The organism is Micromonospora sp. NPDC049204, assembly GCF_040647935.1.
Lineage (GTDB): Bacteria > Actinomycetota > Actinomycetes > Mycobacteriales > Micromonosporaceae > Micromonospora.
In genome coordinates, this window is the sequence record NZ_JBEZDC010000030.1 from 1 (window position 1) to 46,106 (window position 46,106).

Consider the following 46,106-nt stretch of genomic DNA (forward strand, 5'->3'; position numbering starts at 1 on the left):
TCGGTGGGCGCGCGCCCCTCTCCCCCCCACCACACCCCGCTCCCCGTCCGGGCGGCGCCCCCGGCGCGGGGGGGGGCGGCGGCGCCGGCGGCCCCCCCCCCCCCCCCCCCCCCGACCCCGTCCTCCCACCGGTAGGAGGAGACGAAGTTGCCACCCGGGTAGCGGACCGTGGTCACGCCCAGCTCCCGGACGAGCGCCAGCACGTCGCGCCGGAAGCCGTCGGCGTCGGCCGTCGGGTGCCCCGGCTCGTAGATGCCGGTGTAGACACAGCGACCCAGGTGTTCCACGAACGAGCCGAAGAGCCGGCGCGACACCGGCGCCACGCGCCGACGCGGGTCCAGGCTCAGGCGGGCGGTGTTCACGACGCCTCCCCGGTGACCGCCGGCCCGATCCCGGCCAGCCGGTCCGGCCGGGGCCGGGCGGGCATCCGGTAGCGGTGGGGGAGTGGGCATCCGGCGCCGGTCAGGTGCATCGGCGCCTTGTCGAGGTGGGGGTTCAGGACGGGCTCCCTTCGTGCGAGGTCCCGACGCCGAGAGCGCTGCCGGCGCGCGGGACCGAGGGGTGGTGGGGTCCGTGTGCGGTCTGGACACCGCGGGGGCGGTGGACTACGTTCTTGATCTATGTAAACGTTACCGATTACGTTTACGGTAGGGAACAGTTGCCCGCGGTCAATGTGGGCGATCCGGGCGGACGCCGCCCGGCCGGTGACGCGTGGCCGAACGTGGCGCGCGGGTGCGGCGCACCGGACCCGTTATCGGGGACCGCAATTCCCTGCTGCGGTGGGGAATGCAATGTCGGTGGCCTTGCGCCCCGTTCTTTCGGTCTGCGCAACCGCAGAAACTCGCACATCCCGTCCGCGCCGAGAGCCGCCTCCGTTCACAATTCCGTGGCCGTCCCACTGACTCACCGAGGCTGCCCGACTGTCCTGGTAGGACGTTCTACCAGGCGTCGCGGGAGACGCGGAGGTCTTGTGCTCGTAACCCCGGTCGGTTACGTTGGCAACACCCTGGAAACGTAACCGATAACGATTGCAGTCCAGAGGGAGCGGCATGATTGAGGTCAATGCGCCGGCCACAATGAGTGATGTCGCGCGGGTCGCCGGTGTTTCCACCGCCACCGTCTCGCGCGTGGTCAACGGGCACTACGGCGTCAGTGCCCGCACCATTGCTCAGGTCCGCTCGGCCATCGACCAGCTCGGCTACGAGTCGAGTCTGGTGGCCACCAGCCTCCGGCGCAGCCGCACCAACGTCCTGGGCCTCGTGACGCACAGCTTCCAGTCGTACACGGCCGAGGTGCTCAAGGGAGCGATGAAGGCGCTGAGCCGCTCGGGCTTCGATCTGATCATCTACGCCAACAGCGACCTCTACGGGTCGTATTCGGAGGGCTGGGAGAAGCGGCACGTCGCCCGCCTGTCGGGCACCCTCACCGACGGCTGCATCGTCGTCACACCCTGGGGTGAGGTCCAGAGCCGGACACCGATCGTGGCCATCGACCCGGTGCGCGGCTCGACGGCGCATTCGGTGACGGCCGACAACCTCGCGGGCGCCACCACGGCGGTCGAGCACCTGCTGGGCCTGGGCCACCGGCGCATCGGGTTCATCGCGGGCCGCGCCAGCCTGGCCGCGGCGTGGTCGCGGGAGGAGGGCTACCGGGCGGCGCTCACCGACGCAGGCCTCCCGGTCGACCCGACGCTGATCGGCGAAGGAGACTTCAACCCCGAGTCGGCGACGCCGTTGGCACGCGCGCTGTTGCAACGTGCGGACCCGCCGACGGCGATCTTCGCGGCGAGCGACGGGATGGCCCTGAAGGTGCTGGAGGTCGCCGCGGAGCTGGGGCTCGCGGTCCCCGGGGACCTGTCCGTCGTCGGGTTCGACAACATCCCGGAGTCGGCGTTGACCCGGCCGGGTCTGACCACTGTGGACCAGTCGATGTACCAACTCGGCTACGAGGCCGCGCGCATGTTGAAGGCGCTGGTGACCGGCGAGTGGGAGGGGCCACGCCAGGTCGTGCTGCCGACAGACCTCGTCGTCCGTGGGTCGAGCGCGCCACCACGAAGCGCGGCACGACCGTGACCCATGTCCGCCGCAGCGGGCGACCCCGTCAGGTCCGCCCGGGGCAGAGCCGCGAAGGAGGTGTGCACGCGCAGACCCACGGCGAGCTTCGCCGATGAGTTGAGCCGGCCCGGCGGGTCGCGTCCGCTGCCGGCGCAGGAAAGGAGTGGAGCGTGACAACCGCAACGAACCACTGGCCCGTACGCCGATCGGGCGTGCGTCGACTCTCGGCGGTGTTCACCGCCGGAGTCATGGCGGCCGCGGCCGTCCTGTTCGCGCCGCAACCGGCCGCGGCGGCGGAGACACCGTGGCTGGATGTCTCCCCGGATCGCTACGCCTCGTTCACCGTGCCGGCCGCGTACGTCCAGGAGCACCTGGGCTCGGTCTCGCAGGTCGTCGTCGAGGGCAACCTCGGCCCCTCCGCGGCCTGGGCGGAGTTCGGGCTGACCCGGCGCGGCGACGTGTGGTCGGGCATCCTCGGCCCGCTCACGCCGGGGCTCTACCACTACCAGGTCACCGCCGACGACACCAAGAGCCTCAAGGATCCGACGAACAGCACGACTGTGGCGTCCAATCCGCTCCTGAGCACCTTCCTCGTCCCCGGTGACTCGGCGCGGTGGTTGGCAGACGCACCGACGGGCACCGGCGGCACGGTCGAGACCCTGAACTACCGCACCCGGAGCGGGCAGCGGTCGGCCCTGGTGTGGACGCCACCGGGGTACGCGGCCAAGGGACCGAAGGGCTACCCGGTGCTCTACCTGCAGTCGGGCGATGCCGCGAAGGCCAGCGACTGGCTCGACCTCGGCCGATCCAAGCAGATCCTCGACAACCTCTCGGCCGCCGGCGCCATCAGGCCGATGGTGGTCGTGATCAACGATGCCAACGGCGCGGACGGCAGGGAGCTGAAGGACCTCCGGAAGGCGGTCACCGACAGCTACCGGGTCCTTCGTGATCCGGCGCACCAGGCGATCGCGGGTGTGTCCGGCGGCGCGACGGCGGCGGTCCAGGCCGCGTTGGCCAAGCCGGGTCAGTTCGGCTACGTGGGCTGGTTCTCGGGTCGGTCGGTCCCGCAGGTCGACCGGAAGGACGCCAGGACGGTCAACCGCACCGTGAAGGTGTTGCGCCTCTACACGGGAAACCAGACGGATCCCGCGTACAACCCCACCTACCGATTGATGAAGGCGTTGGACCGGGCCGAGGTCAGGTTCGAGGTCGACGGGGTCAACCCGGACGGCGGCGCGAACTGGACCACCTGGCAGGAGAACCTCGTCGACTTCGCGCCGCGACTGTTCCAGCACGTGTCGGACCACGGGCCGAGCCCCGGTCACCGGCCGCTGCGGGGGGAGTTCGTTCCGCCGCCGGCCGGCACCACCCCGACGCCGTTCGTCACCGAGGACGGGTTCGTCACGTTCGAGACGACCACGAACTTCACGGACGCACAGCACGTCACGGTATGGGCGAACATCGCGCCGGGCGGCAGTTGGTTGCGCGTGCCGCTGACCCGCGACGGTGACCGGTGGCGGGCGACCGTGGGTCCGCTGAAGCCCTGGTTCTACTACTACCGGCTGATCGTGGACCGGGTCGCGGTCAAGGACACCTCGAACCCGACGACGGTGACCACGGAACCGACGTGGAGCACCTTCCTCATCCCCGGGCCGGGTGCCCGCCTGCTGACGGACGTCCCCGCCGGGCGGGGCGGGACCGTCGAGAGCATGACCTATCCCAGCACCGTGGCCGGCCAGGACCGCACGGCTCTGGTGTGGACGCCACCCGGGTACGACCCGGGCCGGGCACAGCCGTACCCCGTCCTCTACCTCCAGCACGGCGGTGGCCAGAACCACACCGACTGGGTCGAGATGGGACGCGCCAAGCAGATCCTCGACCACCAGTTCCTCGACGGTGACCTCACGCCCATGGTCGTCGTGATGGGCAACGGCAACTCGTCGAACTTCAACCGGGAGTTGTTGGAGAACATCGTGCCGACGGCCCGCGCCCGCTACCACATCTCCGGCGAGTCGTCCCAGCAGGCAATCGCCGGCCTGTCGATGGGCGGCGGGCAGGCACTGGGGGTGTTGCGGGCGTACCCGGGTGAGTTCGCCTACGTCGCGGCGCTCTCGGCCGGGTTCGGCAGCGGCACCGGTGTCGACGTCGAGGCGATCAACAGCGGGACGAAGATGCTGCGCCTGTACGTCGGCGACCGGACCGACTTCGTGTACCCGAGCTTCATGGCATCGCTGACCACGCTGGACAACCTCGGTATCCGCTACGAGTTCGACGGGGTGACCCCCGGGCCGCATGGCTGGGACGTGTGGCAGAAGAACCTCGTCGACCTGGCGCCGCGCCTGTTCAAGCGCTAGGAGCACGTCCACGGCGGCGACACCGGGGCAGGCCTTCCTGCCCTGGTGGCGCCCGCCGAGCAGGAAACTGTCGCACCGCGATCCCCGAAGGGAAGACCGTCAATGAAGACGATACGAATACTCGCCACGGTGACCATGCTCGCGGCCGGGGCCGGGCTCGTCGGCTGTTCCTCCGACGAGGGGGGAAGCGACGCGAGCAACTGCACGAACACCATCACCAAGAAGGACGTGCCGGTCGTGACGATGTGGGGCTGGTACCCCAACACCCAACTCGTCGTCGACAACTTCAACAAGCAGCACGACGACGTGCAGGTCTGCTGGACCAACGTCGGGCAGGGCGGCGACGAGTACGACAAGTTCCAGACGGCCATCTCGGCGGGCACCGGCGCGCCCGACGTGATCATGGTCGAGGCGGACCGGATCCCGACCTTCCAGATCCAGGGCGCGCTCATCGACATCAAGAAGTACGGCTACGACGCGGTCAAGGCCAACTACAGCGACGGCGCCTGGAAGGACGTGTCGGTCGGCGACGCGGTCTACGGGGTCCCGGTCGACGGTGGCCCGATGGGCATGATCTACCGCAAGGACATCTTCGACAAGTACAAGATCACCCCGCCGAAGACCTGGGCCGAGTACGAGCAGGCCGCGCAGAAGGTCAAGGACGCGGGTGGCCCGCTGTTCGGGGACCTCGGCGCGAACGTCCCGGCGGTCATGATGGCGCTCCAGATCCAGAAGGGCGCGTCCCCGTTCACCTTCGATCCGGCGCAGCCGAAGTCCATCGGCGTGAAACTCAACGACCAGCCGTCCAAGGACGTGCTCGACTACTGGGGCGGCCTCGCCAAGAAGGGCCTGGTCGGGACGCAGGACCAGTTCACCCCGGAGTACATCTCCGGCGTGATCAACGGCAACTACGCGACGTACATCTCGGCGGCCTGGGCACCCGGTTATCTCACCGGCGCGGGTGTCGGTAAGGGCCAGGACACCGGCAAGTTCGCGGTGGCGCCGCTGCCGCAGTGGGATGCGAACAACCCGGTGCAGGTCAACTGGGGTGGGTCGGCCTTCTCGGTGACCAAGCAGGCGAAGAAGCCGGAGCTGGCGGCGAAGGTCGCCTACGGGCTCTACGCCGACAAGGAGTCGCTGACCGACGGCTGGACCAACCAGATCATTTTCCCGCTCAACCTGACGGCGCTCAACGATCCCGCGTTCATCGACCTGAAGGTGGCGTTCTTCGACGGCCAGCAGGCGAACAAGGAGGTCTACGTCCCCGCCGCCAACGCCTACAAGGGCGTCGCCTACGCCCCGTTCGGCCAGTTCTACCTCGACGCGATGACCAAGCAGATCAGCGAGATCATCAAGGGCTCCGCCACCGGTGCGCAGGCCGCCGACAGGATCCAGGAGGACGTGGCGAAGTACGCCAAGGAGCAGGGCTTCACCGTCCAGTGACCGGATGGGTGGGCCGTGCCGCCGCTCGACGGCCGGCCCACCCACGATCCCGCAGCGTCCACGTCCCGGAGACCACAGATGACACTCCTGACCGAGCAGCGCACACCGCGTACCCGCACCGAGAAGCGCAAGACCCGTGGCAAGGTGCACCTCCGCGAGCACCTGATGGGGTGGCTCTTCGTCGGGCCGTTCGCGGTCGTCTTCCTGGCGTTCCTCATCGCGCCGCTGGGCTACGCGTTGTACCTCAGTCTCTTCCAGAAGAAGCTGATCGGCGGCACCAGCTTCGTCCTCTTCGACAACTACGTGAAGGCGTTCACCGACCCGAGCTTCCTGTCCGGGGCGTGGTTCGTTCTCCGGTTCTCCCTCGTCGCCATCCCGGTGCAGATCGCCATCGCGTTGGCGATGGCGCTCATCCTGGACGCGGTGACGTCCCTGTTCGCGCGCTTCTCCCGCCTCATGATCTTCCTGCCGTACGCGATCCCCACGGTGATCGGGGCGGTGATGTGGGGGTTCCTCTACAGCAAGGGCTTCGGCCCGCTCACCGACATCTTCGGGTTGTTCGGGGCGACGGCACCCGACTTCCTGAGCAGCAACCTGATCTTCTACGGCCTGCTGAACGTCGTCACCTGGCAGTGGGTCGGCTACTACATGATCATCCTGTACGCGGCGTTGCAGGGCGTCGACCCCACGCTCTACGAGGCCGCCCGGATGGACGGCGCCGGACGGTGGCAGGTCGCGCTACGGATCAAGATCCCACTGATCGCGCCCGCGCTGATCCTCATCCTGGTCTTCGCACTCATCGGCACCCTGCAGTTCTTCAACGAACCGCAGATCCTGCGGTATCTCGCCGCCGGCACGATCGGGACGGACTTCACCCCCAACATGTACGCGTACCAGCAGGCGTTCGCCCTCGCCAACTTCAACTACGGATCGGCGATCTCGTTCGCCCTCGGCGGCATCGTGTTCATCTGCGTGTACGCATTCCTGTTCTTCACCCGCAAGCGGAGGAGCTTCCTCTGATGGCCAATCGCACGAGCGTCAGCGCGGGTCCCCGTCGACCGCAACGCTATCTGCCGCTGCAGATCCTCCTCGGCTTCATGGTGATCTACTTCCTCGTACCGTTCTGGTGGGTGATCGTCAACAGCTCCAAGGACGCACCGGGGCTGTTCGGCGGGGGCAACACCCTGTGGTTCTCCGACCAGATCGACTACGTCGGCAACCTCCGGCAGCTGTTCACCTACGACGGGGGCATCTACCTGCGGTGGATCCTCAACTCCACGTTGTACGCGATAGCCGGCGGAATCGGCGCCACGGTCCTGTCGGTGATGGCCGGCTACGGCTTCGCCAAGTACCGGTTCGCCGCCCGGCGCTTCAGCTTCGCCGTCGTGCTCGGCGCGTTGATGGTGCCCGCCACCGCCCTGGTCATCCCGACCTTCATCATGTTCTCCCGGCTCGGCCTGACCAACACGGTCTGGGCGGTGATCCTCCCGTCGCTGCTCAATCCGTTCGGCGTCTACCTGATGCACGTCTACGCGCGCGACGCCGTGCCCGACGAGCTGCTGGACGCGGCACGTGTCGACGGCGCGGGCGAGGTGCGTACCTTCCTCCAGATCGCCCTCCCGCTGATGCGCCCCGCGGTGGTCACCGTGCTCCTGCTGTCCGCCGTGGCGTCCTGGAACAACTACTTCCTGCCGCTGGCCATGCTCTCCGACAACCGGCTCTTTCCGGTGACCGTCGGCCTCGGCCTCTGGCAGGGCATCGCCTCGGCGAACAACTCGGGAGGCACCTCGCTGTGGAGCCTCATCATCCTGGGCTCGCTCGTGTCGGTGATCCCACTGGTCATCGCGTTCTTCAGCCTGCAACGGCACTGGCGCGGCGGGCTGTCCGTCGGCGGCCTCCGGTAGGTGCCACCCCCTTGATCGCCGGATGACAGAGAGGTGTGCTGATGTCGACGACGGATCGTCCGCTGCGCAGCGGGCAGTGGTTCGGCGCGGAGGGCCGCAACGGGTTCATCCACCGTTCCTGGATGCGCAACCAGGGTTTCGCGGACGACGTCTTCGACGGTCGTCCGGTGATCGGCATCGCCACCACCTGGTCGGAGCTGACACCCTGCAACGCCCACCTGCGGGACCTGGCCGAATCGGTGAAGCGGGGGGTGTGGGAGAGCGGCGGCCTGCCACTGGAGTTCCCCGCCATGAGCCTGGGCGAGCCCCTGATGCGACCCACGACCATGCTCTACCGCAACCTGCTGGCCATGGAGTTGGAGGAGTCGGTCCGCGCCAACCCCCTCGACGGGGTGGTGCTGCTCTCCGGCTGTGACAAGACCACCCCCGGCCTGCTGATGGGCGCGGCGAGCGTCGACCTCCCCACCTTGATGATCACCGGCGGACCGATGCTGAACGGCAAGTTCCGGGGCCAGGACATCGGGTCGGGCACCGTCGTCTGGCGCTTCACCGAGGAGCAGCGCGCCGGCCGGATGACCGCGGCCGACTGCGCGGAGGCCGAGGTCGGCATGTCCCGCAGCCGGGGCCACTGCATGACCATGGGCACCGCCTCCACGATGGCCTGCGTGACCGAGGCACTGGGCGTGCAACTGCCGGGAGCGGCCGCCGTGCCGGCTGTCGACTCGCGCCGGTACGCGCTCGCGCAGGCCGCCGGCCGCCGGATCGTCGCCATGGTCGCGCAGGACCAGCGGCTGTCCACGGTGCTGACCCGGGAGGCGTTCGAGAACGCCATCCGGGTCAACGCCGCGATCGGCGGGTCCACGAACGCCGTCGTCCACCTGCTGGCGATCGCCGGACGCCTGGGCGTCCCGCTGTCCCTGGAGGACTTCGACACCCTCACCGCCGAGGTGCCCATGCTCGTCAACCTGATGCCGTCCGGGGCGTACCTGATGGAGGACTTCGCCTACGCGGGCGGCGTGCCGGCGGTGATGAACGAGATCGCCGCCCTGCTCAACATGGAGCACGTCACCGTCAGCGGCAAGAGCGTCGCCGACAACATCAGCGGCGTGCAGTGCTGGAACCGGCAGGTCATCGGCACCCTTGCCGAGCCGTTCCAACCCGCCGGCTCGGGCACCGTGGTGCTCCGCGGGTCACTCGCGCCGTCCGGGGCCGTGCTGAAGGTCTCCGCCGCCTCCGCGCACCTCCTGCGACACACCGGGCCGGCGCTCGTCTTCGACCGGATCGAGGACTACGTCGTCGCCGCCGACGATCCGGACCTCGACGTCACCCCGGACACGGTGATCGTGGTGCGCAACGCCGGCCCCCGGGGCTATCCCGGCTTCCCGGAGGTGGGCAACGTGCCCATGCCACGACGGCTGCTCGCCGCCGGCATCACCGACATGGTGCGGATCTCCGACGCCCGGATGAGCGGCACCGGGTACGGCACCTGTGTCCTGCACGTGGCCCCGGAGGCCGCCGTGGGGGGCCCGCTCGCGCTGGTGCGCACCGGCGACCTGGTCCGCGTCGACGTCCCGACGCGGCGTCTGGACCTGCTGGTCGACGACGCGGCACTCACCCAACGCCGCGCCGCCTGGCAGCCGCCACCGCGGACGGCCGACCGGGGATGGACACGCCTGTACAGCGAGCACGTTCTCCAGGCCGACCAGGGAGCGGACCTCGACTTCCTGGTCGGCGGCAGCGGCAGCGCCGTACCCCGGCACTCGCACTGACCGTGCGCCCACCACGAACCGGGCACCGGGCGGGAGCCCCAGCGCACGGCTGGGGCTCCCGTCAGCGCCCGCAGGCCCCGCACGCCCGGCGGGTACGCAGGTGGTAGTCGCTTGACGCCGCGAGGAGCCCGAGCCCCAGGACCCAGTACGCCGACATCGCCACCCAGAGGAACGTGTCGGAGAACTCGCTGACCGATCCGGACACCAACTGCACGAGCCCCATGCCGAAGTACGCCACGATGCCCGCCCCGAGCCCGAAGCCGGGCACCAGCAACAGCAGGCGAGGGATCGGGCGGCCGGCGAGCAGCGGCACCCACCCCGGCCAGACCTCACCCCAGTGGTGGACGAGCGCCAACGGCAACAGCGCTCCCGCCAGCAGCAGGCCGACCTCCAGCCCGATCACGGAGGGGTCCTGGATGAGGCTGTCGAACCCCACCACGCCCTGTGCCGCGAAGCGCGTCACGAGGCCGGCCACCGCGACGTACGCGGCCCAGCGTGCCCAGCGCGCGGGGACCGCGCGGCGGTGACCGGGTCGCCCGGTCCGGCAGCACTCCGGGCAGTCGCCCCGGGTGCGCCGCTGATAGCGGGCGGTGGCCAGGCCGAGCAGGGCCGCTCCGGTCACACAACCCAGCCGGCTGACGAACGCCGTCGGGTCGAAGTGCGGGCTGACCACGAACAGCAGGAAGCCCACAAGCTCCGGCAGCAGGATCGCGGCGGCCGCGACCAGCGCCCCGGTGACCGCCCAGGCGACCCCCGCGAGCACCGGCCGCCACGTCGACACCCGGTCCAGCGCAACGGCCAGCACAGCCGCGGCCAGACACAGCGCCACCGACCACCAACCGGTGAACCCCACCAGGTCCGATCCGAACTGCCGGAACTCCGGGGCCTCGCCGACGGTCCACGCCAGACGCACGCCCCCGTATGCCACGGCCCAGCCGAGCACCGCGTACGTCAGACCGTGGCCCGCCCTGCGGGTGATAGATGTCGCCATGCGTCCGATCCTCCCGCTGCCCCGGCTCGGGCGGACCCCGCCGACAGGGGAGGGGTGCTCCCTCGCCGGAGGGAGCTGCGCCGGACGCCGACGGCCGCACGCGCTGCTACGGTCACCGGCGCTGACCTGGCATTCCGCCGAACCTCGGCCCGGACGCAACCCGACGGTCGTCCGGACCCGTCGAGTGGGCAGAGGAGGGAGCCTCAATGATGGATGCCGAGCGGGAGTTCGTGGAGTACGTCTCCGCGCGACTGCCGAGCCTGCATCGGACCGCGTTCCTGATGTGCGGCGACGCCCATTTGGCGGACGACGTGGTGCAGCAGACGATCACGGCGCTGTACGTGCACTGGCGCAAGGTCAGCCGGGCCAACAACGTCGACGCGTACGTGCACCGGATGCTCGTCCACAAGCTCGTCGACGAGAAGCGGTTGGGCTGGTCGAAGGTCCGGTTGTCGGGGTCGACGCCCGAGCCGGAGCGCCCGGTCCTGCCGCACGACGAGATCGCCGAGCGGCACGGCCTGGTAGCCGCGCTCGCCCACCTGCCCCGCGGCCAGCGCACCGTGCTGGTCCTGCGCTTCCTGTGCGACCTGTCGCTCGCCGACACCGCCGCCGCGATGGGCTGCTCCGAAGGCAACGTGAAGTCGCAGACGGCTCGGGCGCTGGCGGCGATCCGCCAGGTGCTCGACGTCGCCGAGATGGCCGGAAGGAACTCGACATGACCATGGTGGACGACCAGCGGATCGCCGCACTGCTGCGATCGGCGCCGGTCCCCGAGCCGCGCGTCGACCTGGACCGCGCGATCCGCGACGGCCGGCGTCGCCGCCGGCGCCGCCGGGTCGGCGGAATCGCCACGGTGACGATGCTGGCCGGGCTCGGCGCGGTGGGCGCCGTCCAGGTCGGCGGGATCGCCGACGAGCCCGCCCCGGTCCCACCGGCCATCGCGGCGTCGCCGACCGCGTCCGTGTCGACCGCGCCGGCCAGATCGCTCACCTGTGCGGTGGCCCTGCTGCCGCAGCCGACTCGTGGTTCGGTCGCGGTGGCGACCGGTGTCGACCCCACCGGGCGGCACATCGTCGGTGACATCGGCACCGGGAACGAGGACGGGCGGGTCGTGCTGTGGACCGACGGCCGGGGAACGGTCCTGCCGGCCGCCGCCCGGCACGGGGCCGCGGTCAACGCCGGCGGGTACGTGGTCGGCACCAACGGCGACGGCACCGGCTGGGTCTACCGGGGTGGGACCCTGCGATTCCTGACCACCCCGCCCGGCTACGACGCGGTCCTGGTGTACGCGGTCAACGGTCGGGGCGACATCGCCGGCACCGCCCGCAAAGCCGACGACACACCCCGTGCCGTGCTGTGGTCTGTGGACCGCCCGCAGCAGTACCGTTTCCTCGGCCGAACGGGGTCCGCAGCGACCGGGATCACCGAGGACGGCACTGTCCTCGGCACGATGGGCGACCTGCCCTACCGGTGGACGCCCCAGGGCACCGGAGCCAAGTTGGCGGTGCCGGACGGCTACCCGCACGCCTCGGTCGACTCGGCACACGGCAACTGGGCGATCGGCATGGTCCCCGGTGCCGCGCGGGGCGGGACCGTGCAGATGCTGCCGGTGCGATGGAACCTGACGACCGGGGCGGCGATCTTGCTGCCGTACCCGTCCGCGAGCGGGATCGCCGGAAACGGCGACCTGCTGGTCGACGACGGCGCGCCGTTGATCGTCGCAGTGGACGGCACGTCCCGTCGGTTGCCGGGTCTGCCGGAGGTCCGGTCGACCGAGGCGGGCACGTACTCGGCCAACGGGATCAGCGACGACGGCCGGACCGTGGTCGGTGCCGTCTACGAGAACCAGAAGCGCCGGCCACTGGTGTGGCGCTGCACCTGAGGTCCGCGCCACCGACCCGCCCCGACGAACACCGGGTCGGCGCCGAGGCCGTCAGCCTCGGCGCCGAACCCGGTGTCACAGTGTCGGCACTCGCCCAGATGACACGACAGGTCAGGCCGGGGCGGCCGGACAGCTCGCGCCGACCGGCGGCAGGGCGCGATAGATGAGGTACCTGTCGACGTTCCCGCGGGTGCACTCCGTGCGTGGATAGCTGGCGTGGCCCGACCCCTCGTAGGTGAGAAGGCGACCATTTGTGCCGAGTTGGCGCGCCACCCCCTGCGCCCCGTCGTACGGGGTGGCCGGATCGTAGCGACCGTTGAGCAGCAGGATCGGGGTGCTCGTCCGCACCCGCAGCTGATGTTGCGGGTTGACCGCCGTCCAGCCCAGGCAGATCGCGGCGAAGCGGATGGCCAGCGGGGAGGCCCGCAGGTGCGGCGCCGCGTCGCGGGACAGCTTCAGATACCGGTTCCACTCGGCGAAGTCGTCGACCGGCAGCGACCAGTCCTGACAGAACGCGGGTAGCGCGTACTCGGTCAGGTTCACGCCGCTGTCGACCGGGACCATCGGGGACGCGAGTGAGGCGGGCTCACCCCGCTCCAACGCGAGGAGCATGTTCGCGAGGTCGGCCCAGGTCGCGTCGAAGAAGTTGACGAATGTCGCGAACCCCAGCTCGAACCAGGTGAGCGTTTCGCCGGTGCCCGCGTCGACAAGCGTGCCGGCATCGGCGCGGCGCGTCAGGCTGTCGTACAGCGCCGGCACGTCGCGTCCGTGCAGCGCACAGCTCGGGGTCCGCTGGCACCAGCTCACGAACTCGTGGAACAGGGCCTCGTTACTGGCCGCCCCACTGCGGAAGTATCCCCGGACCCCCTGGCTGTGGTCCATCACGCTGTCCATGGCCAGTGCGCGGACGCGATCGGGGAACAGCTCGGCGTAGGCCTGCCCGATCAGGGTGCCGTAGGACCACTCGTAGAAGCTGAGCTGCCGCTCGCCGAGTGCCGCCCGGATCGCATCCGTGTCACGCGCGACGCTCACACTGTCGAGGTGGTCGAACAGGGGGCCGCTCTGCGCGCGGCAGTCTGCGCGCAACTGGCGGTTGTAGGCGCGGAGGCGTTCGAACTCCGCCGCGGTGGTGGGTGTCAGGGCGGGGTGTTGGGCCAGCAACGCTGATGAGCAGCGCACCGGTGCGCTACGCACCGTACCCCGGGGGTCGAAGCCGACGATGTCGAAGCGGCGCAGCACGTCCGGTCCGAGCTGGCTGGCGGCCGTCAGCGCCACGTCCACCCCGGACAGGCCGGGGCCGCCGGGGTTGAAGACCAGGACACCGATACGGGCGGCCGGGTCGGCGGCGGGACGTCGGGCCAGGGCCAGCTCGAAGGTCTCCCCGCTCGGCCGGGCCCAGTCGACAGGCAGGCGCAGGGTGCCGCACCGTGTACCCGGATCGTCGGCCTGGTCCGCGCACGCCCGCCAGTCGATGCGGCCGTTCCATCCGCCGGTGGTGTTCCCGACGACCGAACCGGTGGCCGGCCCGGTGCCGGCGGACGACGCCGGCGGGGTGACCGCGAGCGCCGGTGGGGCGTTCAGTGACAGGGCGACGAGGACGGCGACGGCGGCCGGAAGGCGAAGGACGAGCGGCAGGCGTCGCCGGTCGGCCCCGCCGCGGCGCCCGAGAGTGGGTCTCTTCATGGTCAGCATGCGCCCAGCCTGCCGACGACCGGTCCATGCCGGATCCATGTCGGTCCGGACGCGGCGTACGGGGCACGCTCAGCGCGTGGTCGCCAACCGCTCGGACAACTCACCGGCCAGTGGATGACCGATCCGGTCGAAGATCGCCAACGCCTGTCCCCAGAGGTCCTTCGACGTGTCGTGCTCGCCCACCGCCCGGTGGCTGTCCCCGAGCCGGACGAGTGTCTCGGCCCGTCCGCACTGGTCCTGAGCGTCGGAATACAGCGCGAGGGCGCGTCGATAGCAGTCCACCGCCGTCGGGTGCGCCCCGAGACCCTGATGGGCGAAGCCAAGGCTGTCCCAGGTCTGGGCCTCGCCCACCCGGTTGTGGACCTCGGCATGGAGTGCCAGTGCCTGCTCACAGTAGGCGATGGCCCGGACGTGCTCGTCCAGGCGGGCGTGACCCCACCCGATCGCGTTGAGCGCGTCCGCCGCGCCGCGCGCGTCGTCGCTGCCGCGGAACAGCGCCAGCGCCGCCTCGGCGTGCGGCAGCGCGTCGCGCGGGTTGCCCTCGATGTCGTACACCCAGGCGAGGTGCAGGTGGATGCTCGCCTGGCCCGGCCGGTCACCGACCGTCTCGTACCGCGTCATCGCGCTGCGCAGGTGCCGGCGGGCGGCACCGTACCGGCGGAGCTGGAGGTGTGCCAGCGCGAGGTCCCGGTGTGCCACCGCCTCGGCCCCCGGCTCACCGCGGCGTCGGGCGGCCGCGACCGCGACGGCCTGCACGGCGCTCAGGTCGTGCCACCGCGACAACCGGCTGAGCAGGGGAGTGAGGGCCTGGGCGAGCTGCCCGGCGTGGGCGTCGAAGCGGTGGGCGACCGCGTCGTCGACGGCGGCCAGCAGCACCCCCTGTTCGATGGTGAACCAGGCCAGTGCGGCCCGGTGGTCGGCGAACGTCGGCGGTGCCGCGTCGGTGGGCGGGGGCAGCGGATCGGTCGGCTGGTGGCCGGCGTCGACGAGCCTCGCCGCGGCACGGACGGCCCGCAGATAGTGGTCGAACACGCGCTTGCGGGCGGCTCTCCGGGCGGCCGCGGAGTCGTGGCTCTCCGTCAGTTCCTCTCCGTAGGCCCGGAGCAGGTCGTGACAGCGGAAGCGGCTGGGGGACTGCTCGGTCAGCAGGTTGGCCCGGGTCAACTCGTCGAGGGCCGGCCGGATCTGGTGTGGCGGTGCCCCGGCGAGGCTGGCCGCCGCCGCCGCGCCGAGGTCGGCCGTCGGGTGCAGGCTGATCTGCCGGAACAGTCGGGCCGCGTCCGGACTGAGCAGACGGTACGACCAGGAGAGCACCGTCCGCAGGTCGGTGGCGGCGTCGTCGGTGGCCAGGGCCGCGAGACCGCCCCTGGGTGCGGCCAGATCGTCCGCGATGGCCTGGAGGGGGAACGCGGGTCGGGCGGCGGCCCGCGCCGCCACGATGGACAACGCGAGGGGCAACCGCGCGGTACGGCTGACCAACTCGTCCACCGCGGCCGGCTGGGCGGTGGCCCGCGCACCGAGCCGGCGCACGAGCAACTGGCGTGCTTCGGCGGCGCTGGGCAGATCCAGTGCGACGGTGTGGGCGCCCTCGGCGGCGACCAGGCCCGGCAGCGTGTGGCGACTCGTCACGATCACGCCACATCGGCGGGACCCGGGCAGCAGCGGCCGGACCTGTTCGGCGTCGCGCGCGTTGTCGAGCAGCACGAGCAGCCGTCGGTCCGCGGTCAGGCTCCGGTACAGGGCGAACTGGGCCGCCGGTTCGGCGGGTATCTCCAGGGGTTTGACGCCCAGAGCGGGCAACAGCGATCGCACGACGACGGCGGACGGTGCCGCCTCCCGTGTCGCCGTGCCGAAACCGCCCAGGTCGACGTGGAGCTGCCCGTCCGGATAGTGGTGCAGGCTGTCGTGTGCCCAGCGCAACGCCAGCCAGGTCTTTCCGACGCCGCCGGTGCCGGTGACGACGACGGTGCCGGCCGATTCGGTGTCGTCGAGCAGCAGCGTCGTGAGTCGGGCCAGCTCGCTGGTCCGGCCGGTGAACAACGTCGGTGGGGCGGGCAACTGCCGGGGAACCATCCGTGCTGGCTGCCCCTCCGGCGGCCGTGCCCCGGATGTCGACACCTCCCGGTCGGCCCGCAGGATGCTGGTGTGCAACCGTTGCAGGTCGGCGCCGGGCTCGACCCCCACCTCCTCGGCCAGGACCCGACGCACCTGCCGGTACGTCGCCAGCGCGTCCGCCCGCCGTCCGGCCTGGGCCAGGGCCACCATGAGCTGCCCCCAGGGACGCTCGCGCAGTGGATCCCCGTCGATCCGGGTCCGGAGCGGCTCGATCAGCTCGTTGTGCCGCCCGGCGCGGAGATGGAGGTCCGCGACCTCCTCCAGCAGACTCGACCGCTGTTCCTGGAGCCTGGTCCGGACCGAGAGCAACACCCCCGCGCCAGGCAGTCCCGCGAACGGCTCGCCCCGCCACAGCGCCAGCGCCGCCTCGAACGCCCGCAGGGCATCCGCGCAGCGGTCCTGGCGCAACGCGTGATAGCCGCGCTGCGCCAGGTCGTCGAAGGTCAGACTGTCCACCGTCTGCCCATCGAGGACGAGACGATAACCGGTGGCTCCGGCGAGGATGGTGGGCTCCGGCGCGCCGGGGGACCGCAGCGCCCGGCGTAGCGCCCAGACGTAGGTCTTCACGTTGCCTGCTGCCGTCTTCGGCGGGCGTCCCTGCCACAGCTCGTCGACGAGCTGGTCGATGGTCCACGCGCTGCCCGGCTGCGACATCAGGACGGCCAGCAGGCGTACCTGCATCGGCGTGCCGAGCGTCAGCAGATCCCCGGCGGAGGAGCGAACCTCGACCGGCCCGAGCAGGTGGTACCGCATGGCTGACCTCCCCCGTGACCGCGGGCCATCACCCCACCGTACGGCCTGACGGCGGTCCATCGCCGGCCGCCTCGATCGCGGCGGTCCGGGCTGGCTCGCGTGTGGATTGTCCTCAGGGCGCGGCCCGAGACTGGCGAGGTCGATGCGGTGCAGAAGATCGACACGTCGCTGCCCCCATGGAGGCGAAGCTCCTCATGTAGCGAGCAGTGGCGTGCTTAGCTGCAGGGGTGATCACTCCCGTTTCCCTCGGCACGTGGCCGACACCGTTGGAGCCTGCGCCTCGGCTCGCGGCGCGGCTGGGGCTGGCCGAGCTCTGGTTCAAGCGTGACGACCTCAACGGCCTCGGCGGAGGCGGCAACAAGATCCGCAAGTTGGAGTACACCTGCGCCCAGGCGATCGCCGCCGGCGCCACCACGGTCATCACCTCGGGCGCGCCGCAGAGCAACCACGCCCGGCTCACCGCGGCCGCCGCCGCGCGGCTCGGTCTCGCCTGTGTGCTGGTGCTCGCCGGCCCGCCTGCGGCGAAGCGGCGTGGCAATCTGCTCCTCGACGGGCTCGCCGGTGCGGAGGTCGTCTGGGGCGGGGACGGCCCGCTCGCCGAGGTGGTGGCGGCCGAGGCGGAGAGGCGATCCGCCTGGGTGATCCCGTTCGGCGGCACCTCGCCCGCGTCGGTCCAGGGTTACGTGAACGGCGGCCGGGAGTTGCGGGCACAGGTGCCGGACGTCGACGGGACCGACGTGGTGGTGGCGCTCGGCTCCGGTGGCACGATGGCCGGGCTGGTGCGGGAGCTGGGTGCCGCGCGGGTGATCGGCGTGGATGTCGGTGCCCTGCCGGACCCTCGTACGACAGTCGCCGGGCTGCTCGACGGCGAGGTCGAGCCGGACGCGCTGCGGATCGACGGCTCCCAGGTGGGCGCCGGGTACCGCACGCTGACCGACGGCGCCCGGGCGGCGCTGGAGACGACCGCGCGCGAGGAGGGCGTCTTCCTGGACCCGACGTACACCGGCCGGGCGATGGCGGGGCTGCTGGCCGGCAGCTTCCCGCACGGCGACAAGGTCGTCTTCCTGCACACCGGGGGACTGCCGGGACTCTTCGGTCACCCCGACCTGTAGGGCGTCGACTGGCGGAAGCCCCGCGCGGTGCCCTTCGGCGAGACCGCACCGAAGGGCACCGCTCGCCGGTCAGGCGTTGGCGAAGTGCGCGCGGTGGTCGTGGGCGAACTCGGCGAAGGTCCGCGGCTGCCGGCCGACGATCCGGGCGACGTGGTCGTTGGTGAAGTCGCCCCACCCGGAGCCGTAGGCGACCCGGTACTCGGTGAGAACCTCGGCCGACCACGTGTCGAGGCCCGCCTGGAGCAGACTGTCGCGCGTCTGTTCCGGGTTCTGCGGTACGTACGTGACGGGCTGCCCGAGGGTACGAGTGATGTCCTCGGCGGCCTGGTCCAGGGTGATGCTCTCCGGCCCGGTCGGCGTGTAGATCATGCCCTCGTGCCGCTGCGGGGCGGCGAGGATCGCTGCCCCCGCGGCGGCGATGTCCCGGGCGTCGATCACCCCGACCCGCGCGTCGCCGAAGAGCCCGTAGAGGTGCTCACCGGCCTTGGCGCCGAGCAGGTTCTGCATGAAGTAGCTCGGTCGCAGGATCGTCCAGGGGATCCCGGAGTCCTGCACCTCCGCGTCGGAGAGCGCGTGCAGCCGACCGTTGCGGGTGGGCGCATCGTGCGCGGCACCGATCGCGGAGAGTCGGACGATGTGCCGCACGCCGGCCTGGCGGGCGGCCCACACCGCGTTCATGCTCTGGCTCGGGGCCAGCGGACCCATCGGCGTCAGCAGCCACAGCGTCGTGACCCCCTCGAACGCCGGGGTCAGTGTGGTGGGGCGGTCCAGGTCGCCGACGACGTACTCGACACCGTCGAGGCGGGGTGCGCGCGAGACGTCCCGGACGAGGGCGCGTACCGGCTGGCGGCCGGCGAGTTCGCGCAGCACCTCCCTCGACACGGTGCCGTTTGCCCCGGTTATCAGAATGGTCATGGTCGTCCTCTCGGTGGGGGCGAAACCGTGGTCGGGCCATCGGTCGCCGCCAGCGACGATATAGTCCAAAACTTGTACCGTCCAATGATTGGACTACGTTATGAAACGCAGCACACTGAAGGAGCAGGACCCCGACCTCGGGATCCTGGCCGTGCAGCTCTCCGCACGGGTGCAGCGGGAGATCTTCCGACACTCGGCGGAGCACGGGTTCGACGACGTCCGCCCCCGCCACGGCGCGGTCCTCGCGTACCTGGACGCCGAGGGCACCCGCCCCGGCGAACTGGCCCGGCTGGCCGGCCGCAACAAGCAGACGATGGGCGCGATCCTCGACGAGTTGGAGCGGCTGGGCTACGTCCGGCGTACGCCCGACCCGGCGGACCGCCGGGCAAAGCTGATCGTGCCGACGGACCGGGGTCGCCGGTTGATGGAGATCTCCGACGGTTTCGTGCAACTGATCGAGCAGAAACTCGCCGACACGCTCGGTCCCGACCGGTACCGGGACTTCCGAGACGCGCTGGGCCACGCCGTGGCGAGCCTGCCGGCGACCGGCCACGACACCGAGGGCTGAGCCGGCGGCGCGAACACCCGGACCCCGCGCTCCTCGGGGTGCGCCGGGCCGCCAGGGTGTCGTCCGGCCGATGCCGGGAAGGCGGCATCCGGCACGCGGTTTCGGCGATCGGCGGATCGAGAGGGGGCGGTGATGAGCCCGAAGAGCGCCCAGGGTGATGCGAGCGGCAGGTCGAGCATCGAGAGCGTCGACGTGAAGCTGGAGGTGATTGTCATCCCGGTGTCGGACGTCGACCGGGCGAAGGCGTTCTACCTGCGGCTGGGATGGCGCCTCGACCAGACACCGCCCGGCATCGTCCAGCTCACGCCGCACGGCTCCGACTGCTCGGTGCAGTTCGGGCCCGGGCTCACGTCGGCGGCCCCCGGCTCGGCCATGGCGTACCTGATCGTGTCCGACATCGAGGCGGCCCACGACGCCCTCGTCGCGGCCGGTGTCGAGGTCGGCGACGTCTTCCACGTCAGCCCGGACGGTCCGGTCGACGGGCCGGACCCGCAGCGGCGCAGCTACTTCTCGCGCGCCACGCTGCGCGACCCGGACGGCAACACCTGGCTGCTGCAAGAGATCACGACCAGGCTTCCCGGACGCATCGAGGGAGGCCGCACGTCGTTCGGCTCCACGAGCGACCTGGCGAGCGCGCTCCGGCGTGCGGCCGCCGCGCACGGTGAGCACGAGAAGCGGACGGGCGAGCATGACGACAACTGGCCCGACTGGTACGCGGCGTACCTGGTGAGCGAGCAGTCGGGGGCCGAGCCGCCCGAGTGAGCCGCGCCGTCAGCGCAGCCCGCGTACGAGGTTGTCGACGAGGGTGCGGGCAAAGTCCTCGGTCAGCGGCAGGTCGGGGATCAGCAGCCGGTGGTAGCAGGCGCCCCAGAGCTGGTCGACGACGGATTCCGGGTCGATGTCGGCGCGGAGCTGCCCGCGGGCCATGGCTCTGGTGAGGGTCTCCACGGCGAGCGCGCGACGGGGGCCGGAGTAGCGCTCCCGGTAGGCGGCGGCCAGTTCCGGGTCGGTCTGCGCCTGGCCGATGAGTTGGCTGATGACCCGCCCGGCAGAGGTGTCCCGGACGAGGTGGACGAAGGCGACGAGCTGGTTGGTCAGGTCGGCGACGATGTCGGCGGTGTCGGGGAAGGCCAACGTGGGGGCGACGACGGTGAAGTAGCCGTCCAGGGCGAGCGCCCCCCGGGACGGCCACCACTTGTAGATCGTCATGCGGCTGGCCCCCGCCTGGGCCGCGACCTTCTCGATGGTGAAGCCGGCCATGCCCTCGGCCAGCAGGAGGGCGCCGGCTGCCGTGAGGATCTCCGCGCGTACCTGATCGGCGGGGCGACGGCCGCGACCACGGCGCGGCGGGGTGTGGGCGTCCGGCGTGAGCTGGGCCACGGGTCCTCCCGGTTATATGGACAGCGTGTCTACGGGGTGGTTATATGGACACAGCGTACACAGCGGTGCCCGATCTCGGAACGCGCCGCGACCCGACCGAAGGAGACGAGGACCATGACGGCTCTACCACGACGACGGCTGGGTGCCTCCGGACCGGAGGTGTCGATCATCGGGCTGGGCGCGATGGGCATGTCGGACCTGTACGGCCCGTCCGACGAGGCGGAGAGCGTGGCGACGCTGCACGCGGCCATCGACGCCGGCGTGAACCTGGTCGACACCGGGGACTTCTACGGCTCCGGCCACAACGAGATGCTGATCGGTCGGGTGTTGCGTGAGCGCCGTCGGGACGAGGTCGTGCTCAGCGTGAAGTTCGGTGCGCGCCGCACACCGGACGGCGCGTTCCAGGCGGCACCGTACGACGTGTCGGCGGCGGCGGTGAAGGACCGGTTGGCGTACTCGCTGCGCCGGTTGGGCACCGACCACATCGACATCTACCGGCCCTCCCGGCTGAACCCGCAGGTGCCGGTCGAGGAGACCGTGGGCGCGCTGCTGGAGATGCAGCAGGCCGGCTACATCCGGCACATCGGGCTCTCCGAGGTGGGCGCGGACACCATCCGCCGGGCGGCGGCCGTCGCGCCGATCAGCGACGTCCAGATCGAGTACTCGCTGCTGTCCCGTGGCCCCGAGGCCGCGATCCTGCCGGCCCTGCGCGAGTTGGGCATCGGCTTGACCGCCTACGGGGTGCTGTCCCGTGGTCTGCTGAGCGGGCACTGGTCGGCGGACCGTGAGCTGACCGGCACGGACTTCCGGGCGAACAGCCCTCGGTTCCAGGGTGAGCACCTGGCCGCCAACCTGCGGCTCGTAGACGCGCTGAGCCGGGTCGCGCAGCGGCTGGGGGCCACCACGAGCCAGGTGGCGATCGCCTGGGTGGCGGCGCAGGGCGAGCAGATCGTGCCGCTTGTCGGCGCGCGGCGGCGGGACCGGCTGACCGAGTCGCTGGCCGCGGCCGACCTGGTGTTGGACCGGGAGGCACTGGACGAGATCGAGCGCGCCGTGCCGGCCGGTGCCGCCTCCGGTCAGCGGTACGCGGCCCCGATGATGGACCTGCTCGACAGCGAGAAGTGACGGCCACGTCAGGGAGTGGACCGCCAGACCCAGTTGCGCCGCTCGTAGAGCGGCACCAGCCCAGCCCGGCGCAGGTTGTTCAGCGACGGGTTCTGCGTACCGGATGCGGGCTTCCCGGTCTCGGCGAACAGCCACCGGCATCCGGCCTCGGCCGCGGCCACGGCGCGGGCGGCGATCAACGCCGACTGCGCGCCGAGACCGCGGTGAGCGGGTGCCGTCGCGGCGGCGTTGAGCGAGGCGGCCCCGTCGTGCAGGAACAGGTTGCCGCCCGCCACGAGCTCCGCGTCGTCCCACGCGGCGTACGGTCTCCAGGCCGGTTCGCCCACGGTCGCCGCCAGCATGTCGGTGAGCCCACCGGCCGGCATGCCGAAGCCGGCGAGCAGCACGTTCGCCCAGCGCTCCGCCTCGGCCGTCGGCACCGGGCCGACGCGCAGGCGGGTCGGGGTCGCGGCGACGTCACCGGGCCGAGCGGCGAGTTTGACCCAGGTGCTCCCCGCTTCGAGCCCGCGCGCCGCGGCGATGTCGTCGAAGCCCGCGGGCAGCACCGACGGGACGAGCTGGAGGACGGCCTGAGCGACGCCCTGCTCCCGGTAGAAGTCGAGGACGCCATCCAGGGTTCGCGCGGTGAACGGCTCGGTGATGCCGAAGCCGAGGGCCTTGCTCCAGTACCCGCCGGAGGGGTCGTTGCGCATCGCGAGGGCGACACCGCCGCCGATGCGCGTGGTCGCGATCCCCAGATCGGTGTACGCGGGCTCAGGTGCCCGTGACTCGTAGGAGTACATGAATTCGCACTCCACGCCTTCGGCGAGCGGCATCAGGTCGGCTGGTTCGATCATCAGCTGATCATCGACTTGTGCCGGTCCCAGGCCCGCACGAGCTGCATCCGGTTGTGGATACCCAGCTTGTGGTAGATGGACCGGAGTTGGGTGTCCACCGTGTGGAAGGAGACGAAGAGATGCCCGGCCGCCTCCTTCTTGGTGGCGCCGGCGGCGAGCATCTCGGCCACCCGCTCCTCCGCCGGTGTGAGCGCCTCGATGCCCGTGCGCGGCGGCTCATCGATCGACGACCGACGGCGCGGGGTGGCCGTGAGTTCGGCGCACCGTCGGTCGGCGGTCGCCTGATCGCCGGGCGCGCCGATGCGGGCGTAGAGGGCCGCCGCCTCGTGCGCGGCATCCCACGCCTGTGCCGGGCGCAGTAGGGGGCTGTTGGCGAGGTCGAGCAACGCGTCGGCCAGAGCCGGCCACGCGGTGGTGGTGCGCAGCCCGTCGACCGCGGACCGCAGTGCGCCGGGGTCGCGATCGAGCAGCCCCCTGGTCTGGTCCGCCAGTGCCTGCCACAGCGGGACCGGAGTCCGGGTGGCCACCAGTGCGACAAGTTCGGTGACCCGGCGGGCGGCCTGCGTGTCGCCGGCGGCCACCGCCGCGCGGACCAGACGGGGGCCGAACTGCGGCACCGGCAGGAGCGACCGCACCGACCGGTGCAGGTCGGCGACGATGCTGCCGAGGAGGTTCACCGGCTCGCTGAGGGCGGGATCGCGGACGGCGACGCAGAGGGCGGGCGTCCACACCGTACTGTCCGGCCACCGTCTCCGGGTGAGACAGGCGCGCAGAGCGGCGCGCGCCGCGTGGTGCTCGCCCCGGCGGTAGTGCACCTCCGCGAGGACCGTGACCAGTAGGGCACGTGTCTCCTGGCTGGTGTCCACCGAGTCGGATCCGAGCCTGGCGGCCGCGAGGGCGGCGGCCTCGGGCAGCTCGCCCACCGCGACCATGCGCAGGCAGTCCAGGGCGGTCAGGGTGCCGCTCAGCGGCGTACCGGTCGAGGTCGTGTCGTCGAAGGCCTGCCTGGTCGCCGTCCGGGCGTCCTGGTGCCGGCCCAGACCGAGCTGCACCAGGATCGCTTCGGTGCGGACCGAGGTGGCGTCCCGTCGGGCCGCCCTGGCGTCGGGGTCCAGTGCCGTCAGGACGGCGTGCGCGCCGGGTAGATCTCCGTGCGACAGCGCGCGGGCGGCCCGGCCGAGGGCGAGGTGGCGGGCGGATGACCGGTCACCCGAGGTGGCGTGCGCGGTGCCCGCGTCGCGCAGCAGTGCGTCGGCGTCCGGATGTCCGGTGCGGGCGGCGATGGTGGCGATGACGGCGAGCAGCGTGGCTCGGCTCGGGGCGTCCAGTCGCTGGTTGAGCGACTCCCGGAGGCCCGCGAGGGCGACCGACGGTGGTTCCAGCGTCGCGATCTGTGCCAGGCGGCTCAGCAGCAGGGCACGGTGTCGCGTACCGCGGCCATTCGCGGCGATCTCGACGGCCAGGACGCGCAGGGCCGCCTCGCCGCGCCCGGCGAGCCGGAGCTGATCAGCCGCGGCGAACAGCCACCGTTGTCGTTGCTCGGTGTCGGTGGCGATGTCGTCAGCCGGGATCGCCGTGGCGTTGAAGGATGATTCGGACAATGGCGTTCTCCCCGGTGGTTACCCGGCGCGTCGAAAGGCCGTCCTGCGACCGAGCCTATCCACGGCGGGAGAGGCGGGCGACCAGATCGACGAAGCGGCGGGATTGCGGCGTAAGGCCCACGACGTCCCGAAATGACGGAACGTAATAGCGCGATCACGTGATGTGACGGCACCGACTTGGCCCCGATCATCGAAGCATGGCCCACACGACGTCGTCGCCCCTTGATCGTTGGCTGCCGAACAACGCGGCGGGTCGGCCCGACTGCTCCTCGACAGCCGACGACCGGGGCGAGCACCCGGATCGGACCAGCCTGCCCGGCGCGAACCGGCTCCGGGTCGTCCTGCTGGCTCTCGTCGTGTTCGCCAGCACCGGGGCGGGCGGCCACGCTCCGCCGTGGACCCGCCTGGTGGTGGTGGCGACCGCGGTGGCCGTACCCGCCGCGATCGCGGTCCAGTACGGATGGCCCGCAGTACGCACCCTGCTGGGGCTGCCGTCCCGGCCACGCCGGCGAGGCGGATCCATGTCCGCGCCCGAGCCGGCCCAACCGACATAAGGAGACAGCGATCATGGCGAACAGCGATCCTCAGCCGCGCCGCGGCGACCAGGGGGCACCGCCCCTCGCGGGCCGCAACATCGAACTGGAGCGGCAGAACCCCGATCTGGTGGTGCCGCCGACGACCGACAGTCGACTGGTGCCCAACCTCAAGTTCTCGTTCTCCCAGGCGCACACCCGAGTGGAGAAGGGTGGCTGGACCCGAGAGGTCACCAGCCGGGACCTGCCGATCGCCACCCAGTTGGCCGGCGTCCAGTTCGGATTGGAGCCGGGCGGCTACCGCGAGATCCACTGGCACCAGCAGTCCGAATGGGCCTACATGCTCAGCGGCAGCTGCCGGATCAGCGCCGTCGACCACGAGGGACGCAACTTCATCGAGGACGTGAAGGAGGGCGACCTGTGGTTCTTTCCGCAGGGCGTACCGCACAACATCCAGGCGCTGGACGACGGCGCCCAGTTCCTGCTCGTCTTCAACGACGGGGCCTTCTCGGAGAACAACACCTTCCTGCTCAGCGACTTCTTCGCCCACACTCCCCGGCACGTCCTGGCCAAGAACTTCGGCTGGACGATGGAACAGATGGAGAACCTGCCCGAGCGGGAGAAGTACATCTTCCAGGGCGACGTCCCGCCGCCCCTGCAACAGGACCGGGTGGTCAGCCCCACCGGCGACATCCCGCGCAGCTTCAAACACCGGATGACCGCGCAGACCCCGCACCGCTTCCGCGGCGGGACGGTGCGGGTCACCGACTCGACCAACTTCGCCGCGTCCGTGACCACCGCCGCGGCTCTCGTCGAGGTCGAGCCCGGGGGAATGCGCGAGCTGCACTGGCATCCCACCACCGACGAGTGGCAGTACTACATCTCCGGCACCGGTCGGATGGGCGTCTTCGCGTCCCAGGCCGCCGCCCGGACGTTCGACTTCCAGGCCGGCGACGTGGGCTACGTGCCGTTCGCCTACGGGCACTACATCGAGAACACCGGTGACGAACCGCTGGTGTTCCTGGAGATGTTCCGGCATCCGCGCTTCGAGGACATCTCGGTGATGCAGTGGATGGCCAACACGCCCCACGAGATCATCGCGGACACGATAAACGTGCAGAAGTCGATGGTCGACGCCTTGCCGACCACCAAACAGGTGGTGATCTGACCACGGTGGCCGGCCCTCGCTGATCAGCTCCCGGCGGGTGCCGGCGAGGTGGGCGCCTGGGCAGGTCGTCGGCGTCGGGACACCGCGCCGGCGACGACGTCGACGACGAGGAACGCGAGCAGGGTGAGCCCGAACAGGGGCAGCGCCCAGCCGACCGCGACGACCACCGGTACGCCGATCAGCAGGGCCCAGAGCGGCAGTCCGCGTACGCCGCCACGGGCCGGCGGGGTGCCGGCGAGGGCGCGTCGGTCGGTGCGGGTGGGTCGACGTTGCCACCACATGCGGTAGCCCCAGACGATGACGCAGAGCAGCCCGAGGGCGAGCGCGGCCAGCAGGATCTGGTTGACCAGGCCGAAGAGCAGGCCCATGTGGGCCTGGATGCCGAGCCCGCTCAGTTGGGCCAGCAGGGGCCAGTCGGCGAAGTCGCTGCGCGCGGTGACCGTGCTGGTGGCCGGGTCGACGGCGATGCGGTCCTTGGCGACCGGCCAGGTGTTGTCGATCTGCGTGACGGTCCAGGCGGAGCCCGGCTCCGCCGCCGGGATGATCTCGACCGGCCCGGAGAGCCGCGCGTCGCGGGCGACCGTCAGCACCCGGTCGAAGGCCGCCGACTCGACCGTCGCGCCCTCCCCGGCGGCACCGTGGTGATGGCCGCCGCCCGGCTCGGCGGGGACCGCACTGAGGCTGGTGGAGATCTCCGGCGTACGGGCATTGAGCGCGTCGAGGCCGGAGGCGAAGTTCGCGCCGGCGTAGCGGGACCAGGTCAGGCCGGTGGCCGAGAGGAAGAGCAGTCCGACGGTGAGCCAGATGCCCGTGGTGGCGTGCCAACTCCGGGTGCGGCGAACACCCCGGCCCGTGGACAGGTCCGGCACGAGCAGGTGTCGGGCGCTGGCTCGGGCTGCGCTGCGTCGACGCCACCAGAGGATGACCCCGCCGAGCGCCATCACCCACAGCCAGCTCGCGGCCAGCTCGGAGTAGTTCTCGCCCACCGTGCCCAGGTGCAGGTGGCGGTGCAGGTCGTCCAGCCACGTCGCGGCCGGCGTCGAGCCGAACCAGGTGGTGAGCTGCCCCTGGGACTCGCCGGTGTACGGGTTGATGTAGACGGTGTGCTGCTTCTCGCCGAGCTCCGGCAGGGAGAAGACCACAGTTGTGGTCCGGTCGCCGTCGCCGGGCTGCACGGCGGTGATGCTGCCGGTGGGGTGCGCGTTTCGCGCGGCCCCGACCTGCTCGGCCAACGGGAGCTGCCGGTCACCCACCGGGGCGGCGGTCAACTGGTCGCCGTAGAGGAACGAGTCGAGTTGCGGGGTCGTGGTGTAGGCGAGCCCGGTCAACGCGGCGACCACCAGGAACGGGGCGACGAGGATGCCGGCGTAGAAGTGCAACCGCAGCAGCAGCGCGCCGAATGGCGACGGACGCCGAGCCGGCCGGGCGGGTTTCTCGGGTGCGGAGGGCTCTGGCGTCGGCGTGCCGGACAACTCGGTAAGAGACATGGTGATCCGATCGGAAGAGTCGGGAGGCACCCGAAGGCGTCTCCCGTACTGGTCTGGTCGCCCGGTGGTGTGTCGCGTCGGCTCTGTCTGGTAGTCGGCTGGCCGGCGGCGCCGGTTCCCGGCGACGTGGAGGCCGATTCGCCGACCGGAAGGGCCGCTCGATCGATCGAGATCTTGGAAGAAAGGTGCCCCTTGAGGGGCGGTTTCCTTCCAAGATCGCAAGGGGTCGGTCAGCGACGGGCGGCCCGCCGCCACAGCAGCCCGGCCGCCACCACGACGAGGACGGCCAGCACGGCACCCGCGACGAGCACTGCGGCACCCGGGCCGCCGGCGGTGTCCTTCGCGGTGGCGGCGGCGGACGCGGTGGCGGCTGACGTACCGGCGTCGGCGACCGGCGCGGCGCTGGACGCGGGGTCGGCAACCGTGAACGGGTACGACCCCTGGACGGGGTGCCCGTCGGCGGAGACGACCCGGTAGGCGACCGTGTACCTGCCGTTGGGCAGTGCGCCGGTGATCTGGACCGTGCTCGTCGCCCCGGTGACCACCGGCGCGCCGGTGGTGAGCTTCCGCTTGGCGGCGTCGGTGAGCACGATCGTGGTGAACGTGGGGTCGAGCCGCTGCATGAATTCGAGGGCGACCTCGGTCGGCGCGCGCGACAGGGTCGTGTCCCGAGCCGGCGTCGACGACTTGAGCGAGTTGTGCGCCCAGGCCGGGCTGGCCGGAATGAGCAGCGCCACGAGGACGGCGAGCGCCGCCGCGCCGAGCCGGACGGCGGTGGGGCGGGGTGGCGGCACGGTCCTGGTGACGTCTCCGGTTGGCGGGGTCATCCGAGCACCTGCTCGCCGATCCAGCCGTCCGGCGTACACCCGGGTGGGATGGCGAAGACGGCGGAGCCGATCGGGGTGGTCCATTCGTTGAGCAGGTCCCGGTCGGCCAGTCGGCGTTGGATGGGCAGGTACTGCCGGGCGATGTCGGCCTGGTACGAGGTGAAGATCAACCCGCTGTCGGCGTGGCCCTCGGCGGTCGGCACACCGTCGTAGTTGTAGGGCCGGCGCAGGATCTTCAGCCGGTCGTCGGTTTCTCGGGCCCGGGTGAGGTGGGAGAAGTCGGGGATGACGGTGAGCCCGTCGGGGCCGGTGGCGGCGAAGTCGGGCTCGTCGTGCTCGTCGGTGCCGGTGAGGGGCGCGCCGGTGTCGAGCCGCCGCCCGATGGCGAGTTCGCGGTCGGTGCGGCCGAGCAGGTCCCAGGTCTCCATGTTCATGCTGATGCGCCGTACCACAAGGGTGGTGCTGTCGCGAAGCCACGCCGGGCCGTCCGGCACCCACAGTGCGGTGTCCAGCGGGGTGCCCGGCCGGGGGTTGGCTGTGCCGTCGAGCTGGCCGAACAGGTTGCGCTGCGTGTGGCCGCCCGGTTCGACGCCGGGGCTGCGCCGGAAGCCCTGCTGGACCCAGCGGACGACGGCGAAGGGCCGGCTGTCCTTGATCAGGACTCGTTGGGCGTGGGCGACGGTGACCGCGTCGTCCGCGCAGATCTGCACCAGCAGGTCGCCGCCGGACCAGGCCGGCTGGAGTCGATCGACGCGGAACGAGGGCAGGTCGGTGACCGAGGCCGGTCGCCGGTCGTCGACACCGGCGGCCCGGTACAGGTCGGGCCCGAAGCCGAACGTCACCGTCAGCCGCGCCGGCAGAAGCCCGAGTTCGGCCTCGGTGTCGGCAAGCGCGGGTTGGCCCTGGGTGAGCCGGGCGGCGTCGTCGGTGAGCAGCCGCAGCATCCGCCCCAGCGCGGCCCGGTCGGTGCCGGGTCGCAGGGTGAACGCGACGAATGCCGCGTGCGCCTGCGGTTCGGTGGCGACCCCGGCCTGCCGGGCGCCGTGAAACGGCTCGACCAGGCCGCCCACGCTCGCCGCCAGCGTCGTGTCGGCGATGGTCGCCGGCGGTGGTCCGGTCTGCCCGGCACGGGTCACGGCGATCGCGGTCCCGCCGGCCACGGCACCGCCGACGGCGAGAGCCCCGCCGGTGAGCAGGCCACGCCTGCTCACCGGCCGGACGGGTGACGTCTCGGTCACGACGCCGGGCTCATGCTCATCCCCGGCGTAGCGCTCGTGCCGGGCATGGGCTCGCCGTGCCCGGGGGCGTAGCTCTCCTGCGCGCCGGTGAACGGCTTGGCCACCGCGCGGAACTGCTGGGTCCGGCCGTCGGCGAAGGTCAGGGTGACTGTCAGCTCGTCTCCGGCCTGGACCGGCTTGGTGAGGTCCATCAGCATCAGGTGATCGCCACCGGGCTCCAACGCGTGCGTGCCCTTGGACTTGATCACGATGCCGCCCTGCTTCTGCCGCATGACCATCTTGCCGTCCTTCATGGCCATCTCGTGCAGCTCCATGGGCGACACCTCGGTCGTGGCGCTGGTCAGCGTGACATCGCTGTCACCGTCGTTGACCAGGGTCCCGAAGGCCGCCGTCATCCCCTTGTCGGCCGCCTTGACCCACGGGTCACGAATGCCGAGCACACCGGCGTCCGGGTTGGCCGAGACCGACGCGGACGGCGCGGGCTGCGCTGCCGACGGAGAGTCGGACGAGCCGCAACCCGCGGCGCCCACCGCCAGGATGGCGGCGGCGAGGACGGTGGCCAAGTGGCGTGAACCGAACGGGTTGGTGCTGCGCATGTGTTCTTCCTCCGATGATCGCTGCTGGCTGGATGGTCGGCCGCAGCGGGGAGAAAGTTCCGGCTCAGGGCACGTTGATCGTGAACTCGGCGGTGTGCACCTTGCCGGCGACCTGGAAGTCGAAGAACGCCCGGTACCGGCCCGAACTCGGGGCGGTCAGCCAGAACTTGACCGACCCGTCGACCAGCTCCGGCTCGGGGTGGACGTGCACGTACCCGAGGTCGCCCTCGCGGACGACGACCAGGTGCCCGTACGCGCCCAGGTACGGCTCCAACTGCACGGGCACGGTCGGGTCGGCGCTGACCTTGAAGTGCATCGGCGCCGTCACCCCCACCGTCGGGGTTCCGGTCATCGACACCGCGTACGGCCCGGCCTTCGCCTGGGCCTGCACTGGCGGCAACGCGGTCGGGGTGTGCGCGCCGGGCACGGTGTGGTCGACGCCCAACACGAGCGGAATCTGCGTGTCGTTGGTCGCGGTGACGGAGAAGTCGGCGTAGACGCGGTAGCCGCCGGGCCGGGCCAGTGTCAGGGGGACGCTCCAGGTGCCGTCGGCCGCCATCGTCGGGTGCAGGTGCTGATAGCCGGACAGGTCGCGGCCGACCACGATCAGGTGCAACGGCTTGTCGTGGACGACCGCGAAGCGGGTCGCCGGTTGCCGGTCGGTCCCGACGATGCGGAACCGGTAGTCCGCGCGTACCCCGGGCGGTTGGGACCGCTCCAGTGGTTGCAGGGTGTAGCCGCCGGCGCTGACCGTCGTCCCGGTCGCCAGCGTCTCGCCCGTCGCGCCGTCACCGCGATGCGTGTGCGGCCCGGTGCCCGCCGGGTGTTGGTGCCCGTCGTTCGCGGCGCCCTCCTGGCCCGGGGCGGGCGGACCGCCCGCGGGCTGCCGGGCGCTGCGGTCCGCCGGGTTCCCGTCGCCGGTCCCGATGCGGGCCAGACCGAACCCGGCCAGCAGAGCGATCACCAGCCCGCCGACGAGCAGGGCAAGGTGGGTGTTGCTCAGCCGGGATCCGGGCGCTGCGGCGGCGAGATCCGTGTCGGGCCGTGCTCCGGGCTCGACCGTGGGCTCGCCGTCCGTACCGGCGACGGTTTGATCGGTCGGCGTCGGATCGACCGCGACGCCCGTGCGGGCCGTGACGACCGCGTTGCCCTTGCGTGCCGCCGGCACGGTGGTGGGCCGCCGCTTGTCGCCCGGAGCCGGCGCGACGACGGGCCTGCGACCGTCGGCCTTGCCACCGCCGATGGTCTTGCCGCCGGTGGCCGGGCCAGTGCCGGCCTTGTTCGTGGGACGGGCACCACCGCCGCGTCGACCGGAGGTCGCCGGCGAGGTGCGGCCCCGGCCGGTGGGTCTGCGGGTGGAAGCCGATCGGCGACGCCAGAAGATGTACGCGGCCACCGCCCCGGCCGCCGCGACCACCACCGCCCAGCCGGCCAAGGCCACCGTTCCGAAGCCGCTCTCCTCGGTGGACCCGGTCGACGGAGCCGCCGCAGCCGGCGGGTTGGACGGATCGTCCGCGGTGGTCGGCACCGCCGAGGCCTGCCCGGACGTGTTGTGCTGCTCGGTGGCGGCCACCAGCGCCGGGTCCGGTTGGGTCGACGGCGGGCTCCACCCCTTCGGCGCCGCGGCCACCCGCCCGTCGTAGCGGAAGGTCAGGGTGCCCCGCACGGTGTCGCCGTCCGAGGCGACCGACAGGTAGCTCACCGAATACTGGCCCTTGGCGGGCAGGTGGGCGACGGTCACCACCGCGGGGAACCCCGTCGTGTACTCCCGTGGCTCGAACTGCCCGTTGACCAGGAAGTACTCCCGTACCGGCTTCTCCAGCGGCTTCGGCTCCCCCTGCGACCAGCCGTCGTCGACCCGGGTGCCGTCCGGGGCGGTGACCGTGAAGAACGCGTTGGCGGCGGCCTTCTCGGTGAAGTAGAGCCGCACCGCCGTGAACGGCTCGCGCACGGTGGAGCCGCCCGCCGGTGTGGACTCGGCGAGGGTCCCGTGAGCCGCGGCGGGTTGGGCGGACGCGAGCAGGGCGACCGCCGAGGCGAGGAGGAACGCGAGGAGGCCCGAGACCACCCGCCCGCAAGTCTGGGGGAGACGACGCATCTGGATATCCTCACCCTCGCGAGACTTTTTTCAAGAGGTGGCGATCTTCTTCCTCCGACGACAAAAGTTGACGACGAGGTCGCGGGCCGTCGCAGCGGGACGCCCCGGGTGGACACATTCCCTGGCCAGCTATGCTGCCGACGGCGCTGGTTCGCCCCGTCGTGACCGGCTGGGCGTCGCAAGAGGGAACCCGGTGGAAATCCGGGGCTGCCCCGCAGCGGTGAGTGGGAACGACCGCCGTCATCAGCACTGGGCCAACGGCCTGGGAAGCGACGGCCAGTAGGGGACCGGCGCGACCGGTCAGGCCCGCGAGTCCGAAGACCTGCCGGCGCCGCGTACACAACCGTGTGCGCTGCCGTCGGCCTCGCGGGTGGGCTGAGCGGGTGACGGGCCGTGCGTGTGGCGCACGGCCAGGTCCTCGTCAGCGCGTGTCCGCGACCCGGCGGTGTGGTTTCCCGAGGGACGGACTACCGCTGTGCACGACACCACCACGATCGCCGGCCGAGCGCCGTCGGCGTCGCACCTGACCCTGTCGCAGATCATGGACCAGCACCACACCAACCTGATGGGTACGGTGCGCGGCGGCCGGATCCTCAACCTCATCGACTCCGTCGCCGGTGTGGTCGCCGCCCGGCACTCCGACGGGCCGGCGGTGACCGCTGCCATCGACGAGACGGCGTTCCTCCGCGCGGTGCGGGTCGGTGACGTCGTACACGTCGATGCCCGGATCACCTGGGCCGGCCGCAGCTCGATGGAGGTCGCCGTCAAGGTGACCGCCGACCGGTGGGACCGGGCGGTGCCGCCCACCGACGTGGCCACCGCCCACCTGGTCATGGTCGCCATCGACGACGACGGTCAGCCTCGTACGGTGCCGCCGCTGCTGCCGGAGACCGACGGGGACCGGCGACGGTACCGGGAGGCGGAGATCCGCCGGGAGCACCGGCTGGCGCTGCGACGCGCGTTGCTCGACGGCGCCGACGACGCCTGACGCGCCCGTTGTGACGGTGGCCGGTCCGAGAACCCGCCCCACCGCCGATCCGGTCGGATAGCGTCCACGAGAGGCCCCGATCACGGAGAGTGTGGATGGCGATGCGCGCTGCGGTGCTGCGGGAGTTCGACGTTCCGCTGACGATCGAGGAGATCGACCAACCCAGCCCCGAGCGCGGGCAGGCGCTGGTGCGGATCGTCGCCAGCGGGGTCAACCCGCTCGACACGAAGATCCAGGCGGGAAAGGCCGCGCACGCACGCATCCAGCTCCCCGCGGTGCTCGGCCTGGACCTCGCCGGCGTCGTCGCGGCGGTCGGTGCGGAGGTGACCGACCTCGCGCCGGGAGACGAGGTGTACGGGCTGTGCGGGGGCGTGGGCGACCTCCAGGGTTCGCTTGCCGAGTACGCCGCCGTGGACACCCGACTCCTGGCCCGCAAGCCGAACACCCTCTCCATGCGGGAGGCCGCCGCGTTACCCCTGGCGGCGATCACCTCCTGGGAGGGGCTTGTCGACCGGGCCGGGGTCCGGGCCGGCCAGAAGGTGCTGGTGCACGGCGGCGCCGGTGGCGTCGGTTACGTGAGCGTCCAACTCGCCCAGGCGCGCGGCGCCGCGGCGTACGCCACGGGCGGGCCGGCGAGCATGTCTCTGATCGAGAGCCTGGGCGCGGTAGCGATCGACTACACCTCGACAAGCGTCGAGGAGTACGTGCAGAGGTACACCGACGGTGCCGGGTTCGACATCATCGCCGACAACGTGGGCGGCGCGACCCTCGACGCGTCGTTCGCGGCGGTGCGCACCTATCACGGCCACGTGGTCAGCGCGTTGGGCTGGGGGTCGCACTCGCTCGCCCCGCTGTCGTTCCGGGGAGCGACCTATTCCGGGGTGTTCACTCTGCTGCCGCTGCTGACCGGGCAGGGCCGCGAACACCAGGGCGACATTCTGCGCGAGGTCGCGGCGCTGGCCGACGCCGGCATGTTGCGCCCGCGACTGGATCCACGCACGTTCACGCTCGACACGGTCACGGACGCCCACCGCCTGGTCGCCAGCGGCACCGCGAACGGCAAGGTTGTCGTGGACGTCGCCGGTTGAGATGCGGGGACCGTCCCTCCGATCTGCAGGGCGCGTCGCGCCGCTGCGGGCCGCCCTTTGACCCTGGAGCTTCTGCGTCGCATTGCTGCCGCGCCCTGGCGTCTCGTAGGCGTCAAGGCGCTCGTGACGACGGATTCGGTGGTGGCAGCCGGATACCCTGCTCGATAACCGACCGGGGAGAGCCAATGGGCCTGTCAAGCCGTGAGTGTCCGGACTGCAGACGACGGGTCAAAGAGCCGTTTCAAGAGACAATCACCGGCCGCAAGGTCTGCCCTGACTGCGCCAACGCCCTCTTCATGGGCTCTGCTGCCGGCGCAATCACGGGGAATGTCGGCTCCGGGTACGGCGTCTGGGCCATGCTCATGCGCAAGATCCGGCGTTCGTCTGAGTGACGACCAGGACGACTCTGTCCGGACGTCCATGAACTCCGGTGGACTTTGAGGCAGCTCAATCGGTGCTTCCTGCGGAACGAAGGTGTCAAGCTTCGCCAGCGATGCGCCGTCGAAGTTGGTGCACCGCAACTCACTTGACTGGTGCGATCCGCCCGCGATTTGGTGGCGCCGTGAGCAAACTGTGGACCGCCCCCGAGAAAGACCCCAGGACCTTCGGTCAGCCCGTCGGCGAGAAGGCGACCTACCGGGAGTACCTCGGCAACTACCGCCTGACCATAGAGATGAAGTGCGACGGACTGGACGCCGAGCAGCTCGGCCGACGCTCGGTACCGCCCAGCACCCTGAGCTTGCTCGGCCTGGTCCGCCATCTGGCGCAGATGGAGAACCAGTGGTTCCAGCGTGTGCTGCAGGGGCGTACCGACGCACCGTGCCTTTACCAGCACGAGGACGACCCGGATTGGGACTTCGGGGGCGCGGTCCCCGACCCAGCGGTGGTGAAGGACGCCTTTGCCACCTGGAAGGCCGAGATCGCCAGGGCGGACGAATGGCTCGACGCCCTCGACGAGGCCGACCTGGGCCGCGAGGTGCTGGTCGACGGTGGCAGCCACGCCACGCGCGACGTGCTTGTCCACGTGATCGAGGAGTACGCGCGGCACGCTGGCCACGCCGACCTCCTACGCGAGTGCATCGACGGGCGAACCGGCCTGTGACCCACCACGGCGGTGGGTCAGCACAAGGACCGCCGTCAGGAGGCAACCTCACCGTGAGGAACGCCGCAGGTCACGCAACCGCTCGTCTGAGTTCCGCTTCAACGTCTGACTCAGGAGTTCCTGGCTCGTACGAAGTCCGCGTAGTCCTCCCCGGCAACCCCGTGGTTGACCCAGCGATCCGGCGACGCCCCGGTCGCTCGCTGTGCTAATTCCAGCGCTTCGGCCGGGTCTTCAACGTGACCGATCAAGCGGCCAGGCCCTGGGTCGTCCTCGCCGTCTGGGTCCAGCGACGGGAACACCGACAGGTCCCGGCGGCTCTCGTCGTCCAGGTCCTGCACGTTCTGGATGGACACGTTGTAGCCCTCTTTCCAGGGCCAGATGGACACCCAGCGGATGCCTTCGACGCCCGCAATCACGACGGGTCCGAGGAACTGCTCGGCCCCCTTCTTGCGGTGCAGCGCGCCGAGGAGGAACGACCTGCTGAGGTGTCGCACCCTCGGAGGTTAACCGGCCCCCCGTTTATGCAAAATGCGAGCCCGGTTGCTGTCGACAGCAACCGGGTCAGACGGGGAGGGGCTCAGCCGGAGAAAGGCGGAACATTGCCCGAGGTTACAGGCACCTAGGGAGAGATTCACTCGGCGACGAAGACGCCAACACCGGGAAGTGTTTCGGTCATTCCTTTGATCCGTAGTACCTGCATTGCGCGGTCGATCACCGGCTCGGTAACCCCGTAGTGCTCAATCAGCTCTCGCCGACTCGGCAGCTTGGAGCCGGGCTGGAACTCGCCGGCCTTGATGCGTTCGGCGAGGTCGTCGGCGATCTGTTCGTAGCGGTAACGCGGTGGCACGTGGCTCTCCTCGGTTGGCAACACGAGTAGACCACCTACGTCAGCCCTTGACTACCCAACGGTACCTGTGGGAGGTTGCCGAGGAGGTCGATTCCCTCGGTTGGCGCTGTGGGCCGTCCTCGCCGGCGTGGATGTCCGGCGCGTCCCCCGCGCTCGGGCATCCACGCCTCCAGATCGCTCCGGTTTAAGGAGACGGCAGTGCTCCCTTCGACAAGGGCAGGGCAGATCCTGGCGCGAGCAGGCGAGGCGAGCCGGTGAAGCGAGTTTCGTACGACGAGTACGTGCTGGCGCTGACGCTGACGCTCGCTCGCCGTCACCGGCCCGTCTGGTCCTGGCGACACTGGCGGCGCATCTGCCGCTGCGGAGGCGCGCTGCCATGCCGAAGCCGGCATCGCATCCCGATCAACCGCGGCCACTGGCCCAGCCAGGACGGCCCGCAGTGACCACTCACCACCCGATCAGGCCGGCCTGGACGTGCGGTGGCTGTGCTTGGGAGTGGCCATGCCAGACCCGGCGTCAAGAGTTGCGAGCGGAGTACGACCGAGCCCCGGTCTCACTGGCCCTCTACCTGGCGGGTCAGTTCGTCGACGCGACGCAGGACCTGGCCCACGTTCCCGCCGGACTCCTGCACTACCGATTCCTCGGCTGGACCCGATGAGCATCCTGCGGCCCGGTGACGAGAAGTTCCACTACAGCGACGGCTCGCACAGGTGGATCCCACCGGATCCGGACTACGACCAGGAGGTCTGGGACGAGCAGGTGCGCCAGCACAAGCACGGCCACCTCAGGAACGAGCGTCCGAAGGTTCGCATCCAACGCCTCGTCTGACGCCAGCTGTGCAGCAGCGAAGTAGAGCAACCGGGCCAGCCGAACCTAGCCGAGCAGCGCGCCATTCAGGGACATCAAGCGCTGGGTTGGCCAGCGGACGAGGCAAGGGCATGATCAGGCGGTGATCTCCTGGCCGACGTGGGATGAGTGGTTGGCGACTCTACCGCCAGATGTCCGCGATTCTGCGTTATCGCTGGCGGCGAGGTTCAAGGAGCTTGGAGCCCAAGACCCGGAGGGGTGGGCAAGGTCGGAGATCAGCGAGAACATTCCGCAGCTGGCTCGGTTCATGGTTTTGCGCGCCTTGTGGCGGGATGCGATATCTCCGTGGATGGATGCCAGTGCTCTGTACGACGTGGCGGCCGCGCGGCGGTTGGTTGAGGCAGGCGCGGATCCTCACGACGTGCTGCTGGTCGCGCGAGCTGGAGCGTACGAGGCGGTCGTTGCCACGGTGTGCATCCTCGACGAGGGTGGCGACCCGCACGCGCGCGAGAGCGATCCCGGCTGGCACTTGTCCGAGACGGACGCGGAGTGCAATCCGACGGGCCGCGAGATCGGCGGGCTCCAGGAATCTCTGGGGGAGACGGACCCATCCGGCAACGACGGTGCCGACCTGTGGGAGTGACGCGGCTGGGTGACTAATCGGGTGATGATCGGGACGGATGTCAGCGGACGAGCAGGGACCTTCGTGGACGGTTCAACAGGTGAAGACCGGCTTACTCCTGCGGCGGGGGAGTGAGCCAGGCAAGGGGTTGTCCGCTGAGGGCGGCGTCGGCGAGGCGGTGGGCGCTGGCGGTCTTCAGTGCCACTCGCGAGCTGTCAATCCAGCGCTGGACATTGTCGATGCCCTGATGGCGGTACTCGACGGCTTGGACGAGGCATTCCAGCTTGTCGGCGTCGCGAGCGACGACGGCTTCCAGCGTCTCGCCGGCTTCGTACTCGGCGACGGCAGCGGTGATGACGTCGGCGACGGCCGGTGGGCAGGCCGCAACCTGGTCGGCGGTGACGGCGGTGTTGGGTACGGCGGTGAGATAGCGCCTGGCGATGTGTGGGATGTCGGTGATCCGGGTTTCCTGGGTGTCGTGCAGAACGCAAAGCATCGACACGCGGGCCGGGTCCGCGCCCTCCATGGCGGCGAGCATCATTCCGATGAGCGAGGTCCGGAACGAGTGCTCGGCGATGGATTCGGGGTGCTTGACGCCAGCGAACCACCAGCCGGTGCGGGCGGCGCGCTTGAGGACGCCGGCCTCGAAGATGAAGCTCATTGCTCCGGCGGCGTCGTGGTCGTCGGTCATCTGCCCGTCCCTGTGCCGGTGAGTGCGTCCGCCCGCAGGCGGTAGACGATAGAGGTTAGTTCCTGCCGCGACTGGTCTGGGACGAGCAGGTCGACAGCACAAGCGCGGCCACCTCAGGAACGAGCGCTCCAAGGTCCGCCTCCAACGCCTGCCCGATACCAGCATCGCCCACCTTCCGATTGTGCAAGTCACGAGCCCGTTGCCCGGTCGATCGACAATCGGCTGTCCGCGCGTACGTCTTAGCATTGCGAGCAGCGGTCCGTAGCGCGGGTGCGGCGGCCGTCGCGATGACCGGGCGTGCAGCCCTCCGAGGAAATGGCAGGGAGGAGGCGGGACAGTGGCGGTTGAGCGGTTCGGTTCATTGGCGGAGTCCGGCGTCACGATGCGGCTCTGTGTGGGTGCCAGTGACATTGCCGGCGTCCAGGCCGTCCGTGCCAAGGTGCACCGGGTCGACGGCGATCTCTGGCTGCCCGGTCCCGATACCAGCGATGACCCCAACGGCGTACACCCGTTCTGTCTGATCGCCCAAGGCGATTCGGGGCGAATCGTGGGCTTCACCTGGATGGACTGGTGGTCCGAAGCGGCCGATACCCGGGTCTACCTGCTGAGTGGCTGTGTGAGCCCAGCGTGGCGCAGACGGGGCATCGGCAGCGCCATGCTGCGGTGGCAGGAGGCACAGGCCATCGAGTTCGACGGCAGCAGGCCGGTCGGCGGTCGGAGCGTCTTCGGCGCGAACGTGGGCGAGCACCAGCCGGGCAAGCTGGCACTGCTGACAGCTCACGGTTACCGGGTCGCGTTCACGGTCGTTGACATGGCCCACGACCTCAGCGGCTTACCGGACGGCGACATTCGGCTGCCCGAAGGGCTCGTCCAGCGTCCGGTCGAGGCTGCCCACCATCCCCAGATCCACCAGGTGATCGAGGAGTGCTTCGCGGGATCACGTAACGGCCACCGGCCCAGGACCTACGAGGAGTACCTCCGCGACGTCCAGGACATCGACATCTGGTGCGTCGTTTGGGCGGGGGACGACATCGCCGCGGTCGTGGTGAACGAGTTGCAGGCCGACGGCACCGCGTTGACGCCGTGGGTTGCCGTGGGCACCGCGTGGCGTCGGCGGGGCGTCGGTCTCGCGGTGATGAGGCGCACGCTGCGTATGTTGGCGGAGGCGGGAGCGTCGACGGCCCGACTCGGCACGGTCGCGGAGAACCCGAACAACAGCGTTCGGTTGTACGAGAAGGCGGGATACCGGGTGACGGCCTGGCGACCCCGTTACCGCAAACCAGTCGAGGCGCGCTGAGCTGAGGCGGCGGGATCCTCTCGAAGGCTTACTCCTGCGGCGGGGGAGTGAGCCAGGCGAGGGGCTGTCCGCTGAGGGCGGCGTCGGCGAGCGCGTTACTCGGTCGGGGGCCGGGTGGTTGTGGCCGATTCAGGTGGCGTCGATGGCGTGTCCGGTACGACGACGAGGCTGACGACGCGGCGGGTCCGGCCGTCGCGGGTGTTGCCGGTCCGACTGACGACGGCGTGTTCGATCTCGGCGACCATCGTGGCGAACTCTTCGTCGGTGAGCCAGACGGCGGCCTGTCGGTAGACCACGCCGTCGCGGTGGGGGTCGGCGTGTTCATGGGCGAGGTAGCGGTCGAAGTCGCCAAGCAGTGACGCCGCGAACGTGGTGTAGGCGCGTCGGTGATCGTCGAGGGTCATCGTGGCCCGGGCGGCGGGGCTGACCGTGCCCTGTTCCTGGCGTACGCGGTAGCTGCGCTCCACCGTGCCGCGTACTCGCCGCTCGTCGACCACCTCCAGCACGCCCGCCTCGACCAACACGGCGATGTGCCGGTACATCGTCGCTGGGGGGATGTCGGGTAGGCGCTCGCGGAGCTGTGTGGTGGTCAGCGGGTCGGTGTCGAACAGCGTTTGCAGGATGCGCATCCGGACGGGGTGCAGGAGAAGGTCTGCGGTTGCCATGGACCCATCTTCCCACATACGATAATGTTCCCACGGTTGATAATGTTCGCGACGCTGAGAATAATAGGAGGTGGCGCATGACGGATGTCGACATGACGGCTGTCGCAGACGATGGACTTGCCCTGGTCGGCACGCTGACCCTGCCCGTCGGTCCCGGACCGCACCCGGCCGTCCTGCTCCTGCACGGCTCCGGACGGCTGGATCGCGACTCCAACACCGCGCGCCTCCGGATGGAGCTCGGGCCACCAGTGGCCAGCAGGCTGGCAGAGGCCGGGATCGCCACGTTGCGGTACGACCGGCGCGGTGTCGGCGCCACGGGCGGCGACTGGCGCGCGACCGGATTCGCCGCCGGTCGGCACGACGCCGCCGCCGCGCTACGCGCCCTCGTCGCGCGACCCGATATCCGGGCGGACGCCGTTGGCGTGCTCGGGCACAGCGAGGGTGCCGTTCACGCCATGTCGCTTGGGGCACGCCCGGAGGTCGCGGCGGTGGTGCTGCTGGCCGGGTTCGCCCGCCGAGGGGAGGACGCCCTGCGCTGGCAGGCCGCAATGATCGCCCGCGACCTCCCCGCTCCCGTACGACCGCTGCTACCGATCCTGCGATCCCTGGCCAACCGCCAACTCGCCCGAATCAAGACGTCCAGCACGGACGTGGTGCGCGTCCTCGGGAGGCCAACCAACGCCCGGTGGCTGCGGGAGCTGCTCGACCACGACCCGCGCTCCGACCTGGCGAACATCAAGGCTCCCGTCCTGGCCATCACCGGCGGCAAGGACGTCCAGGTCGACCCGGCCGACCTGGACGAGATCCGCCGGCTGGTGCCCGGCGACGTCACGGTGCACCGGATTCCCGACCTCACCCACGTGCTGCGTCGCGACTTCGGCCGTCCGTCGGTGCGCTCCTACCGGCGACTGCTCCGCCAGCCGGTCGACCCCGACCTGCTCGCGCAGGTGGTCGGCTGGCTCGCCCACCGACTACACGAGACGCCCGACACGGTTCGTGCCGGGTGACCGATGGCTCACCCCCACCCAGAGCCAACCCCAACAACCCCTGCTCCTAACCCCGCGAAGGGAACTGGCGTGACCACCGCAACCTCTGCTCGCCGACACGACGGCCTCACCACCTTCTGGATCGTCACGTTCGCCTGGACCTTCGCCTTCTGGCTTTTCGCGGTCACACTCGATGGACCGGCGATGACGTCCCCCACCGTCGTTCCGTACCTTCTCGGCGGATTCGGCCCGGCGATCGGCGCGATCGCCGTCTGGATACGGCGCCATCGCCGTCGTCAACCGATCCCCGCCCACACGGTGCGACTTCGGCTGCGCCCACGGCTGTTCTGGGCGCTGCCCATGCTGGCCCTGGCATCGGGGACCGTACTGGCAGCCGCACTGCTCGCGGAGTTCCTGGGAGGCCCCGCAGTGAGCCTGACCGAAGGGCGCGAGTTGATCGCGACGGCGGGCGGAACCGTACCGTTCCTGATCAGCATGCTGGTGGGTGGTCCGTTGGCCGAGGAGCCCGGTTGGCGTGGCACGGCCTACCCACGCCTGCGCGCGTCGATGAGCCGCCTGCGCGCCGGTCTGCTGCTGGGCACCGCCTGGGCGGTGTGGCACCTGCCGCTGTTCTTCATCGACGGGACTCTTCAGTCCGAGTTCGGCCTGGTCAGCTGGAGTGGCCTGTTGTTCACGCTCAGCGTCTTCCCGATGGCACTGCTCACCGGCTACGCCTACGAGCTCGCCGGGGTCGCGGCATCGATCGCGGTCCACTTCGGCGTGAACACCACCATCGCGCTGCTCACCCTCAAGGCACCCGCCGCCCAGGCGCTCGTCCTGGCGGTACAGATCATCGTTGCGGCCGCGCTGCTGGCCGCACCACGCGACCGTGGCCAGGACCGACCGGCGCTGGGCCACCGCGAATTGGCTGATCTGCGGTGAACGGGTGGCTGATCGCAAGCGTCGCCCAGCGGTAAGACGGGCCGTGGACTTCGCTGCGTACCGAATCAAGGGCTGACCTCGGCGCATGCCCTCACCTGCGAGTTGACCGACGCCTTGCTGGCCCCGGCTGCACGTCGGGGCCAGCAAGGCCAGCGGGCGCTGTAGCGGTTGGCCGGTGCTCAGGCAGGCACGGACACAGCGCGTCCTGCCCGCGCCGGCCGGCTTGCCGACCTGGCACGGCAGTGCCTCATCATTCCGGATGTCGTCACACTGTATTGCTCGCCCAGTAGTCCCGCTCGGGCAGCAGAACCCAGTGGTCGGCGGGGCCGGTGATGCATCGGGCGTCGACGGGACGGAGGCCGACGAACGCGCACGAGTATGCGGGGGCCTGCGACCTGTAGAGGTAGCTGAGCAGGATCATCTGGCTGGTGTCTGCGCTCCACGGGGCACCGCCGGGATGCAGGTCCCAGCCGATCGTCTCCCCGTCGCGGTGAATGCTGCCCTGGTTGCCGCTCTTCGGGTTCGCGTACAGGCCGTAGGCGATCGTGCCGACGGACAGCAGCCGACCGACCAGGGGTGTCTGCGGCTGGTATCCCCACGGCTGGGTGATCACGCAGCCGCCGGGTACGTCGGTGACGCCGACGAGCAGCAGATCGTTCATCTCCGAAAGCCAGACCCAGTCGTGCTCGTCGCCTGGATCGGGATCCTCGTCGACGTCGATGTCGTAGTGGGCGAGAAGCTCGTCCTCGGTCATCGGGGTGCCGTCGAGCCGGCGGATCGCCTCGGTCGCGTCGATCTCCGCGACGCAGAGAAGCCCGGTCCCGTCGTAGTGGTCGACCTGCAAACGGTCGCCCAGTTCACCGGCCAACGCGACGGCTTCCCGCTCGGCCGGGCTCAGCTCGACCCCGGCCGGCGCGGTGCCGAACAGGTCGGGTTCGGGGCCGGCGAGGCTCAGCCGACCGGGTGACCAACCGGCCATCATCGGCTGCCACGGGTCCGCACCAGCGGCCGCCAGCACCCGGGCGTTGTCGTGCCGCCGCGCGTGAACCGCCAGCCACAGCGGGGACCGGCCGTCGGACAGGCAGTCGACATCGCTCGCCGCCGCGGCCATCGCCGCCACGACTGCTGGCGACCAGTGCTCCGCGGCGACGTGCAGGGCCGAGTCATGCCCGAGTGGCATGCAGGGATCGGCTCCCGCCGCCAGACGAGCCCGCACCTCGTCCTCGTCGCCGCCGTCCCACAACTGCACGCCGTCCCACCCCGTCATGACCCGCCCTCCGGTCGCCCGTCTACACGCGCGACGTTAATCGGGACCCTTCTCGGAGTAGGCCGGTCCCGCACCTGCCCCGACCTCGTCCTGGCGGACAAGGCCTACACCAGCCGCGGCGGACGCCCGCCCACGTTCGACCCAGACCTCTACCGGATGCGACATGCCGTCGACAACGGCATCAACAGGCTCAACCGCCACCGCGGCGTGGCCACCCGCTACGACAAGTTGGCCGTCCGGTTCCAGGCCGTCCTGACCATCACCATCATCTGCGAATGGCTCTGACCGGCTTATAAAAATGCCTTAGTTGCAGTATTAGGCGGCAGCTGGTTCGGACATGATTCGCAGCCAGCGAGACCGGTGGAAGATTGGGTCCTCGGCGAGGACCATGCATTCCCAGCTACCGTCGCGTCGTCCGGAGCGGCGGTCCGGTCCGTTGAACTGGCTGAGCCCGGTGGGCCCCCCATATCGGTGAATGCCCTCGTTGGTGGCGACCTCGTTGCCGCACCACGTCAGCTCGTCACCGGCCTCGTGCAGGGCGGTGGAGGTGCCTGACATCACCAGCGTGTGGGCATGTTCGGCGACGAACAGTGCCTGCAGCGCCGGGTTGTATGTCGGGCCGGCCGGCGGGCGCGGAGCCGGTGCCGACATTGTCGCGGGGGCCCCGGGGCCACGGCGTAGCGTCGCACGGATCGTCGGCCAGGCCGACGGTCGTAGCGGCACATCGCGGCGCACGATGAGGAGGTCGGCCAATCCCTGGCTGTCACGCCAGGACGCGGCGGTATCGCTGGGTTCGTTCATCCGCAACGGCAGAAACACCGCGCTGTGTGGGCTGACCGCCGCCAGCCGGAACAGCGCCCCGAGGCGAAGTAGATCCGCACGGGAGCTGATAAGAGCGCCGGTGTGCTGCCACAGCACATTGGTGATGTGGGTGTTGCGAAGTGGAGCCGCCATCGTGATCACCCGCCGTAGCTGGGCGCTACGGGACACGTGGTGAACGCGTAAGCGGAGGCGCATGCGCGCCGCGTCCGGAGGGCTGGTCACTGAGGCACGGTAGGCCGGCGCCTGTTCAGGCCAATCGTGAATTCCCACAACGTGGCCGGGGAATCCGCCTTCAGGTCCAACACGTCAATGCACCACGTGGCTCCGCCTCGGACACCACCACCATGACCACTCCGGATCACGGCCGGTTTGCCCTGGATCGTCAGCCAGGTCACCGCCACGCCGTGACCTTCACCGGCCACCCACGACTTCTGAAACACGCCTTAAGTGTGCCGGTGCTCCGGCGATACCGGGCAGACGCAGAGCTGCAGATTGATCCCGGCGATGTCGCTAGCCGGGCGAGGGCGAACGTCTGCGTCTGGTTGAACCGCGCTCGCTGATCCGGGCGAACCACGGTCTGGGTTCCGGCGAGGATAGCAGCGAGTACAGCGCAAATGCCGACGACGACGCCCGGCACTCGCTGGGCGAAGGCCGTCGCGCCGGCGGCGCCGGCGAGCATGGTTGCAGGGACGCTCAGACGAGCGGCTGCCGGTAGCGGTGGGAGAGTGATACTAGGTCCGGCTCGCCCAACGTCTTGACCATCGCCGCGAATCGGTCAACTTTGTCATCGCCGAAACGCCGCACGCTGGCAGCGAAGGAGCTTGCGGTGAGGAACGTCGGGGGTGTCGTTTTGCTGTGGAATTTGTCCGCGTACATCACCAGTTGCTCCTCCACGGTGTCTGCCGTGTAGTCCCGTACCGGAAGTGGCAAGCCTTGCCGCACCACGTCGTCGCGGGTGAGCCCGACACCGGTGTGATGGGAGCAGAACCTGTTCACCAGTTCGGGGAACCCGAGCTCGCGCAGCATCGTGTGGCCGAGTATCCCGTGCCGGACGTAGGTTCCGTGATCGAGCTGTCCTGCATCGTTGTACAGGCGGTAGACGCCGATGTCGTGCAGGAGACTGCCCGCACGCACGAGCGCGGTGTCCAGGGGAACGGGGTATCTGCCCAGGAGTTGCTCCGCGACCTCGCAGATGATTTGGCAGTGGGTGTAGACGAGTTCGAAGGCGCCTTTGGTCGGCGCGAACCGCTCGTGCAGTGCCCGGATCTGCTCGTCGGTAGGAAGGGACACCGGATGGTCGTACCTCAAGCGGTTAACTCCTCCGTGGCCATCGAGCAGTAGCTGGCAGCCGTGATGAGGCCGAGGCGCCGGTAGAGGCTGCGGTGGTTGCCAAGATATCTCGCTTCACTCCCATCACGTCGAGTCAGCGAGGGGTCCGGGGTGCAGCTGCACCCCGGACCCCCGGCCACCTCCCCGCCGGTGGGCCGGCGGGGGCACGCAGACGGGAACCCCCGCCGTTAACGATGTGGGTGTAGGCCGTC

42 protein-coding genes, 2 pseudogenes and 1 riboswitch are annotated in these 46,106 nt (G+C 70.6%); of the genes and pseudogenes, 24 read left to right on the forward strand and 20 right to left on the reverse strand.

Annotated elements, in window-relative coordinates; translation table 11 throughout:
- Positions 1-362 (reverse strand): annotated as a pseudogene (locus AB0A90_RS33740) (hypothetical protein); the annotation flags it as partial.
- A gap of 687 nt (positions 363-1,049) precedes the next feature.
- Between AB0A90_RS33740 and AB0A90_RS33745 the strand changes: the two are divergent.
- From AB0A90_RS33745 to AB0A90_RS33770, 6 genes are all read left to right on the forward strand, one after another.
- Complete coding sequence (locus tag AB0A90_RS33745; RefSeq protein ID WP_357255873.1) at positions 1,050-2,072, forward strand: LacI family DNA-binding transcriptional regulator; 1,023 nt, start codon at positions 1,050-1,052, stop codon at positions 2,070-2,072.
- A 152-nt stretch (positions 2,073-2,224) separates the two neighbouring features.
- Complete coding sequence (locus AB0A90_RS33750) at positions 2,225-4,408, forward strand: alpha/beta hydrolase-fold protein (protein ID WP_357255875.1); 2,184 nt, start codon at positions 2,225-2,227, stop codon at positions 4,406-4,408.
- Between the two features lie 102 nt (positions 4,409-4,510).
- Positions 4,511-5,851: an extracellular solute-binding protein gene (locus AB0A90_RS33755; RefSeq protein WP_357255877.1), complete on the forward strand. Its 1,341-nt coding sequence runs from the start codon at positions 4,511-4,513 to the stop codon at positions 5,849-5,851.
- 78 nt (positions 5,852-5,929) lie between these two features.
- The gene (locus tag AB0A90_RS33760; RefSeq protein ID WP_357255879.1) at positions 5,930-6,871 is read left to right on the forward strand and encodes a sugar ABC transporter permease; all 942 of its coding nucleotides are present in this window, start codon (positions 5,930-5,932) and stop codon (positions 6,869-6,871) included.
- Positions 6,871-7,755 carry a carbohydrate ABC transporter permease gene (locus AB0A90_RS33765; RefSeq protein ID WP_357255881.1) on the forward strand — a complete coding sequence of 295 codons (885 nt, stop codon included), beginning with the start codon at positions 6,871-6,873 and terminating at the stop codon, positions 7,753-7,755. The genes AB0A90_RS33760 and AB0A90_RS33765 overlap by 1 nt, the downstream gene beginning before the upstream one ends.
- A gap of 41 nt (positions 7,756-7,796) precedes the next feature.
- Positions 7,797-9,524, forward strand: coding sequence for an IlvD/Edd family dehydratase (locus AB0A90_RS33770; RefSeq protein WP_357255883.1), 1,728 nt, complete (start codon positions 7,797-7,799; stop codon positions 9,522-9,524).
- Positions 9,525-9,585: 61 nt separating this feature from the next.
- On the opposite strand, the gene AB0A90_RS33775 is transcribed toward AB0A90_RS33770, so the two are convergent.
- The gene (locus AB0A90_RS33775) at positions 9,586-10,515 is read right to left on the reverse strand and encodes a hypothetical protein (RefSeq protein ID WP_357255885.1); all 930 of its coding nucleotides are present in this window, start codon (positions 10,513-10,515) and stop codon (positions 9,586-9,588) included.
- Between the two features lie 206 nt (positions 10,516-10,721).
- Here AB0A90_RS33775 and AB0A90_RS33780 point away from each other — a divergent pair, with 206 nt between their 5' ends.
- Together AB0A90_RS33780 and AB0A90_RS33785 are read left to right on the forward strand one after the other, a co-directional pair.
- Positions 10,722-11,234 (forward strand): SigE family RNA polymerase sigma factor, encoded by a 513-nt coding sequence (locus tag AB0A90_RS33780; protein WP_357255887.1) that lies wholly within the window; start codon positions 10,722-10,724, stop codon positions 11,232-11,234.
- Positions 11,231-12,397 (forward strand): hypothetical protein, encoded by a 1,167-nt coding sequence (locus AB0A90_RS33785; RefSeq protein ID WP_357255889.1) that lies wholly within the window; start codon positions 11,231-11,233, stop codon positions 12,395-12,397. The genes AB0A90_RS33780 and AB0A90_RS33785 overlap by 4 nt, the downstream gene beginning before the upstream one ends.
- 111 nt (positions 12,398-12,508) lie before the next feature.
- On the opposite strand, the gene AB0A90_RS33790 is transcribed toward AB0A90_RS33785, so the two are convergent.
- A complete protein-coding gene (locus AB0A90_RS33790) occupies positions 12,509-14,089 on the reverse strand; it encodes an alpha/beta hydrolase (protein WP_357255891.1) in 1,581 nt (526 codons plus the stop codon).
- 69 nt (positions 14,090-14,158) lie between these two features.
- Positions 14,159-16,957, reverse strand: a complete 2,799-nt coding sequence (locus AB0A90_RS33795) for a BTAD domain-containing putative transcriptional regulator (RefSeq protein ID WP_357255892.1) — start codon at positions 16,955-16,957, stop codon at positions 14,159-14,161.
- Positions 16,958-17,184: 227 nt separating this feature from the next.
- Here AB0A90_RS33795 and AB0A90_RS33800 point away from each other — a divergent pair, with 227 nt between their 5' ends.
- A complete protein-coding gene (locus tag AB0A90_RS33800) occupies positions 17,185-18,069 on the forward strand; it encodes a pyridoxal-phosphate dependent enzyme (protein ID WP_357255894.1) in 885 nt (294 codons plus the stop codon).
- A 69-nt stretch (positions 18,070-18,138) separates the two neighbouring features.
- Here the strand turns inward: AB0A90_RS33800 and AB0A90_RS33805 are convergent, their stop codons facing one another.
- On the reverse strand, positions 18,139-18,984 hold the full coding sequence (locus AB0A90_RS33805; RefSeq protein WP_357255896.1) for an NAD(P)H-binding protein: 846 nt from the start codon (positions 18,982-18,984) through the stop codon (positions 18,139-18,141).
- 88 nt (positions 18,985-19,072) lie between these two features.
- Between AB0A90_RS33805 and AB0A90_RS33810 the strand changes: the two genes are divergently transcribed.
- Both AB0A90_RS33810 and AB0A90_RS33815 read left to right on the forward strand, forming a co-directional pair.
- Positions 19,073-19,552 (forward strand): MarR family transcriptional regulator, encoded by a 480-nt coding sequence (locus AB0A90_RS33810; RefSeq protein WP_357255898.1) that lies wholly within the window; start codon positions 19,073-19,075, stop codon positions 19,550-19,552.
- Between the two features lie 132 nt (positions 19,553-19,684).
- Entirely contained in the window at positions 19,685-20,314 is a 630-nt protein-coding gene (locus AB0A90_RS33815; protein WP_357255900.1) for a VOC family protein, read from the forward strand.
- Between the two features lie 9 nt (positions 20,315-20,323).
- Here AB0A90_RS33815 and AB0A90_RS33820 read toward each other — a convergent pair whose 3' ends face one another.
- Positions 20,324-20,932 (reverse strand): TetR-like C-terminal domain-containing protein, encoded by a 609-nt coding sequence (locus tag AB0A90_RS33820; protein WP_357255902.1) that lies wholly within the window; start codon positions 20,930-20,932, stop codon positions 20,324-20,326.
- Between the two features lie 114 nt (positions 20,933-21,046).
- On the opposite strand from AB0A90_RS33820, the gene AB0A90_RS33825 reads away from it, so the two are divergent.
- A complete protein-coding gene (locus AB0A90_RS33825; RefSeq protein ID WP_357255904.1) occupies positions 21,047-22,057 on the forward strand; it encodes an aldo/keto reductase in 1,011 nt (336 codons plus the stop codon).
- Between the two features lie 8 nt (positions 22,058-22,065).
- On the opposite strand, the gene AB0A90_RS33830 is transcribed toward AB0A90_RS33825, so the two are convergent.
- Positions 22,066-22,893 carry a hypothetical protein gene (locus AB0A90_RS33830; RefSeq protein WP_357255906.1) on the reverse strand — a complete coding sequence of 276 codons (828 nt, stop codon included), beginning with the start codon at positions 22,891-22,893 and terminating at the stop codon, positions 22,066-22,068.
- Entirely contained in the window at positions 22,893-24,494 is a 1,602-nt protein-coding gene (locus AB0A90_RS33835) for a helix-turn-helix transcriptional regulator (RefSeq protein ID WP_357255908.1), read from the reverse strand. The genes AB0A90_RS33830 and AB0A90_RS33835 overlap by 1 nt, the downstream gene beginning before the upstream one ends.
- Before the next feature lie 197 nt (positions 24,495-24,691).
- On the opposite strand from AB0A90_RS33835, the gene AB0A90_RS33840 reads away from it, so the two are divergent.
- Together AB0A90_RS33840 and AB0A90_RS33845 are read left to right on the forward strand one after the other, a co-directional pair.
- Entirely contained in the window at positions 24,692-25,048 is a 357-nt protein-coding gene (locus tag AB0A90_RS33840; protein WP_357255910.1) for a hypothetical protein, read from the forward strand.
- Between the two features lie 13 nt (positions 25,049-25,061).
- A complete protein-coding gene (locus AB0A90_RS33845) occupies positions 25,062-26,195 on the forward strand; it encodes an oxalate decarboxylase family bicupin (RefSeq protein WP_357255912.1) in 1,134 nt (377 codons plus the stop codon).
- A 23-nt stretch (positions 26,196-26,218) separates the two neighbouring features.
- On the opposite strand, the gene AB0A90_RS33850 is transcribed toward AB0A90_RS33845, so the two are convergent.
- The 5 genes from AB0A90_RS33850 to AB0A90_RS33870 form a co-directional block, all read right to left on the reverse strand.
- Positions 26,219-27,682 carry a PepSY domain-containing protein gene (locus AB0A90_RS33850; RefSeq protein WP_357255913.1) on the reverse strand — a complete coding sequence of 488 codons (1,464 nt, stop codon included), beginning with the start codon at positions 27,680-27,682 and terminating at the stop codon, positions 26,219-26,221.
- A gap of 230 nt (positions 27,683-27,912) precedes the next feature.
- Positions 27,913-28,509: a copper resistance CopC family protein gene (locus AB0A90_RS33855; protein ID WP_357255914.1), complete on the reverse strand. Its 597-nt coding sequence runs from the start codon at positions 28,507-28,509 to the stop codon at positions 27,913-27,915.
- On the reverse strand, positions 28,506-29,747 hold the full coding sequence (locus AB0A90_RS33860; protein WP_357255916.1) for a Dyp-type peroxidase: 1,242 nt from the start codon (positions 29,745-29,747) through the stop codon (positions 28,506-28,508). The genes AB0A90_RS33855 and AB0A90_RS33860 overlap by 4 nt, the downstream gene beginning before the upstream one ends.
- A complete protein-coding gene (locus AB0A90_RS33865) occupies positions 29,744-30,343 on the reverse strand; it encodes a copper chaperone PCu(A)C (RefSeq protein WP_357255918.1) in 600 nt (199 codons plus the stop codon). The genes AB0A90_RS33860 and AB0A90_RS33865 overlap by 4 nt, the downstream gene beginning before the upstream one ends.
- A gap of 64 nt (positions 30,344-30,407) precedes the next feature.
- Positions 30,408-32,441, reverse strand: a complete 2,034-nt coding sequence (locus AB0A90_RS33870; protein WP_357255920.1) for a copper resistance protein CopC — start codon at positions 32,439-32,441, stop codon at positions 30,408-30,410.
- A 130-nt stretch (positions 32,442-32,571) separates the two neighbouring features.
- Positions 32,572-32,786, forward strand: a riboswitch (cobalamin riboswitch).
- Positions 32,787-32,916: 130 nt separating this feature from the next.
- On the opposite strand from AB0A90_RS33870, the gene AB0A90_RS33875 reads away from it, so the two are divergent.
- From AB0A90_RS33875 to AB0A90_RS33885, 3 genes are all read left to right on the forward strand, one after another.
- The gene (locus AB0A90_RS33875) at positions 32,917-33,429 is read left to right on the forward strand and encodes an acyl-CoA thioesterase (protein WP_357255922.1); all 513 of its coding nucleotides are present in this window, start codon (positions 32,917-32,919) and stop codon (positions 33,427-33,429) included.
- Between the two features lie 95 nt (positions 33,430-33,524).
- Positions 33,525-34,517, forward strand: coding sequence for a zinc-dependent alcohol dehydrogenase family protein (locus AB0A90_RS33880; RefSeq protein ID WP_357255924.1), 993 nt, complete (start codon positions 33,525-33,527; stop codon positions 34,515-34,517).
- 562 nt (positions 34,518-35,079) lie between these two features.
- On the forward strand, positions 35,080-35,619 hold the full coding sequence (locus AB0A90_RS33885; protein WP_357255926.1) for a DinB family protein: 540 nt from the start codon (positions 35,080-35,082) through the stop codon (positions 35,617-35,619).
- A 110-nt stretch (positions 35,620-35,729) separates the two neighbouring features.
- Here the strand turns inward: AB0A90_RS33885 and AB0A90_RS33890 are convergent, their stop codons facing one another.
- Both AB0A90_RS33890 and AB0A90_RS33895 read right to left on the reverse strand, forming a co-directional pair.
- Positions 35,730-36,113 carry a hypothetical protein gene (locus tag AB0A90_RS33890; RefSeq protein WP_357255928.1) on the reverse strand — a complete coding sequence of 128 codons (384 nt, stop codon included), beginning with the start codon at positions 36,111-36,113 and terminating at the stop codon, positions 35,730-35,732.
- Between the two features lie 137 nt (positions 36,114-36,250).
- A complete protein-coding gene (locus tag AB0A90_RS33895) occupies positions 36,251-36,466 on the reverse strand; it encodes a winged helix-turn-helix domain-containing protein (protein WP_357255930.1) in 216 nt (71 codons plus the stop codon).
- Between the two features lie 523 nt (positions 36,467-36,989).
- On the opposite strand from AB0A90_RS33895, the gene AB0A90_RS33900 reads away from it, so the two are divergent.
- The 3 genes from AB0A90_RS33900 to AB0A90_RS33910 all read left to right on the forward strand — a co-directional run bounded on the left by AB0A90_RS33900 (position 36,990) and on the right by AB0A90_RS33910 (position 37,916).
- Entirely contained in the window at positions 36,990-37,124 is a 135-nt protein-coding gene (locus tag AB0A90_RS33900) for a hypothetical protein (RefSeq protein ID WP_357255932.1), read from the forward strand.
- Entirely contained in the window at positions 37,121-37,294 is a 174-nt protein-coding gene (locus AB0A90_RS33905; protein ID WP_165435744.1) for a hypothetical protein, read from the forward strand. The genes AB0A90_RS33900 and AB0A90_RS33905 overlap by 4 nt, the downstream gene beginning before the upstream one ends.
- 121 nt (positions 37,295-37,415) lie before the next feature.
- Positions 37,416-37,916, forward strand: coding sequence for a hypothetical protein (locus AB0A90_RS33910; protein ID WP_357255934.1), 501 nt, complete (start codon positions 37,416-37,418; stop codon positions 37,914-37,916).
- A 91-nt stretch (positions 37,917-38,007) separates the two neighbouring features.
- On the opposite strand, the gene AB0A90_RS33915 is transcribed toward AB0A90_RS33910, so the two are convergent.
- Positions 38,008-38,586: an HD domain-containing protein gene (locus AB0A90_RS33915; protein ID WP_357255936.1), complete on the reverse strand. Its 579-nt coding sequence runs from the start codon at positions 38,584-38,586 to the stop codon at positions 38,008-38,010.
- A gap of 337 nt (positions 38,587-38,923) precedes the next feature.
- Here AB0A90_RS33915 and AB0A90_RS33920 point away from each other — a divergent pair, with 337 nt between their 5' ends.
- A complete protein-coding gene (locus tag AB0A90_RS33920; protein WP_357255938.1) occupies positions 38,924-39,883 on the forward strand; it encodes a GNAT family N-acetyltransferase in 960 nt (319 codons plus the stop codon).
- 95 nt (positions 39,884-39,978) lie between these two features.
- On the opposite strand, the gene AB0A90_RS33925 is transcribed toward AB0A90_RS33920, so the two are convergent.
- Positions 39,979-40,548, reverse strand: a complete 570-nt coding sequence (locus AB0A90_RS33925) for a helix-turn-helix domain-containing protein (RefSeq protein WP_357255940.1) — start codon at positions 40,546-40,548, stop codon at positions 39,979-39,981.
- A 92-nt stretch (positions 40,549-40,640) separates the two neighbouring features.
- Between AB0A90_RS33925 and AB0A90_RS33930 the strand changes: the two genes are divergently transcribed.
- A complete protein-coding gene (locus AB0A90_RS33930; protein WP_357255942.1) occupies positions 40,641-41,555 on the forward strand; it encodes an alpha/beta fold hydrolase in 915 nt (304 codons plus the stop codon).
- A 69-nt stretch (positions 41,556-41,624) separates the two neighbouring features.
- Positions 41,625-42,476, forward strand: coding sequence for a type II CAAX endopeptidase family protein (locus tag AB0A90_RS33935; RefSeq protein WP_357255943.1), 852 nt, complete (start codon positions 41,625-41,627; stop codon positions 42,474-42,476).
- 265 nt (positions 42,477-42,741) lie between these two features.
- Here AB0A90_RS33935 and AB0A90_RS33940 read toward each other — a convergent pair whose 3' ends face one another.
- On the reverse strand, positions 42,742-43,743 hold the full coding sequence (locus tag AB0A90_RS33940; protein ID WP_357255949.1) for a hypothetical protein: 1,002 nt from the start codon (positions 43,741-43,743) through the stop codon (positions 42,742-42,744).
- A gap of 51 nt (positions 43,744-43,794) precedes the next feature.
- On the opposite strand from AB0A90_RS33940, the pseudogene AB0A90_RS33945 reads away from it, so the two are divergent.
- Positions 43,795-44,028, forward strand: a pseudogene (locus tag AB0A90_RS33945) (IS5/IS1182 family transposase); the annotation flags it as partial.
- A gap of 30 nt (positions 44,029-44,058) precedes the next feature.
- Here the strand turns inward: AB0A90_RS33945 and AB0A90_RS33950 are convergent.
- Together AB0A90_RS33950 and AB0A90_RS33955 are read right to left on the reverse strand one after the other, a co-directional pair.
- On the reverse strand, positions 44,059-44,787 hold the full coding sequence (locus tag AB0A90_RS33950; RefSeq protein ID WP_357255945.1) for a hypothetical protein: 729 nt from the start codon (positions 44,785-44,787) through the stop codon (positions 44,059-44,061).
- A 471-nt stretch (positions 44,788-45,258) separates the two neighbouring features.
- Positions 45,259-45,855, reverse strand: coding sequence for an HD domain-containing protein (locus AB0A90_RS33955; protein WP_357255947.1), 597 nt, complete (start codon positions 45,853-45,855; stop codon positions 45,259-45,261).
- Positions 45,856-46,106 lie beyond the last annotated feature (251 nt).

What these genes read in the sequence shown, in the direction of transcription:
- AB0A90_RS33745 (WP_357255873.1), top strand. Translation starts at nt 1,050, where the DNA reads ATGATTGAGGTCAATGCGCCGGCCACAATGAGTGATGTCGCGCGGGTC.
- AB0A90_RS33755 (WP_357255877.1), top strand. Translation starts at nt 4,511, where the DNA reads ATGAAGACGATACGAATACTCGCCACGGTGACCATGCTCGCGGCCGGG.
- AB0A90_RS33760 (WP_357255879.1), top strand. Translation starts at nt 5,930, where the DNA reads ATGACACTCCTGACCGAGCAGCGCACACCGCGTACCCGCACCGAGAAG.
- AB0A90_RS33765 (WP_357255881.1), top strand. Translation starts at nt 6,871, where the DNA reads ATGGCCAATCGCACGAGCGTCAGCGCGGGTCCCCGTCGACCGCAACGC.
- AB0A90_RS33770 (WP_357255883.1), top strand. Translation starts at nt 7,797, where the DNA reads ATGTCGACGACGGATCGTCCGCTGCGCAGCGGGCAGTGGTTCGGCGCG.
- AB0A90_RS33775 (WP_357255885.1), bottom strand. Translation starts at nt 10,515, where the DNA reads ATGGCGACATCTATCACCCGCAGGGCGGGCCACGGTCTGACGTACGCG.
- AB0A90_RS33780 (WP_357255887.1), top strand. Translation starts at nt 10,722, where the DNA reads ATGATGGATGCCGAGCGGGAGTTCGTGGAGTACGTCTCCGCGCGACTG.
- AB0A90_RS33785 (WP_357255889.1), top strand. Translation starts at nt 11,231, where the DNA reads ATGACCATGGTGGACGACCAGCGGATCGCCGCACTGCTGCGATCGGCG.
- AB0A90_RS33790 (WP_357255891.1), bottom strand. Translation starts at nt 14,089, where the DNA reads ATGCTGACCATGAAGAGACCCACTCTCGGGCGCCGCGGCGGGGCCGAC.
- AB0A90_RS33795 (WP_357255892.1), bottom strand. Translation starts at nt 16,957, where the DNA reads ATGCGGTACCACCTGCTCGGGCCGGTCGAGGTTCGCTCCTCCGCCGGG.
- AB0A90_RS33805 (WP_357255896.1), bottom strand. Translation starts at nt 18,984, where the DNA reads ATGACCATTCTGATAACCGGGGCAAACGGCACCGTGTCGAGGGAGGTG.
- AB0A90_RS33815 (WP_357255900.1), top strand. Translation starts at nt 19,685, where the DNA reads ATGAGCCCGAAGAGCGCCCAGGGTGATGCGAGCGGCAGGTCGAGCATC.
- AB0A90_RS33825 (WP_357255904.1), top strand. Translation starts at nt 21,047, where the DNA reads ATGACGGCTCTACCACGACGACGGCTGGGTGCCTCCGGACCGGAGGTG.
- AB0A90_RS33830 (WP_357255906.1), bottom strand. Translation starts at nt 22,893, where the DNA reads ATGATCGAACCAGCCGACCTGATGCCGCTCGCCGAAGGCGTGGAGTGC.
- AB0A90_RS33840 (WP_357255910.1), top strand. Translation starts at nt 24,692, where the DNA reads ATGGCCCACACGACGTCGTCGCCCCTTGATCGTTGGCTGCCGAACAAC.
- AB0A90_RS33845 (WP_357255912.1), top strand. Translation starts at nt 25,062, where the DNA reads ATGGCGAACAGCGATCCTCAGCCGCGCCGCGGCGACCAGGGGGCACCG.
- AB0A90_RS33850 (WP_357255913.1), bottom strand. Translation starts at nt 27,682, where the DNA reads ATGTCTCTTACCGAGTTGTCCGGCACGCCGACGCCAGAGCCCTCCGCA.
- AB0A90_RS33855 (WP_357255914.1), bottom strand. Translation starts at nt 28,509, where the DNA reads ATGACCCCGCCAACCGGAGACGTCACCAGGACCGTGCCGCCACCCCGC.
- AB0A90_RS33865 (WP_357255918.1), bottom strand. Translation starts at nt 30,343, where the DNA reads ATGCGCAGCACCAACCCGTTCGGTTCACGCCACTTGGCCACCGTCCTC.
- AB0A90_RS33870 (WP_357255920.1), bottom strand. Translation starts at nt 32,441, where the DNA reads ATGCGTCGTCTCCCCCAGACTTGCGGGCGGGTGGTCTCGGGCCTCCTC.
- AB0A90_RS33880 (WP_357255924.1), top strand. Translation starts at nt 33,525, where the DNA reads ATGGCGATGCGCGCTGCGGTGCTGCGGGAGTTCGACGTTCCGCTGACG.
- AB0A90_RS33905 (WP_165435744.1), top strand. Translation starts at nt 37,121, where the DNA reads ATGAGCATCCTGCGGCCCGGTGACGAGAAGTTCCACTACAGCGACGGC.
- AB0A90_RS33915 (WP_357255936.1), bottom strand. Translation starts at nt 38,586, where the DNA reads ATGACCGACGACCACGACGCCGCCGGAGCAATGAGCTTCATCTTCGAG.
- AB0A90_RS33925 (WP_357255940.1), bottom strand. Translation starts at nt 40,548, where the DNA reads ATGGCAACCGCAGACCTTCTCCTGCACCCCGTCCGGATGCGCATCCTG.
- AB0A90_RS33930 (WP_357255942.1), top strand. Translation starts at nt 40,641, where the DNA reads ATGACGGCTGTCGCAGACGATGGACTTGCCCTGGTCGGCACGCTGACC.
- AB0A90_RS33940 (WP_357255949.1), bottom strand. Translation starts at nt 43,743, where the DNA reads ATGACGGGGTGGGACGGCGTGCAGTTGTGGGACGGCGGCGACGAGGAC.